Origin of the sequence: Intrasporangium calvum DSM 43043 (assembly GCF_000184685.1) — a bacterium.
In the GTDB taxonomy this organism is placed as follows: Bacteria; Actinomycetota; Actinomycetes; order Actinomycetales; family Dermatophilaceae; genus Intrasporangium; species Intrasporangium calvum.
In genome coordinates, this window is the sequence record NC_014830.1 from 3,933,040 (window position 1) to 3,989,793 (window position 56,754).

A 56,754-nucleotide genomic window follows, 5' to 3' on the forward strand; every position below is an offset into this window, starting at 1 on the left:
CGTGTAACAGCGGCGGGTGCTCGGAGTACTTCGACGAGACCGAGGTCCGCCTGACGGGAAAGAAGCGGTGACGCCCAGCGGCCGGGCCGGCTGACGTCACCACCCACCGACCGGGTCGTATGCCGCTGAGCCAGCTCAGCGGCATACGGCCCGGTTCTGGTGTGGCTGGGTCAGACCTCGATCCACTGGACGGGCGGTTGGGTGCAGCGGGCGGCACGCTGGCCCTCCTCTGGCGGCACCACGGACCCGGACTCCCGGTCGGGAAGCAGCGGGGCCTGGGGCGGCTGGACGCCAGCTACCTCCGACTGCCCAGGAGCCCGTGGCGAATCCGCACGTGGCGTCATCGGCCTCGTCATGACACGGTGGACGCCCCAACACGTCGCCGCGCTCGCTCCCGACGCCTCGTCGCTGGCGGCCGCGCGCCGGCTCGCGCGTCCCGGCCCGTGGTCCGACACCGGGTCCACCGACACCCTCGTCTGGGGAAAGTGCCAGGGGTCGGGCGCGACCCCCTACCGGGTCAGCGTCGACGTCACCGGCCCTGACTTCCGATGCTCGTGCCCCAGCCGCAAGCTGCCGTGCAAGCACGGTCTGGCGCTGCTCATGCTGTGGGCCACCGGCTCCGGCTCCGTCAGCGAAGCCGCGGAGCCGGCCGGCCACGCGGCGCAGTGGGCTGCGGAGCGCTCGAAGCGTGCCGGCGCGGTGGCGTCGCTGCGCGCGGCTCGAGCAGGCCTTGCAGCGCAGGCGCACCGTGCCCCAGACCCAAAGGCGCAGGCGAAGCGCCTCGAGGAACGGCTCGCCCTCATGACCGCGGGCATGGAGGACTTCTCGCGCTGGCTCGGGGACCTGGCCCGCAGCGGGACCGCCGGCGTGCGCTCCCAGCCCTACACCTGGTGGGACACGACGGCGGCCCGGCTCGTCGACGCCCAGCTGCCCGGTCTCGCGGACCAGGTGCGCTCGATGGGACCCGCCCCGCCAGCTCCAGCTGCTCGGCCAGCACCCGCTCGGACCGAGCCTGTTCGAACTGCTCATCCAGCTCCGAGGTGGGGACCTCGGCGTCAAGCCCAGCCCACTCGACGGCTCGGGCCAGCAGGTCATCCGCATGCAGGTAGGGCACGGACGCCACCTCCCCTCCTGCTGCGCCTCGACGACCCCCTGACAGCCAGCCCGCCTCCGACCGAACCAGATGGGACGAACCGGACCAGCGACCCCAATCCCATCACGCGCACCCTCCGGAATGCAAGCACCCCAGCCGATCGTTATGGCTCCAATTTCGTTGACTGACAGTTGAATCCGTCATCATCCCACCCCACCAACCACCCTGGCGCCAGCCACCGACAACGCTCCTCCCCGGACCCGGCCACCCAGCGATCCGGGCGCCGCGACGGGAGCGCGCCCAGCGGCATACGAGCGCCTGGGGGCAGGGTGGACGCCTAGGCTCGAGAGTGTGACCCCAGCGGAGCCCACCCAGCCTGCCGAGCCGCGCGACCGGCTCACTCGCTGGCGGCTCGTCCTGGGTGGACCCGAAGCGGACGGGATCGGGGCCGTCACCCTCGACCCCGACGACCTGCGCCGGGACGAGGCACTGCGCCACCTCAAGCACTACCAACCGGAGCACCGGACCGTCATCCCCGAGCGGCTCGTGGGCCACGCCCGACGAGCGCAGCGCGTGGAACGCCACATCATCCTGTGCATCGACCAGTCGGGGTCGATGGCGGAGTCGGTCGTCTACTCCAGCGTCTTCGGCGCGGTGCTCGCCTCCGTGCGTTCACTGGCGACGCGGCTCGTCGTCTTCGACACCGAGGTGGTCGACGTCACCGAGGAGCTCGACGACCCGGTCGACGTGCTCTTCGGCGTCCAGCTCGGAGGCGGCACCGACATCAACCAGGCGCTCTCGTACTGCGAGACGGTGATCAGCCAGCCGGCCGACACGATCCTCGTCCTCATCAGCGACCTCTACGAGGGCGGGGTGGCCGAGGAGATGCTCCGCCGCGCGGCAGCTGCCCTGGCCGCGATCGGCGTTCCCGCCTTCGCGTGCACCCCGGACCTCTTCCCCGAGCTGGTGGCCACGGCGATCGAGCGCCGCGACATCTCGGCCTGGGCGGCCGCGAACGACATCGTGACGACCCACGAGGACGAGGACTGAGCCGGAGCGGACGCGTCCTTCCAATCCGGTGAGCCGCCGTTCCGCGCCACCGACGAGGGGGCCGTATGCCGCTGAGCCCGCTCAGCGGCATACGGCGCCTCCTGTCGTGGTCGGGTGCGCCGACTCATCCGTCGATCTCGAGGACGCAGGCGGTCGCCGTGTCGACGAAGCCCACCCGGCGGTAGATGCCGGCGGCCGTATCGGACCCTGCCGTGAGGAAGACGAGGTCGACCCCTCTCTCGCGGCAGGCTGCGACAAGGGAGCGCGTGATGGCGCTGCCGTGGCCACGCTTTCGGTGGCCCGGCGGGACGGCGATGCCCATCAGCTCGGCCACGTCCCCGCGCGGCGCCGCTGACCCCGCCCCGCACAGCCGGGACCCCTCGTAGGACGCCACGACGATGAGGGCCCCCTGCTCGATGAGCTCGGGCTTGCGGCCCGGGTGCTGGTGCTCGACGTCGTCCCGCCCGGTGAAGCCGGCCCGGACCGCCCCGAAGGCGATGCCCAGGTGCGGGTCTGCGGGGGGCAGCACCCGGGCGCGCGGGTCCGGCGGCACCCGCACCCTCGGAGGCAGCGTGAGCAGCGGGTAGTGCGCCGGCTCGTAGCCCGCGCCGCGGACGGCCGGGAGGAGGGACGGGGTGACGTCGGCCACCCACTCGATTGCTCGTGGGAGGCCCAGCGCGAGCTGGCGCGCGAGGACCCGCTCGACAGCCGCCGGCGTGAAGGTGGCCGACCCGGGCCGGCGTGGCCGCGCGTAGAACTGCCAGCCCGTGCCTTCCTCGGGGACGAAGAGGGTGAACGGCCCGACCTCCTCGGTCGTCGCCACGGCCCGGGGAACCAGGTCGTAGTACCTCTCGACCCGCTCCAGCAGGTCGGTGCGCTCGCGCTCCATGGCGCCACCCTCGCAGGGAGCGAGCGCACGGGGCCAGCGGGTTTCGGGGAGTTCGCCACATTCGCGTCCGCGGTTCCGAGCAGCGTGTCAGGATCGAGCCGATGGGCGACGCAGAGCATGTGACGGGGGTCGGGCGCGGGGTGGTGGTCGCCCTCGCGATGCTGCTCGTCGGCACGCTGGCGCAGTGCGCCCAGCCGATGGGCGACGCCTCTGCGCCGCAGGGGGCGAGCGGCTCGTCAGGGGCCGCCCCGGGTCTCCCCATCTCGTCCCCCGCCGGCCCCAGCGCGCCGCCGGTGGCGACCACACTGGCCGCGGTCCAGCAGAGGACCGTGGCCCCGAGGCCGGCCCCCAGACCGACGCCGACGACGCCCGCGAAACCCCGCCCGGCCCTCTGGGAGGTGGCGCGGGTCGTGGACGGCGACACGATCCACGTGACCCGCGGCGGCGACCTCGTCAAGGTGCGCCTCATCGGGATCGACTCCCCCGAGCGGGACGAGTGCGGCTTCGACGCCTCGGCCGCCAGCCTGCGACGGATCATCGGCGGCCGGGAGGTCAGGCTGCTGACCGGTGCCCGGACGAGCCAGGACCAGTACGGCCGGCTGCTCCGCTACGTCGAGGTCGCCGGCACCGACGTCGGGCTGGCACAGATCAAGAGCGGCTACGCCGTGGCGCGGTTCGACTCGCGTGACGGCTACGGCGGCCACACCCGGGAGGCGGAGTACATCGCCGCCGACCGGGCCAGCCCGGACCGGGGCTGGCTCTGCGCGACCCCCGTGCCGGTCCGCCCCCAGGCCGACTGGCCCCTCGCCGGAGACGAGCACCCGTGCCCCAGGGAGCAGCCGATCAAGGGCAACGAGTCCTCGATGATCGCGCACTCCCCGGGGCAGCAGTCCTACCTCGTGACGAACCCGGAGCAGTGCTTCGCCACGCTGAGCGACGCGGTGGCCGCGGGCTTCCGACCCGCCAAGCGCTGAGGGCCAGCCCTGCGCCTGAGGTGAGGGGACCGAGCAGCCCAGCCCAGCGGCATACGGCATCTCGTCCCCTGGGAGACCGTGCCCGCGGCGCCCGGCCCGGGTCTACCCTGCCAACTGTGGTGACCAAGGGTGGGCCGGCCGGCGCCAACGGCGCTGACCTCCTCCGCGACGTGCTCCGGGCGCCGGTCTACGAGGCCGCCGTCGTCACACCGCTCGAGGTGATGGAGTCGCTCTCGGAGCGACTCGACAACATCATCGAGGTCAAGCGCGAGGACCGGCAGCCGGTCCACTCGTTCAAGATCCGTGGCGCCTACACGCGGATGCGGGCCCTGACGCCCGACGAGACGTCACGAGGGGTCATCGCCGCGTCCGCCGGCAACCACGCGCAGGGCGTCGCGCTCTCCGCGGCCCTGCTCGGCATCGAGGCGGTCCTCGTCATGCCCGTGACGACCGCCCCGATCAAGGTCGACGCGGTGCGCAGCCACGGCGCGACCGTCGTCCTCTTCGGCGACACGTTCGACGAGGCGAAGGCCGAGGCGCTCGGCCTGGCCGAGGAGCACGGCCACACGTACATCGCCCCCTTCGACGACCCGCTCGTCATCGCCGGCCAGGGCACCATCGGGCTGGAGCTCATCCAGCAGGACGCCCATCTCGACCGGGTCTTCGTGCCGGTGGGCGGGGGCGGGCTCGCGGCGGGGGTCGCGGGCCTCATCAAGAACCTCATGCCGGGCATCCAGGTCATCGGCGTCGAGCCGGAGGACGCCGCCTGCCTCACCGCTGCCCTCGCCGCCGGTCACCCCGTCGAGCTGGCGGAGGTGAGCCGGTTCGCCGAAGGGGTCGCGGTCAAGCGGGTCGGCGACACGACGTTCGCGATGTGCCGTGACTTCCTCGACGACGTCGTCACCGTCGACTCCGACGAGATCTGCGCCGCGATCAAGGACATCTTCGAGGACGTGCGCGCCGTCGCCGAGCCGGCCGGGGCGGTGGCCCTGGCCGGGCTGAAGAAGTACGTCGACGCCCACGAGATCCGCGGCGAGCGCCTCGCGCACGTCCTCTCCGGCGCCAACGTCAACTTCCACTCGCTCCGCTACATCTCCGAGCGGGCCGAGGTCGGCGAGCACCGCGAGGCGCTCTACGGAGTGACGATCCCCGAGCGGGCCGGGTCGTTCCTCGAGTTCCTCCGGGTGCTCCGGGGGCGGGCGGTCACCGAGTTCAACTACCGCGTCGACGGGTCGAGCGAGGCACGGATCTTCGTCGGTGTCCAGCTCGTCCGCGGGGCGGCCGAGCGGACCGAGATCGCCGAGGCCATGGCTCGGGCCGGCTACCCCGTCATCGACCTGTCCGAGGACGACACGGCGAAGACCCACGTGCGCTACATGATCGGCGGGCACCCGCCCGAGCTGCGCGAGCAGGTGTACTCGTTCGAGTTCCCCGAGCACCCGGGTGCGCTGTCCCGGTTCCTCACCCAGCTCGGCACGCGCTGGAACATCACGATGTTTCACTACCGCAGCCACGGCGCCGACTACGGGCGGGTCCTGTGCGCATTCGAGGGCGTGTCCGATGACGCCGACTTCCACCGGCACGTCGAGGCGCTGGGCTATCCCTACCGGGACGTGACGACGAGTCCCGCGCTGTCGTACTTCCTCCTGCCCCGCTGAGCCGCTCACCGACTCGGCTGAGTCGCCGCTGGGGCGCCGCTGGGGCGCCGTCCGCAAGGACGACGCCCCAGCGTCTGGTGAGTGGGTGGTGCGCCGGAGCGGCTCAGCCGCCGGGCTGCACCACGCCGTTCACGGTGAGGGAGTAACCAGCCTGCTTCGGCGCGTTCTCCGTGTCGTCGTCGTACATGACGATCGCCGCCACGGTGGTGGCGCTCGTGCCGATGGCGCTGTCCAGCGCGGCCCCCTCGAGCGTCCCGTCGAAGGCGGCGTCCAGGCCCATCCGGTGGACCCACACCGGAGTGCCGTCCGCGCCGTAGGCGACGAGCTGGACGGTGAAGCCCTGGACCTCGACCGGGTTGATCTCGGTCGCCGACTGCCAGCCGGTGAGGCTGTCGCTCGGCAGGACCGTCCCGGCTGCGTTGATGTTGCGCACCCAGAAGCCACCCTCGTTGACACCCGGGTCCGTCATGTAGCGGAACGCGACGAGGATGTCAGCGCCGGCGTAGTCGGCCAGGTCGACCGACTGCGGGCGCCACGTCCCGGAGTCACCGGTGAAGCCCGGCAGCTCCGCAACGATGTTGCTGACCGCGCCCGGGTCGTGGGCCGACGTGGTGTCCGCGGTGGTGAGGCTCGTCCACGTCTCACCGTTGTCGGTCGAGACCTGGACGAAGCCGTAGTCCCAGCCGATCTCGGTGTCCCAGAGGGCGTCGAAGGTGAGGCTGCCTCCGCCCGGTGGGACTGTGACGCTGCGCACGATCGCGCGGTCGAGGTTGGCGCCGCAGCCCGAGTAGAGCGCCGGTCCGCCGGTGCCGTCCGGTACGTTGCCGCAGGTCGTGTCGGCTGCGGTGGCATCGGGCGGAGTGGTGTCGACGGTCCACGCGACCGGGTCGGGCGCCAGCGAGGCGTCACCGTTGAAGGCGATGGAGCTGATGTTCCCTGCGGACAGGTACGAGCCGTCCGCGGCGCGCAGCCGCACGTAGTCGGAGCCGTTCGGAGGCGCACCCGGGTCCGTGTAGGCCTCCGGGGTGTCCCAGTTGATCCTCGCCGACAGCGAAGCGGCCGTGACGGCATCCTTGTCGATGCCGTTGAGCGTCGCCCCGGCGTCGAGCTTGGCATCGACCGCAACCGCAGCGGCCCAGTTGTGCACGGTCTCGCGCGCGCTCACGGTCGCACCCTGGCCGTCGAGCACCGCGTCGACCCCGACGAGGCCGTTCTGGTCCTCGCGGTGCAGGGCGGTCATCGCGTCCGCACCGTAGTGGCTGACGAAGTACTCCATGAAGCTGTAGGTGGCTCCGTAGTCGCACAGCGTCTCCGGTCCGCCCTGGTCACCCCAGGCGGTCAGGGAGTTCTCCGGTCCGCCGAAGGTCGGGGGCAGGAAACCGAGGAAGCACGCGATGTGGCTGTCGGCGCCGGGCTCGTCCGGCGGGATCGACGGGTCGACGTAGCCGACGAGCGTCTGCGCCCAGTCGGAGAGCCCCTCGTTGACCCAGGACGTCTCGTCCGGGTCCTCGTAGTACTCGAGCAGGTGCTGGTACTCGTGCGCGAAGACACCCTCGTAGAGGTGGGGACGCGGGAGCCCCAGTGCTCGGGACGGGTCAGCGCCGAGCGCCTCGGTGCACGCCTGGTAGTCGGTGTCGCCCGAGTTGTCCGGCGGGTTCGCGCCGGTGCGGTGCAGCCAGTCGAACGCGTCGATGGTCATGACGTTGCGGTTGAAGTACTCGTTGAAGACAGAGTAGAAGAAGCCCGCGATGTAGGTCTGGCCGTCTGGGGTGGTCGGTGCGTAGAAGTTGGCGTCGCGCACGTTGTCCACCAGGGTGACGATCTTGTCGCCCTCACCCCGGTACTCCGAGGACGGGATGTTGGGGATGAGGGATGGCAGCAGCGCCTTCTTGCCGTCGCGGTCGGGCGGCACGGAGAAGTACTCCGACTCCAGGGGGTAGATCTTCGAGTCGAACTCGTGGATGAAGTTCTGCACCTGGGCGTCGGTGACGTTGGTCAGGCCCAGGTCGTTGCGGCAGTCGCCCTCGGGGAAGGCCCGGTTGTTGGCCACCCAGACCTCGATGTTGTCGCCGACGCCGCGCAGCGTGTAGTTCTTGAGGTAGATGGAGCCCTTGTAGTCGTCGAGAGCGAGCCACGTGCGGACGGAGCCGATCTTGGCCGGGCCGAGTGGCGGCTGTCCCTTGACCTTCTCGCTCAACTTCTTGTCGATGGAGAGCTTCTTGCCGTTGTTGTAGTCAGGGCCGGTGTGGCGCTGGTCGCTCTTTCCCTTGCCCTGGTCGGCCTTGACGGAGGGCTGCGCGGAGGCCGCGAGCCCACTCGAGAAGCCCAGGCCCACCACCAGCAGCGCCGCCGCGCCGGAGGCCAGGAGCCGTGATCGTTGCCAATCGCTCATGCTGCAATCCCTTCTTCGGAAAGGCCCGGGCAGCGCCGCTCCGGTTCGACCGGCGCTGCGGGGGATGTTCGAAGTACACACCCATTGAGGCGATTGAGGAGGGTTTGGCCGCGAGAAAGATCACGGGCTCAGGACCGCGCCACCTGCGCCGCAACGCGGTCGACGAGGGACGTCAGCGGGGGCGGCGTCGTGCCAGGCTCCAGACGGACCGCCAACCGCTCGGCCAGGGCGGCCTTGCGACCGGACCCGCTCCCGGCGAACCGGTGGAGCTGGTCGGCGAGCGGGCGGCCCCGCCACTCCGGTTGGTGCTGGAAGGTACGGAACCGCTCGAGGTGGCCCATCTCGGCGAGCGCCTCCTCGACCGTGGCCGTACCGACGGCCCGGATGAGCTCGTCCTCCAGGTCCCGGTCACAGAGGAAGAAGCCGTGGGCGACGAGGTCCACCGGGCCGTCCGGCAGGACGTGGGCCCGCTGCAGGGCGCCGACGACAAAGCGCTCCTCCGCCGCGTCGTAGAGCCCGAGGACGGCGGCCCCCGGATGCTCGCTCAGGGCACGGCGCAGCTCCCGGGCGACGTTGGTCACCCCGCCCATCGAGACGAGCTTGACCCGGCCGTTGGCATCGAGCCCCCGCGCCGTGAGCAGCACCGCCAGGGCCGCTGCGTCACTCCGCCCCTCGACAAGGACGACGACGTGCGGGTGCGGGCCCAGCGGCATACGGCTTCGTCCTACTGCTCGCTGACGTCGAGGTCGACGAGCAGCTCGGTCGCGAGGCGCTCGAGGTCAGCCCGGATCTCGGCGACCTCCGTCCCGTGCGGGATGCTCACGACGACGTGCGCCTCGAAGAGGCGCCCGCCCGCCATCGGCGCCTCCCGGGTCGTCGTCTCGATCGTCACGATGCTGAGCCCGTGGCGGGCGAGCACCGCAGAGACGTCGTGAACGATGCCGGGGTGGTCGTTGCCCACGAGGTCGATCGTCAGCGTGCGGTGCTCCCGAGCGGGAGCGGGTGGCGGCGCCTCGGCGCCCGGGTGGGCCGACACCTCGAGCAGGCCGTCGAGCTCACGCAGCGAGCCGGTCAGCTCGTCCACGCGCTCCGAGGGCACCGAGACGACGACGATCCCGGCGAACTTGCCGGCGAGCTCAGTCATCTGGCTGCGCTCCCAGTTGCCGCCGTGCGCGGTGACGACGTTCGCGAGGGCCTCCACGAGGCCGGAGCGGTCGTCGCCGATGACAGTGAGCACGAGTCGTGGCATCTTGCGATGGTAACCGGCAGCGGGCGCGACGTTCTCAGCTGAGGTCGGGGTCGAGGTCGGGGTCGAGGTCGGGGTCGAGGTCGGGGTTCAGGTGGTGCCGGGGCAGCGGTTCGACGGCCTCGTCGAGCCCGGCGACGTGGATGAGGGCGTCGCCACGGTTGACGAGCGGCGCCGTGGTGCGACCGATGACGATGCCGGAGCGGTCGGCGTGGACGAGCCGCAGCGTCTTGCCGAACGAGTCGGACAGGCTGCCGAGCCGGTCGCCGACCGACACCCGTTGGCCGAGGACGGCGTCGATCTGGAGGATGCCGGTGCGTCGGGCGCGGACCCAGCTGCTCGACCGGGAGACGAGGCTCGGTGCGGTCGGCGTCGCGACGGGGTCGGTCATCCCGAGGGAAGCGAGCACCCTCCGCACCCCCGCGGTCCCCGCCTCGATGGCCCACTCGTCGAACCGCCACGCCTCACCGGCCTCGTAGAGCAGGACCGCCGCGCCGCGCTCGCGGGCAGCGGCCCGCAGCGAGCCGTCGCGCAGCCGGGCGTTGATCATGACCGGGGCGCCGAAGGCCTCGGCCAGCAACCGGGTGCGGGGGTCGTCGAGGTCGGCTCGGACCTGCGGGTGGTTCGTCCGGCCGAAGGAGCCGGTGTGCAGGTCGATCCCCACCTCGCCGCGGCCGACGACCTCTGTCATGACGAGATGGGCGATGCGGCTGGCCAGCGACCCGCGCGCCGACCCCGGGAAGGAGCGGTTGAGGTCACGCCGGTCCGGTAGGTAGCGGTCACCCGCGGTGAAGCCGAGGACGTTGACGATGGGCGCGGCCACCAAGGTGCCGTGGAAGGTCCTGGGGTTGAGGCGCGCGAGCACGCGTCGGATGACCTCGATCCCGACCACCTCGTCTCCGTGGATCGCGGCGGTGACCCAGACGGTCGGCCCGTCCTCCCGCCCGTGCACGACGCGAACCGGCAGGGTGATCTCGGCGCCGGTGACGAGACGGGTGATCGGCAGCTCGACCTCCCGGGCGTAACCCGGACGGACCCGGACCGTGCCGATCCCGAAGGATGCGCGAGCCATCAGCGGCCCCGGTTGCGACGCCGGAGAGCCAGACGCGGGCGCCCGCCGAGATAGGAGCGGCGCGGGTCGACGACGAACCCCTGACGGAGGGCTTCCCGCCCGATGAGCATCCGGAAGCCCATCTGGTCACGGTTGGTGAGGTTCAGCTCGGCCGCGACGGTCCGCCGGCCGAGGACGAGGTCGACGACGACGACGATGCGCTCCTCGGCGTGTCCGCTGGAGCTGCGGACGGTCCGCTCGTCCTGGATCGGGCACTCGACGACCACCGCGTCGGCGTCGGAGCGCTGCCACGGGTGGACCGAGAAGCGCACCCACGGCGCCCCGGCGCGGACGAGGTGCTCGATGTCGAACGCGTGCAGCGAGGACGACCTGGCACCGGTGTCGACCTTGGCCTTGACCCACGGAACCCCGAGCCCGGGAAGGCTCACCCACTCACGCCACCCCACCGGGGTGCTTAGATGGGTCGGCTCCAACACGTCGATCATCTTTGCAGGTAACCCCCATGAAACTCGGGATCCTCTCGCGCGCCCCGCGGGCCTACTCCACGCAGCGGTTGCGTACTGCCGCGCTCGACCGCGGTCACGAGGTGCGGGTGCTCAACACCCTGCGCTTCGCCATCGACCTCTCCGGTCCCGATCCGGACCTGCAGTTCCGGGGCCGGCCCATCTCCGACTACGACGCCGTGCTCCCCCGGATCGGCAACTCGATCACCTACTTCGGCACCGCGGTGGTGCGGCAGTTCGAGCAGATGGACGTCTACACGCCCAACACGGCGAACGGCATCGCCAACTCCCGCGACAAGCTCCGGGCGACGCAGATCCTCTCGCGGCACAACATCGGCATGCCGGCGACGACGTTCGTGCGCAACCGGGCTGATGTGCGGCCGGCGATCCAGCGGGTCGGGGGTGCACCGGTCGTCATCAAGCTGCTCGAGGGCACCCAAGGCATCGGCGTCATCCTCGCCCCGGAGGTCAACGTCGCCGAGGCGATCATCGAGACGCTGCACAGCACCAAGCAGAACGTCCTCATCCAGAGCTTCGTCAAGGAGAGCAAGGGCCGCGACATCCGGGCCCTCGTCGTCGGGGACCGGGTCGTGGCCGCGATGCGGCGCGTCGCCAACGGCGACGAGTTCCGCTCCAACGTCCACCGCGGCGGCACGGTCGAGCCGGTGTCACTGTCGCCGGAGTTCGAGCAGGCCGCGGTCCGATCTGCGCAGATCATGGGCCTGCGGGTGGCCGGCGTGGACATGCTCGAGGGCATCGAGGGACCCCTCGTCATGGAGGTCAACTCCTCCCCCGGCCTCGAGGGGATCGAGACGGCCACCAAGCTCGACGTCGCCGGGGCGATCATCGACTACATCTCCAACCAGGTCGCCTTCCCCGAGATCGACGTCCGGCAGCGGCTCACCGTCTCGACCGGCTACGGGGTGGCCGAGCTCGTCGTCCACGGCGGCGCGGACCTCGTCGGCAAGACGATCGCCGAGTCCGGGCTCGACGACCGCGACATCACCGTGCTCACGCTGCACCGGGGCGCCGCCGTCATCCCCAACCCGCGCCGCCGCACCGAGCTGCAGGCGGAGGACCGGCTGCTCTGCTTCGGCAAGCTCGAGGAGATGCGGTCGATGATCCCCGAGCGCCGCCGGCGGCGGCACAAGGTCAGGCGGCTACCCAAGGAGCCGCTCGTCGACGACCGCGAGTGAGTCGGACACACCCCATGGGGTATGGGGGGCTGGAGACCAGCCGACGGAAGGATCCCAGCGACATGGTGACCATCGTCCCGATCGAGACCCCGAGCCTCGGGGACCGCAGCTACCTCGTGCACGACGGGGCAACGGCCTTCGTCGTGGACCCCCAGCGGGACATCGACCGCATCCTCGACCTCGCGCGCCGCGACGGCGTGACGATCACCCACGTCTTCGAGACGCACCTCCACAACGACTACGTCACCGGTGGGCTGGCCCTCGCTCGCGAGGTGGGGGCGGCCTACCACGTCAGCGCCGCCGACGACGTGGACTACGAACGGTCGCCGGTCGCCGACGGTCAGGTCGTGCGTGTCTCGGACCGGCTGTCGGTCCGCGCCATCGCCACCCCCGGACACACCTTCACCCACCTGTCCTACGTTCTCGAGGACCGGGACGAGGTCGTCGGGGTCTTCAGCGGCGGCTCCCTTCTCTTCGGCGCCACGGGACGACCGGACCTGCTCGGGCCCGACCACTCCGAAGCCCTCGCCCGGCACCAGTACGCCTCGGCGCACCGGCTCGCTGCAGAGCTGCCCGACTCCGCCCGGGTCCTGCCCACCCACGGTTTCGGCAGCTTCTGCTCGGCCGGCGAGACGACCGCGGACGCCACGGAGTCGACGATCGGCACCGAGAAGCAGACCAACCCCGCCTTCAGCCAGGCGGAGGACGACTGGGTCCGAGAGACCCTGGACGGGCTCGACGCCTATCCGGCGTACTACGTCCACATGGGACCGGCCAACGCCGCCGGCCCCGGGGCCCCGGACCTGTCACCCCCGGCCCGCGCCGACCGCGGCACGATCGCCCGGAGCATCGCGGCCGGCGACTGGGTCGTCGACCTGCGCAACCGCACCGCCTTCGCCGCCGGCTTCGTCGAGGGGACCGTGAACGTGGGCCTCGACGGCCAGTTCGCCACGTACATCGGCTGGCTCATGCCGTGGGGGACTGCCGTGACGCTGCTCGGCGACTCGCCGGAGCAGGTCGCCGAGGCCCAGCGCGAGCTGGTCCGCATCGGCATCGACCGGCTCACGGGCGCCGCGACCGGGCAGCCGTCCGACTGGACCGACGGGGCGCCGGCGACCTTCCCGCGCGGGACCTTCGCCAATCTCGAGGAGGTACGGCACCACCGTCGCGTCGCCGTCCTCGACGTGCGTCGGACGTCGGAGTACGACAAGGAGCACATCGACGGCGCCGTCAACATCCCCATCCACGAGCTCCTCGGACGGCTGCGCGACGTCCCCGACGCGGAGGTGTGGGTGCACTGCGCGACCGGGTACCGCGCATCGATCGCCGCCTCGCTCCTCGCCCGACACGGTGCGCGCGTCGTCCTCGTCGACGACGACTTCGACACGAGGGCAGCCGAGGCCGGCCTGCCCATCGCTGCGGCCGGCTGACGCCGGCCCAGCAAGCCCAGCAGCGGTCTCGTCAGCCGACGGGAAGCTGCTCGTCCTCGTCGTGCTCGGCGGCCTCGAGCTTCGCGATGACCTGCCTGACCTGGGCGCGGACGTCCGCCTCATCGTGCCCGAACGTGCTCAGGTAGGCGTGCATCGCGTTCTGGGTCAGCGCCAGCTCGGCGTCGGTGAGATGCACCGTGTTCACCCCTCAACGGTACGCCCGGCGACGTCTCGCTGGCACTGATCCGGCAGACGCCGTCGGTCACGACGCCGTGAGCACCACCTTGACGGCGCGGTTCGCGGCGGCGTCGCCGAACGTGTCGTACGCCTCCGACGACGTGGGGGGTGGTCGTGATGTCGATCGTGTCGGTCGCGCCGAACTCGAGCGCCTGCTCCAGCCGGAACGGGTCGCGCCGGACCCCGCGACCGAGCCCAGCGGCATACGACCCGATCGCAACTGATTCCGAAGGCCTGCGCCCTAAGGTATGGATGATCTCGCCATCGATTAGCCAGAAGGACCACGGATTCATTAGAGTTCAGGTCAGATGCACTCAAAGGAGCAGCGATGACGCAGACACTCGGCACCACCACCGCCGACCCGGGGACCCGCCGGAAGCTGCCGGGGACCTGCCGGCCGGTCGACCGCAACCGGGTCGAGGCCCTCCTCGCCGCCGAGTGGGAGCGGTTCACGTCCTGGTCCCAGGGCTCCGGGACGCACCACGAGCGAGCGAGCCGGTCGCTCCCGCTCGGTGTGACGAGCTCGTTCCAGCACTGGGACCCCTACCCCATCTCGATCTCGTCGGCCCGCGGCGCCTGGCTCACCGACGTCGACGGCAACCGGCTGCTCGACCTGTCGATGGGCTTCGGCGCGATGCTCGTGGGTCACCTCAACCCCGTCGTCGTGGAGCACGTGACCAGGGCGCTGACGGACACCGGGACACTCTTCGTGACCCCCTCGCCGCAGGCGACCGACGTCGCCGAGCGGTTCCAGCGCCGGTTCGGCCTCGACCTGCTGCGCTTCACCAACTCGGGCACCGAGTCGCTGATGTACGCGATCCGGGCGGCCCGCGCCTACACCCGCCGCAAGGCCATCATCAAGATCGAGGGCGGCTACCACGGCGGCTACGACGCGCTCCAGGTGTCGGTCAAGCCGGACCTGGCCGACATCGGTCCGGCCGAGGCCCCGATCCCCGAGGTCCCCTTCGACGTCGAGGCCGGGACGGTCCACGTCATCGGCTACAACGATCTCGGGCAGCTCGACCGGGTGCTCGCCGAGCACGGCCGCGACATCGCGGCACTCGTCATCGAGCCGGTCATCGAGAACCTGTCGATCGTCGTCCCCGACGAGGGATACCTCGCGGCCGTCCGCGCGGCCTGCGACGAGCACGGGGTCGTCCTCGTCTTCGACGAGGTGAAGACGGGTCTCACCGCCGGTTATGCCGGAGCGGCCCAGCGGCTCGGCGTTCAGCCCGACCTCATCACGCTGGCCAAGTCGATCGGCGGCGGCCTGCCCCTCGCTGCGTTCGGCGGCCGGCGCGAGATCATGGAGGTCGTCGTCGACGGCCGGATGGCGCACTTCGGCACGTACAACGGCAACCCGCTCGTCATGGCGGCCGCGCAGGCCGTCGACGAGATCTGCACCCACGAGGCGCTCGCCGCCGCCGAGACGATGAACAACCGCGCGATGGACGCGATCGACGCGATCATCGCCTCCCACGAGCTTCCCGCCCACACGGTCGGCCTCGGGGTCAAGGGCTGCGTCACGTGGTCGTCGACACCGGTGCGCAACTACCGCGACTACAAGGCGACGGACTTCGGGCTGGCCGAGCTGTCCTGGCTGTGGGGGGTCAACCGGGGCGTCCTCACGCCGCCCGGGCTCGACGAGCAGTGGCTCGTGTCGCTCGCGCACACCGACGAGGACATGGCGATCCTCGTCGACGACTTCCGGCAGCTCGCGGAGGCGTTGCGCGCCTGACCGGCCCCCTGTGCCGTATGCCGCTGAGCCGGCTCCGAGCGCGACGCCACCTCTCGCCGGGGCGGGGCTCAACGCCCGCCCGGGCGGGGGTCAACGCGCGCCCGCGCGCCCGGCCCCCGGCGGTGCCGTCGGTGTCCCCCGACGATTGCGCTCCGCGCCGACGAGGTCGCGCGTGGCGGGGGCGACCTCCTCGCCGAACGCCCTGACCAGGTCCGCGTCGTCACCGGTGGCGATGAAGGCGCTGATGCCGTGCTCGAGGGCCAGGGTGGCCAGCCGCTCGGCCCACTCACGCTGCGGCCCGGCAGTCGAGCTTCCGACGTTGAGGAGGCGACGGACCTGCCTCGGGTCCCGCCCGACCGACGCGGCGGCAGCGTCGATGACGGCGTTCGACTCGTCGATCTGGCCAGGGCCGGTGAGGTAGGCGAGGGACGGCAGCCAGCCGTCCGCCTGCTCGCCGATGAGACGGAGCATCCGCGGCTTGAGGCCCCCGACCCAGATCGCGACGCCATGGGCCGGAGCCGGGCCACGCTTGGCTCCGTTGACCCGGTGGTGCCGGCCGTCGACGACGAGCCGACCGGAGCCCTCCGTGTCCCAGATGCCGCGGATGACGTCGATCGCCTCGTGGAGCGCCCGGAGCGACTCGCCCGGAGTCAGCCGGTCCCCGCCCATCGCGACGATCGGGTCCCAGAAGCCCCCGGCCCCGAGGCCGAGCTCGACCCGGCCACCGCTGAGCAGGTCGAGGCTCGCCACGGCACGGGCCAGGACCGCGGGCTGCCGAAGCGGCAGGTTGAGGACGTTGCCGGCGAGGTGCACGCGCTCCGTGCGGGCAGCCACGTAGCTGAGCAGCGTCCACGTGTCGAGGAAGGCCGGCTGGTAGGGGTGGTCCTGGAAGGTGACCAGGTCGAGGCCGGCCGCCTCAGAGGCCTGGGCCAGCGCGACGACGTGGTGCGGCGCGGCGTTGGCCGGTGTGATGAAGGAACCGAAGAGAAGGTCGTGGCCGTAGTCCGTCATGCCTGGTCAACACCGGGGTCGGCGTCGACCATCCCCGGGCAGGCGGTTGCTGGGAGGTGGGCCGCGGGGCTGCCGCCGCGGCCCACCTCCCCCTGGACGGCCGGGTCAGCAGCCGGGCAGCCTGAAGCTCGCGATCCGGGTCTGCCAGCCTGCCGGGCTCGAGGCCTGGCCGGCCGCGGTGTAGTACTCGTTGACGTACCAGAACGTGCAGTCGTCCACCGGGTCGACGTTCATCGACGTGTAGTCACCCCAGCGGGAGTTGGCCGTCGTCTGGACGCCGCTGCCGTTGACGACCGTCCCCTCGCCGAGCGCCAGCTGGCCCAAGGGGTCACCGGCGAGGCGGCCGGTGTAGCGGATGCCCGGGTGGACGTCGACGCCGTTGACGACGCTGTACCCGAGGGCCAGGTTGCCGAGCTTGTCCTGGGCGACGCTGCCCATCCAGCGGTGGACGCCGTCACTCGGAGCGAAGGTCCCCTGCTGGTGGAGCGAGTAGGTCCCTCCGGTCCGCCGCAGCTCGTACCACCGCATCCCCGCCGTGCCGGGTGTCGCCTCGACCGACTGGGTCGTCACGAGGGACTCGAAGTCCTTGAAGTTGCGGTACGCGAGCCGCCAGGTCGGCCGCTGCCGGTAGGACAGGACGTCGAGGTACTGGGCAGGGTTGGTGATCCCGGGCTGGGGCAGGCAGTCCCGCGAGGTGGGCGCGCACGGGAACGCCGAGTCGAACTCCGCCACCGGCAGCTGTCCGGCCAGCTCCAATGCAGCCTCCGGAGTCGACCGCCAATGGACCGTGAGGTCCCAGATGTTGAGGGCGTCGGACGTCGCGCCGTAGACGTAGTCGTCGTCCTGCGTGCCGACGATCGGGATCGCCGCATCGGCCCTGGGCTTCTGCTTGCCGTCGATGTCGGCGGGCAGCAGTCCGTCGCCGACGAGCGGCAGGATCTGCGGATCGTTGCCGTCGAGGAAGAAGCTGACGGCCCGGGCGGGCTGGCCGTTGATCATCTTGTTCTTCTCGAGGGCATAGACGCCGATGCCGTACTCGTCGGTTGGCCCGAACTCGCGGGTCGTGATGACGTAGGAGTCGGTCCACACGCCGTACTTCGGGTAGTCCGGGAAGAAGTTGAGGTTCTCGGTCTCGAAGGCGTAGCGGTAGTAGGTCCCCGTCGGGTCACCGGTCGTGGAAACGGCGACGCAGTTGTAGAACGGCAGCGTCGGGTCGTCGAGGCCGCGAGTGGTGAACTGCGAGAGGATCCACCGGTCCGCCAGCTGGTCGTAGAGGACGATCGGGTCGCCCGACGGGTCGGTGCAGTCCTCGACGGGGAAGTCGGCCCAGACGGTGCCCGTGTCCACCGGCCCCAGGAGCAGGTCGCCGGACTTCGAGTAGACGCCGAAGACCAGGTTGATCATCTCCACGTAGTGGTTGGGGCCGACGTCGCCCACTGGGTCGGGCGGGTTGACCCGGAAGCCGAAGGTGGTGAAGTTGTCCTGGTTGCTCAGCCCCTCGAAGTTCGCGAGCGGGCTCCCGATCTCGGCGGTGCCCACCTCGGACTGGAGGGCTGCGTCGCGCCCGGTCGCTCTGCCGGCGGCCCCGGGGGCGTTGGGGGCGCCACGCTCCTGGGTCAGGCGCGCGGTCGACGGGGAGAAGGACCGGTCGCGCTGGGCGAGGGCTGACAAGGTGGGTGAGACGTCCTGGGCGACGGCGGCACTCCACACGGGGCGAGGTGAGGCGACCCGTGATGCAGTCGGAGCGGTCTCGGCGACCGCGGCGACCACCGCTGTGGAGGCGAGCAACGCCGATCCGGCGATGCCGACGACGGCGGCCCGGAGTCGGCGGGTGTGATTCGATCTCACTGCAACTCCTTCCGTTGATGGCCATGGTGGCCATCTCCCGATGCTCCTCCGATGTCGGCCGCCCCGCCATCGGTTGGCAAAACTCCCGGGTCCCTGACGCGGTTGACGAAGCCGGCCAGCTCGAAGACGCCATCGTCACGACTTCACGCCAGCCGTATGCCGCTGGGCTCGCACCGCGCCCAACGCCGCCCTCCGGCGCAGGTGGGGCCACAGCACCCCCGTGACGATGAGGACCCCGCCGAGCAGCTCCCACCCGGAGGGCTTCTCCCCGAGGATGAGCCAGGCAGCCGTGAGGCCGGCCACCGGCACGAGCATCGAGAACGGGGCCACCGAGCTCGCGGAGTTCCGCATGAGCAGACTGGTCCAGAGCCCGCTGCCGACGATGGTGGCGAGGACGACCGTGTAGGCGAGGCCGAGGTTGGCCGTCCACGCAGAGGGCGCCCCGGACAGGGCCGCGGCCACCCGCTCCGGTCCCTCGACGAGGAACGACAGGGCCAGCAGCGGGACGGGCGGGACGACGGTCATCCACATCATGAGCCGGAAGGGCGAGTCGGGCCGGGCCTGGCGCGAGCACAGGTTGCCGATGGCCCAGCCCAGGGCGCCCGCGAGCACGAGGAGGACCGGCACGACCGAGACGGCGAGCCCGCGGTACCCGGCGATGACCGCCAGGCCCGTGAGCGCGACGGCGACCCCCGCGAGGGCCGCCCAGCCCGGGCGCTCGCGCAGGAAGACGGCGGCGAGGACCACCGTGAACGGGGCCGAGGCCTGGAGCACGAGCGAGGAGAGCCCGGCGGGCATCCCGGCCGCCATGCCGAGGTAGAGGAAGGCGAACTGGAGGATCCCGAAGCCCAGGCCGTAGCCGAGCAGCCAGCGCCACTGCACCCGCGGGCGCCGGACGAACAGGACGGTGGGGATCGCGAGGACGAGGAAGCGGAGACCGGCCAGCAGGAACGGCGGGTAGTGCTCCAGCGACGCGTGGATCGCGACGAAGTTGACGCCCCAGATCACCGCGACGAGGCCGGCTCGAGCGACATCCCGCCGCGGCATCCCCAGATCCATGGGTCCACCTTGAGGGGCGCAGACCCTCAAGTCCATCGAGACCTGGTTGCCTGACTGTGTAGTTTTGCTTCATGGAGGTGCGTCGTCTGGCCCTGTTGCGCGAGCTCGCTCGCCGGTCGACGGTCACGGAGGTGGCGCGGGCGGTGAGCCTGACACCCACAGCGGTGTCCCAACAGCTCAAACTGCTCGAGCGGGAGGCCGGCGTTCCCCTCCTGCGCCGCGTCGGGCGTCGCCTCGAGCTCACCGCCGCCGGCCGGGTGCTCGTCAACGCATCGACCGACCTCGAGGTGTCGCTCGCCCGACTGCACGGCCAGTGGGACGCCTACCGCGGCGAGCTGCGCGGCACGGTTCGGCTCGCGGTCTTCCCGACCGCCGCGCAGCTGCTCCTGCCCGGGACCGTCCGACAGCTGCAGGCGTGGCCCGATGTGGTCCTCGACATCGTTGAGACGGATGTGCACGGCGACCGCTACCCCGGCCTGGTCGACGACGTCGACCTCGTCGTCGGACACCACGCGACCGAGCTGGCGGAGCCGGCGGTCGGTCCGGGCCCACCCCGTGCGACGAGTCGGCGGCCGCGGACCTGGGAGGGACTGGCCGTGACGGAACTCGTCGTCGAGCCCCTCGACGTCGCCGTCTCCCCGGCCCATCGGTTGAGCGCCCGGGCCTCGGTGCGGCTGGACGACGTGCGGCGTGAGAGGTGGGTCAGCGTCCCGGCGGGCTGGCCCTTCGACGACGCCCTGCAGCGGTGGTTCGCCGGAGGGGACGGCGAGCCCGTCGTCGCGCACCGGTTCACCGACCTGCGCCTCCAGGAGGCCTTCGTCGCCGCAGACCTCGGGATCGCGCTGCTCCCCCGCTTCGCCGCCGACGACCGGGACGGGCAGCGCCTCGTGCTGCTGCCCACCCAGGATCTGGCCCTGGGTCGGCGGGTGGCCGTCCTGTCCCGGCGCGACCACGCCGAGCGCGCCGTGACGGTCCTGGTGCGCGACGCCCTGGTGGCCGAGGCGCGCTCGCTCACCTCCGCCAGGGAGACCGCGCCCGCTGGACCCTGATGACCGCCTCGACCAGGAGGGTCTGCCCGGTGAGGTAGGTCAGCATGACCCAGAAACCGTGGGCCGGCAGCGCTGTTTCCGCGAAGGACCGCAGGGCGATGAGGGCGTCGGACAGGACGAAGAGCGCACCTCCGAGGCCCGCGACCCAGCCGAGTCCGGTGGCGAGCACCGCCATCGTCCCGAGCGCCAGGGCGTAGCAGACCAGGGGCACGAGGAGGGAACCCGCCCGAGCGTGACTGGCCGCCACCACGCGAGCCAGCCCAGCGGCATACGGCAGCAGGAGGATCGGCCGCCGACGGACGATGCTGGCCCGCCACCACGGGAGGAACGCGAGCGCGTAGGTCAGCTGGGCGAGGAGGAAGCCTCCGAGCATGAGGAGGAAGGCGGCGTCCCCTGAAGCGAGCCGCGGAAGCGTGTCGCCCAGCCAGGAGAACCCCAGCGCCACGAGGGTGAGGCGGACCAGGCGCGGACGCGTCGACCGCACCGCGCTGACGAGCAGCCCAGCGAGGGCCGGCATGAGCAGCACCTGCGTGACCGCCGCAACGACGCTGTCCGGTTCGACCAGCTGCGCCCCGAGGTGGATGCCACTGACCACGAGGAGGGCGGCGGCGGCTGGACGCATGGCCGGAGCCTAGTGCGACGGCGCCAGGCCTTGTCCGACGCAGCGTCCCTGTGCCACGGTGCACGAGGAAGGCCGATCCACGTCGCCGCTCTGAGTTGAGCCAACCACCCGAGGAGTCCCATGTCGTCCTTGGACCCGGACACGAGGCGGGGCTCCAGTCGGGGCGTGATCGTCACCGCGGCGGGACCCACCATGCGCTCGGTGCTCCACGACCAGGCCCTGCCGACCTTCCACCGGTTCGCCGCCCGCTGGGGCTACGACGTCCGCCCCGAGGACCTGGGCCGCGACGGGTCCGGCGCCGACGACCCCGCACAGGGCGCGAAGTTCACCAAGCTCGCCATCCTCCGCGCGGCTCTCACCGACTACCCGCTCGCCCTCTGGCTCGATGCCGACGTGCTCGTGGTCCGCTTCGACGAGGACGTCGCGGACCACCTGCACCCCGACCACTTCCAGGCCCTGGGCCTGGAGCAGGTCCCCTTCGAGCACCGGGTCAACCCCAACACCGGCGTCTGGGTCATGCGGTCCTGCCCGGAGGCCTTCCACTTCCTCGCTGCCGTGGAGGAGGCCGGACCGCAACCCGGCCCTTGGGCGGACCAGGGCGCCGTGCTCGCGGCCCTGGGGTGGCGCCGGGGCGACGAGGAGTACCACTGGGCCGGCCCGGGTGCGGGTTCGCCGTTCCTCGAGCACACCAGCTGGCTGCCGCCGGGGTGGAACCAGCCGCACGTGGACGGCCGTGACGAAGCGAGCTGCTACAACTCGCCCGCCGAGTCGTACGCCACCCGCCCGACGGTGCCCCGGCCCCACGCCGTCCACTTCATGGGCCTGACGCCCGAGGCCCGGGCCTCGGAGATGGCTCGTCTCGCCGCAGCCGCCCTCGGCGAGTGACCCCTGGTTCCGAGTGACCCCTGGTTCCGAGTGACCCTCTGGTTCGAGGTATGCATCGACTCCTGGTGGTCGATCCATACCTCGAACCAGAGGTGTCAGCACTCGATGACGTTGACGGCCAAGCCGCCTCGCGCGGTCTCCTTGTACTTGACCTTCATGTCCGCCCCGGTCTCGCGCATGGTCTTGACCACCTGGTCGAGGGACACGACGTGCGACCCGTCCCCGCGCACTGCCGTGCGGGCCGCGGTGATCGCCTTGACCGAGGCGATGGCGTTCCGCTCGATGCACGGGATCTGCACCAGACCGCCCACCGGGTCACACGTCAGACCGAGGTTGTGCTCCATCCCGATCTCCGCCGCGTTCTCCACCTGCTCCGGCGTCCCGCCCATGACCGCCGCCATCGCGCCGGCCGCCATCGAGCACGCCGAACCCACCTCGCCCTGGCACCCGACCTCGGCCCCGGAGATCGACGCCGTCTCCTTGTAGATGACCCCGATAGCGCCCGCCGTCAGCAGGAACCGGACGATCCCGTCCTCGTCCGCACCGGGCACGAAGTCCGCGTAGTAGTGCAACACCGCCGGGATGATGCCCGCCGCTCCGTTCGTCGGCGCCGTGACGACCCGCCCCCCGGACGCGTTCTCCTCGTTGACGGCCAACGCATAGAGCGTGACCCAGTCCATCCCCCGCAACGGGTCGACGCTGCCGCTCTCGAGCTTCAGCTTCTGGGCCAGCTCCGGGGCGCGGCGACGCACCCGCAGTCCCCCCGGGAGGATCCCCTCCGTCGAGATCCCGTTGCCGATGCACTCCTTCATGACCGCCCAGATCTTCAGCAGTCCGGCGCGGACCTCTTCCTCGGTGCGCCAGGACAGCTCGTTCTCGAGCATGATCCGCGCGATCGACTTGCCCGTCTGGCGGCAGTGCGCCAACAGCTCGTCCCCGGTCCGGAACGGGTGGGCGACCTCGGTCGTGTCCGCCACGACCCGGGTCTCCCCGTCGGCCCCCTCACCGATGACGAAGCCGCCGCCCACCGAGTAGTAGGTGTGCTCGGACACGACCTCGCCGAGCGCGTCGTAGGCCGTGAACGTCATGCCGTTCGGGTGCAGGGGCAGCGTCTTGCGACGGTGCAGGACGAGGTCGGTGTCCTCGTCGAACTTGATCTCGTGATGCCCGAGGAGCGAGACCCGCTGGTCCCGGCGGATCTGCTCGAGCCGGCCGGTCACGCTCCGCGGATCGCACAGCTCCGGCCGTTCGCCGGAGAGGCCCAGGAGCACGGCCTTGTCCGACCCGTGCCCGTGCCCGGTCGCACCGAGCGAGCCGAACAGCTGGGCGACGACCCGGGCGGTCCGCGGGAGGACGCTGTCGTCCCTCAGGCGTTCGGCGAACATCACCGCCGCGCGCATCGGGCCCACCGTGTGGGAGCTCGACGGGCCGATCCCGATCGAGAAGAGGTCGAAAACGCTGAGCGCCATGTCAGGCTCCTTGTGCGTGCTGGCGACGGGCAGTGGCCTGGGCGTAGAGACGGCCGGCGCGGTAGGAGGACCGAACGAGCGGTCCGCTCATGACGCCGAGGAAACCGAGCTCCCGCGCGACGACGGCGAGCTCGTCGAACTCGGCCGGCTCGACCCACCGGCTCACCGGGTGGAGCAGGGCCGAGGGACGGAGGTACTGGGTGATGGTGACGAGGTCGCACCCGGCGCCGCGCAGGTCGGTGAGCGCGGCCACGACCTCCTCCGGCTCCTCCCCCATGCCGAGGATGAGGTTCGACTTCGTGACGGCCCCGGCCCCTGCGGCGTACGCGATGACCTCGAGGCTGCGCTCGTAGCGGAAGCCCGGCCGGATGCGCCGGAAGATCCGTGGGACGGTCTCGATGTTGTGGGCGAAGACCTCCGGACCCGAGGCGAGCACGACGTCGATGAGCTCGGTCCGCCCGCTGAAGTCGGGCACGAGCAGCTCGACGCCCACCCCCGGGGTGCGCTCGTGGATCTCGCGAACCGTCTCGGCCCAGAGCCAGGCTCCCTCGTCCTCGAGGTCGTCTCGGGTCACCCCGGTGACGGTGGCGTAGCGCAGCCCCATCTGCGCCACGGACTCAGCCACCCGACGAGGCTCGTCACGGTCGAGCGGCTGGGGCTTGCCCGTCGCGATCTGGCAGAAGTCGCACCGCCTGGTGCACTGGTCTCCGCCGATGAGGAAGGTGGCCTCCCGGTCCTCCCAGCACTCGAAGATGTTGGGGCACCGAGCCTCCTGGCACACCGTGTGCAGTCCGGCGCGTTCGACGAGTCCGGCGACCTCGGCGTAGCCGGGACCAGTGCGCAGCTGCTGGCGCATCCAGGCCGGCTTGCGCTCGAGGGAGGTGGCCGCGTTGGCCACCTCCAGTCGGAGCAGCCGCCGGCCGTCGGGCACGGTGCCGGTGCTCATGACGACAGCTCTGGCACCGCGGGGTAGAGCGGGTGCTTCGTCGCGAGCGCCTCGACCCGCCCGCGCAGGTGACCTGCGGTCTCGTCCGTCAGGTCACCCTGCAGGGCCTCGGCGATGACGTCGGCGACCTCGGTGAACTCGGTCGCGCCGAAGCCACGGGTGGCCAGGGCCGGGGTCCCGATCCGCAGTCCGGAGGTGACCATCGGGGGGCGCGGGTCGTTGGGGACCGCGTTGCGGTTCACGGTGATCCCGATCCGGTGCAGCCGGTCCTCGGCCTGCTTGCCGTCGAGCTGCGAGTCCACGAGGTCGACGAGGACGAGGTGGACGTCCGTGCCCCCGCTGAGGACCTTGATCCCCGCGGCGCGGGTGTCGTCGGCGGAAAGACGGTCGGCGAGGATCTTCGCGCCCTCGAGGGTCCGGCGCTGCCGGTCCTGGAACTCCGCGCTGCCGGCCACGAGGAACGACACGGCCTTGGCGGCGATGACGTGCTCGAGCGGACCGCCCTGGAGGCCGGGGAAGACGGCCGAGTTGATCTTCTTGGCGATGTCGGCGTCGTCGGTGAGGATGATCCCCCCGCGCGGGCCGCCGAGCGTCTTGTGCGTGGTCGACGTCGTCACGTGGGCGTGCGGCACCGGGTTGGGGTGGAGGCCGGCCGCCACGAGCCCGGCGAAGTGGGCCATGTCGACGAAGAGGTAGGCGCCCACCTCGTCGGCGATCGCGCGGAACTCGGCGAAGTCGAGCACCCGGGGGTAGGCCGACCAGCCGGCGATGATCATCTTCGGCTTGCGCTCCTGCGCGAGCCGCCGGACCTCGGCCATGTCGACCCGGCCGTCGTCGTCGACGTGGTACGGCACGACGTCGAAGGTCTTGCCGGAGTAGTTGATCCGCATCCCGTGCGTGAGGTGACCACCGTGCGCGAGGTCCAGACCGAGGATCGTGTCGCCGTGCTGGAGCAGCGCGAAGAACACCGCCGTGTTGGCCTGGGCGCCGGAGTGCGGCTGGACGTTGGCGAAGCCGGCGCCGAAGAGGGCCTTGACCCGATCGATGGCGAGCTGCTCGACGACGTCGACGTGCTCACAGCCGCCGTAGTAGCGGCGCCCAGGGTAGCCCTCGGCGTACTTGTTCGTCGCGACCGAGCCCTGGGCCTCCATGACGGCGAGGGGGGCGAAGTTCTCCGACGCGATCATCTCGAGCGTCGACTCCTGGCGCCGGAGCTCGGCGTCGAGGGCGGCGGCCACGTCGGGGTCCACCTGGGCGAGGTGCTGGTTGAGGAGGTTCATGGCGGGGCTCCTCACGCGCTCTCGACGACAGCGCGGTAGGCCTCCGCGTCGAGCAGGTCGCCGAGACCGTCCTCGACGCGGAGACGGAAGAGCCAGCCGCCCTCGAAGGACGCCGCGTTGACGAGGCTCGGGTCGTCCACGACCGCGGCGTTCACCTCGGTGACCTCGCCGGTCAGGGGTGCGTAGAGGTCGCTCACCGACTTCGTCGACTCGACCTCGCCGCAGGTCTCGCCGGACGTGATGGTCGAGCCGGCCTCGGGGAGGTCGACGTAGACGACGTCGCCGAGCGCCTCGGCGGCGAACTGGGTGATGCCGACGGTGGCGACGTCACCGTCGATCCGGACCCACTCGTGGTCCTTGGTGTACTTGAGGTCTGCGGGGATGGTGCTCATGGGAGTCTCCTGGGAAGTCTGTGGGGTGGGGCGAGCGAGCGCAGCGGGTGCTGGTCGCTCAGCGGGGCCGGCTGTAGAAGGGCAGGGCGACGACCTCGGCGGGCACGTGGGTGCCGCGGACGTCGACGTCGAGCCGGGTGCCGGGCTGGGCGAGCGCCTGGTCGACGTAGGCCATGGCGATCGGGTGGCCCAGCGTCGGCGACGGGGCGCCGCTGGTCACCTCGCCGACGGTCTCGCCGGAGGCCGGGTCGATGACGGCGTAGCCGTGGCGGGGTGCGCGGCGGCCCTCCGGCCGCAGACCGACCCGCACGCGCTGGATCGGCTGCTCGGAGACGGCGGCGAGCGCGTCCCGCCCGACGAAACCATCCGGCTTGTCGAGCTTGACGACGCGCCCTAGCCCAGCGGCATACGGTGTCGTCGTCGTGCTCAGCTCGTTGCCGTAGAGCGGCATCGCGGCCTCGAGCCGGAGCGAGTCGCGGCACGCGAGACCGGCGGGGATGAGCCCGCGGTCGGCGCCGGCGGCCGACAGCGCCTCCCAGATGGCCGGGGCGTCGGCCGGGTCGGAGAAGATCTCGAAGCCGTCCTCGCCGGTGTAGCCGGTGCGCGCGAGGCGGGCCGGGCGGTCGGCGACGCTGGTCTCGAGGATCGCGTAGTACTTGAGGCCGGCCAGGTCGGCGTCGGTCAGCTCGGCGAGGATCGCGGACGCCTGCGGGCCCTGGATCGCGACGAGCGCCCAGTCGTCGCGGCGGTCCTGCACCTCGGCGTCGAAGCCGGCGGCGCGCTCCTGCAGCGCACCGAGAACCGTCTCGGCGTTGGATGCGTTGGCGACGACCATGTACCGGTCCTCCTCGAGCCGGTAGACGATGAGGTCGTCGAGGATGCCGCCGTCCTCCTGGCAGATCATCGTGTACTTGGCCTTCGTCACGGCGACGGCGCTGATGTCGCCGACGAGCGCGTGGTCGAGCAGCGCGGCGGCCTGCGGGCCGACGACCTCGATCTCGCCCATGTGGGACAGGTCGAAGAGTCCGGCGGCGTTGCGGACGGCGTGGTGCTCGGCGAGCTCGCTGCCGTAGCGCAGCGGCATCCGCCAGCCGGCGAAGTCGGTGAAGGAGGCACCGAGGGATTCGTGGATGCCGCTGAGCGCGGTCTGTCGGGTCATGCTTGCCTGCTCTCGGGTCGGGTTCACGGTCAGTTCTCGAACGCCTCGGGCGGAGGGCACGAGCAGACGAGGTTGCGGTCGCCGTGACTCTGGTCGATGCGCCCGACCGGCGGCCAGTACTTCGTGTCGGTGAGGCCCGCGGGGTAGACGCCCTCCTCGCGGGAGTAGGCGCGGTCCCAGTCGCCGACGAGCGAGCGGGCCGTGTGGGGGGCGTGCCGGAGGGGGCTGTCGGCCGTGGTGACCGTGCCCTCGATGACGGCGTCGATCTCGGCGCGGATCGCGATCATCGCGTCGATGAAACGGTCGATCTCGCCGAGGTCCTCCGACTCGGTCGGCTCCACCATGAGGGTGCCGGCGACGGGGAAGCTCATCGTCGGGGCGTGGAAGCCGTAGTCGATGAGCCGCTTGGCGACGTCGTCCACGGTGACGCCGGACTCCTTCGTCAGCGGCCGGAGGTCGAGGATGCACTCGTGGGCGACGAGGCCGCCCTCGCCGGTGTAGAGCGTCGGGTAGTGCGGGGCGAGGCGGGCGGCGACGTAGTTGGCCGCGAGGACCGCGACCTTCGTCGCCTGGGTCAGCCCCTCGGCGCCCATGAGCCGGACGTAGGCCCAGCTGATCGGCAGGATGCTCGCCGAGCCGAAGGGTGCCGCGCTCACCGGACCGACGCCGTCACGCCGGGCCGGGTCCGGGTGGAACGGGTGCGACGGGAGGAACGGCACGAGGTGCTCCGCCACGGCGACCGGGCCGACACCGGGACCGCCGCCGCCGTGCGGGATGCAGAAGGTCTTGTGCAGGTTGAGGTGGGAGACGTCGCCCCCGAAGGCGCCCGGAGCCGCGAGCCCGAGGAGCGCGTTGAGGTTGGCGCCGTCGACGTACACCTGCCCGCCGTGCGCGTGGACGACCTGGCACAGCTCGGTGATGCCCTCCTCGTAGACGCCGTGCGTCGAGGGGTAGGTCACCATGATCGCCGCGAGCCGGTCGGAGTGCTCCTCGCACGTGGTCCGGAGGTGGTCGAGGTCGACGGTCCCGTCGGGAGCGGTCTTGACGACGACGACGCGCATGCCGGCCATCACCGCGGACGCGGCGTTCGTGCCGTGGGCGCTCGCCGGGATGAGGCAGACGTCGCGCTGCCCCTCGCTGCGGGACCGGTGGTAGCCGCGGATCGCGAGGAGCCCCGCGAGCTCGCCCTGGCTGCCGGCGTTCGGCTGGATCGACACCTTCGCGTAGCCGGTCACCTCCGCGAGCCACGTCTCGAGCTCGTCGACGAGCCGGGTGTAGCCGGCAGCCGCGGAAGCGGGCACGAAGGGGTGCAGCGCCGCGAAGCCCGGAAGGCTGATCGGCTCCATCTCGGTCGTGGCGTTGAGCTTCATCGTGCACGAGCCGAGCGGGATCATCCCGCGGTCGAGCGCATAGTCCTTGTCCGAGAGCGAGCGCAGGTACCGGAGCATCTGCGTCTCGGAGTGGTGCGCGGAGAAGACGGGGTGGGTCAGGTAGCCCGACGTGCGGACGAGGCCCCCGGGGAGGCGGTCCGTGGCGGCCGGCTCGAGGGGGGCGCTGTCGGGTGCGCCGTCGGCGGCGGCGGAGGTTCCGGAGGTTCCGGCGCCGAAGGCCGCGAGGACCGCTGCGAGGTGCCGCCCGGTCGTCGTCTCCGAGCAGGAGATCCCGACGTGGTCGGCGTCCACCTCGCGCAGGTGGACCCCTCGTGCAGCGGCAGCGGCGACGATCTCGGCCGCCCGGCCCGGGACCTTGGTCAGCACGGTGTCGAAGTAGTCGTCGTGGACGACCTCGACCCCGGCGCCGCGGAGCGCGTCGCCGAGGGCCACCGCCTGACGGTGCACCCCGGAGGCGATCGCACGCAGGCCCTCGGGGCCGTGGTAGACGGCGTACATCGAGGCGACGACGGCGAGCAGGACCTGCGCGGTGCAGATGTTCGACGTCGCCTTGTCCCGGCGGATGTGCTGCTCGCGGGTCTGGAGCGCGAGCCGGTACGCCGGGCGGCCGGCGGAGTCGACGCTCACGCCGACGAGGCGGCCGGGGATGGAGCGCTCGAGTCCGTCCCGAACCGCCATGTAGCCGGCGTGCGGGCCGCCGTAGCCCATCGGGACGCCGAACCGCTGGGTCGAGCCGACCGCGATGTCGGCGCCCCAGTCGCCGGGCGCGGCGAGGAGGGTGAGGGCGAGCAGGTCCGCGGACACGGCGACGAGAGCACCGCGCTCGTGGGCCGCGGCCGTGAGAGCGGCGTGGTCCCGAACCACCCCGGAGGCGCCGGGATACTGGACGACGACGCCGAAGAAGTCCTCCTCGGGCAGCCCGTCGGCGAGGTCGGCGACGTGGACCTCGACACCGATCGCCGCACACCGGGTCCGCAGCACCGCGATGCTCTGGGGGAAGAGGTCGGCGTCGACGACGATCCGCTCGGCCTTGACCTTGCTCGTGCGACGCATGACCGTCATGGCCTCGGCGACAGCGGTCCCCTCATCGAGGAGGGAGGCGTTCGACGTCGTCAGCCCTGTGAGATCCGCCACCATGGTCTGGAAGTTGATCAGGGCCTCCAGGCGGCCCTGGCTGATCTCCGGCTGGTACGGCGTGTAGGCGGTGTACCAGGCCGGGCTCTCGACGACGTTGCGCCGGATCACGGCCGGCGTGACGGTGCCGTAGTAGCCCAGGCCGAGCATCGCCTCGGCCGAGTCGTTCTCCTCCGAGATGGCGCGCAGCTCGGCCTGCACCTCCGCCTCGGACAGGGGTTGTGGGAGGGAGAGCGCCGCGGGGTTGCGCACCCCCTTGGGGACGGCCCGGTCGACGAGCGACTCGAGCGACTCGTAGCCGAGCTCGGCCAGCATCTTGGCCTGGTCATCGGCCGAGAAGCCGATGTGCCGCGAGTGGAAATCCACTGAGGTGGAACCAGACTGCGGCAGAGCCGGCAGCTGGGAGGCGGCGGGGGTGTGCGACAGCGGAGAATGGTGCGTCATTGCGGGAGGCTCCCTGGTCGGTGCGCGCGTCAGAGCGCGACTGGATGGTCACCTCCCCGCTCTGTCATTGGACCTGAGAGCTTCACCGGCCTCTCAGCCGGCTTGCACCGTGGGTGCAGGACGCGGTCCTGCTTTCCAGAGTTCGCCTCATCGCAACGGTCATGGGGGCCTGAGAGATTCTGGGGAGAAGTTGCTCCTTCGGCGCCGCGACTGGCTGGTCGCGAACTCTCCCGCTGCGATTCGAATGGCGGATATGGAGTTTGTCGCGATCACGGTAGGTGCCGCGGGGCTCCCCGTCAATGCGTGACCACCTGATGGTGAACAGCGGTTCAGCAAGACATCCGACATCTGGACCGGGGGCTTGTGCCGTCCCGACGTCAGGTCTACCGTCCGGCGCACCATCTAATTGAAAATGCCATCGAGCTGTGGCGGGAGAGTCCCGTCGTCCTCAACGAGGACGTTCGGGCGCCGAAGGAGCAAGTCCTCCCCTGGAATCTCTCAGGCCCCCGTACCGCCACCGGCTGGGCAACTCTGGAAAGCTGCCGGGCGCCACGCCCGGACACCGACGGTGCAAGCGGATGACTCCGCGAATCTCTCAGGTCCGAACACAGAGCGGGGAGGGACCACTCATCCCCTGCCGGAACGGACCGGACCATGCCTCAACTCAGCAACGGCGCTGACACCCTGATCGCGCCTCCCCCCGCACCTCCGACCCCCGAGGCTCGGGCGGCCGAGGCGACCAGCGCGGAGAGCCCGCACCTGGCGCGCTCCCTGTCGAACCGCCACATCCAGCTCATCGCCATCGGCGGCGCCATCGGCACGGGGCTCTTCATGGGCTCCGGCAAGACGATCTCGCTCGCCGGCCCGTCGGTGATCTTCGTCTACATGATCATCGGCTTCATGCTCTTCTTCGTCATGCGGGCGATGGGTGAGCTGCTCCTCTCCAACCTCAACTACAAGTCGTTCACCGACTTCGCCGCGGACCTCCTCGGGCCGTGGGCCGGCTTCTTCACCGGCTGGACCTACTGGTTCTGCTGGATCGTCACCGGGATCGCCGACATCGTCGCGATCGCCGGCTACGTGCGGTACTGGTGGGCGGACCTGCCGCTCTGGATCCCGGCGGTCTCCGCGATCGTCCTGCTGCTCAGCCTCAACCTGCCGACGGTCAAGGCGTTCGGCGAGACCGAGTTCTGGTTCGCGCTCGTGAAGATCGTCGCGATCGTGACGCTCATCGTCGTCGGCATCGTCATGGTGTTCAACTCGTTCACCGCGCCGAACGGAGCCGAGGCCTCGTTCACCAACCTGTGGAACGACGGCGGGATGTTCCCCACCGGTGTCATGGGCTTCGTCGCGGGCTTCCAGATCGCGGTCTTCGCGTTCGTCGGTCTCGAGCTCGTCGGCACCACGGCCGCCGAGACGAAGAGCCCGGAGCGGACGCTGCCGAAGGCGATCAACTCGATCCCGATCCGGATCATGCTCTTCTACGTCGGAGCGCTCGTCGTCATCATGGCGGTCACCCCGTGGCGTGAGATCGTGGCCGACAAGTCCCCCTTCGTGGGCATGTTCAGCCTGGCCGGCCTCGGGATCGCCGCCTCCCTCATCAACTTCGTCGTGCTGACGTCGGCCGCGTCCTCGGCCAACTCGGGGATGTACTCGACGTCGCGGATGATCTACGGGCTGGCCCTCGAGGGCGATGCCCCGTCCCGGCTCCGCCGGCTCACCAAGCGCAAGGTGCCCGCGAGCGCCCTGTTCTTCTCCTGCGTCTTCCTCCTCGGCGGCGTCGCGCTGCTCTACGCCGGCACGTCGATCATGGAGGCGTTCACCGTCGTCACGACGATCTCGGCGCTGCTCTTCATGTTCGTCTGGTCGATGATCCTCATCTCCTATCTGGCCTACCGGCGCAAGCACCCGGAGCGGCATGCCCGTTCCGCCTTCAAGCTGCCCGGCGGGGTCGTCATGGTCTGGGTCGTGTTCGGCTTCTTCGGCTTCCTCCTGTGGGCGCTCACCCAGCAGGCCGACACGCTGCGCGCCCTGCTCGTGACGCCCGTCTGGTTCGTCGTCCTCGGGGTGGCCTGGGCGATCGTCCGGCGCCGCCCGCACCACGTGGCCCGCTACGAGGCGTTCCGCCGGGCCTTGCAGGAGCCGAGCGAGACCTCCTCCACCGTCGTCTAGACCCATCCGGCCGTATGCCGCTGAGCTCGCCCCCCGCCCACCGCACCTCGGGCGCGGGGCGAGCTCAGCGGCATACCCCTTGCTGGTGCCGTGGGAACGAGCGGTCCTCGACCAGGTCAGCCGAATACCAGACCGGCGCTTGACCTTGACGCAGCGTCAGGGTTGCACGCTGCTGACATGACCACCACACCAGCCATCACGATCACGGGGCTCACGAAGTCCTACGGCGACACCGCCGTGCTCCGAGGCGTCGACCTCAGCGTCCCTGCCGGCTCCATCGTCGCCCTGCTCGGCTCCAACGGTGCCGGGAAGACGACGACCGTGCGGATCCTGTCCACGCTCCTCAAGGCGGACGGTGGAGCCTGCTCCGTCAACGGCCACGACGTCGCCACCGCGCCCGCCGAGGTGCGCGCGTCGATCAGCCTCACCGGGCAGTTCGCCGCCGTCGACGAGATCCTCACCGGGCGGGAGAACCTCGTCCTCATCGCCGAGCTGCGCCGGCTCTCGGACCCACGCGGCATCGCGGACGACCTGCTGGCGCGGTTCGGGCTGACCGACGCGGCCGCGCGCCGGGTGGCGACCTACTCCGGTGGGATGCGTCGTCGGCTCGACATCGCGATGAGCCTCATCGGCCATCCGCCGGTGCTCTTCCTCGACGAGCCGACGAGCGGCCTCGACCCCCAGTCCCGGCTCGAGGTGTGGGACACCGCGCGTCAGCTCGCCGGGCAGGGCACCACCGTGCTGCTCACGACCCAGTACCTCGACGAGGCCGAGAACCTCGCCGACCGGATCGCCATCCTCCACGAGGGCCGCATCATCGCGGACGGCACCCTCGCCGAGCTCAGACAGCTGCTTCCGCCAGCCACGGTGGAGTACGTCGAGAAGAAACCCACCCTCGAGGACGTCTTCCTCGCCATCGTCGGCCACGACCACCCCGTCAGAAAGGGAGCCGAGTCATGACCAGCGCCACGACCGTCCTGCTCAAGCGGTCGCTCCGGCACATCCTCCGCAGCCCGGACACCATCGTCACCACCGCCATCACCCCGATCGCCATGCTCCTGCTCTTCGTCTACGTCTTCGGGGGCGCGATCGACGTCGGCGGCGGCAGCTACGTCGACTACCTGCTGCCCGGGATCCTGCTCATCACGGTCGCCTCCGGCATCGCCTACACCGCGTTCCGGCTCTTCACCGACGTCTCCACCGGGATCGTCGAGCGGTTCCAGGCGATGCCGATCCCCCGGTCGGCGCTGCTCTGGGCCCACGTGCTCACCTCGGTCGTGGCCAACCTCGTCTCGCTCGCGCTCGTCGTGCTGGTGGCCCTGGCCATGGGCTTCCGGTCCGGGGCCGGCGTCCTCGCCTGGCTGGGCGTCGTCGGGATCCTCGTGCTCTTCACGCTGGCCCTGACCTGGCTGGCCGTCGTCCCCGGGCTCACCGCGAAGTCGGTCGATGGCGTGAGCGGCTTCTCCTACCCGCTGATCTTCCTGCCGTTCATCAGCTCCGCCTTCGTGCCCACCTCTGGAATGCCGGGTCCGGTGCAGTGGTTCGCGGAGCACCAGCCGGTCACCCCGATCGTCGACACCATCCGCAGCCTGTACGCCGAGCAACCCGTCGACGACGGGTGGACCGCCGTCGGGTGGTGCGTCGCCCTCACGGTCGTCGCCTACGCCCTCGCGGTGCGCACCTACCGGCGCAGGATCGGCTGACGGGGCCCAGCGACCAACCGGGAGAATGGGGCCATGCTGACGATCAGCCAGCTCGCGTCGTATGCAGGTGTGACCGTGCGAGCCGTCCGGCACTACCACGCCAAGGGGTTGCTCCCCGAGCCGGTTCGTGACCACTCCGGCTACCGTCGCTACGACGCCGCTGCCGTGGTGGAGCTCGTCAAGATCCGCACCCTGGCCGATGCCGGCGTGCCGCTCTCCCGGATTCACCAGCTGCTCGTGGCGGACGAGGACGAGTTCGCGGCGGCGGTCGAGGAGATCGACCGCCGCCTCCGCGCCGAGATCAGGGAACGGCAGGTCCATCGCGAGCGCATCGCCCGGCTCACCGCCGGTGACAGCCTGGCGCTGCCTCCGGAGGCGGTGGCCTACCTCGACCGGATGCGCGAGCTCGGCTTCCGGCAGCGACTGATCGAGATCGAGCGCGACAGCTGGATCCTCATCGCCGCCCAGATGCCCGACGCCGTGCCCGCCCTCATGGCCATCAAGCACACCCAGATCGAGCACGAGGTGATGCGCGGGCTCTATCTCGACCTCGGCGAGCTCGTCGACGTCGGGCCGGATGACCCACGGCTGCCGGAGCTCGCCGATCGGGTGGCGGCCTTCATCGAGGTAGCCGCGGCCGAGGCGGTGGGGGTCGAAGAGGAACACCCCGTCGGCGACGACCTGGTGGCGCTGCTCGACGGGGCGTTCCTCGACTCCTTCCCCTGCGCGCCCCGCCTGCTCGAGCTGCTCGAGGAGCGCGGCTGGACCGGCTGGACCAACATCAGGCGCACTGGGGCTGCGCCCTGAAGGCGGGCTGGATCGGCCCGCTCGGGACCGCTTGGATTGTCCGCGGGGTCCGTCAGCGGCCGCACCGGTCCGGACGGCTCCAGGGCCAGTCCGAGTCGATCCATCGGGCGACCGCGTCGGCGAGGGGGGTGTCGAGGTGGGCCCGGTCGGCGCGGACCCACGACTGCACGACGACGTCGTGCTCCGCCGCCGACGGGTAGAGATAGACGCAGCCGATGACGTCGCCGTGGGCAGGCTCGAGGACGGTGAAGGTGAAGCCTCGACCCGTCTCGAAGTCGCGGGCATGCCGCTCGAGGTCAGCCAGGTTCTCCTCGAGCGTCAGGCCGCCGTCCGGGGGCCAGTCGCCGTCGGGGTAGCCCGGGCTCGCACGGATGTGCTCGATGCTCGACGTCCAGGCCGCGTGATCGGCGGTGTTGTGCTGCGGGCCGAGCGGCTCCAACCTGAACCGCTCGTCGACCAGCGACGTGGGCGGGGTGAACCCCGCCGGGGTGAAGCGGTGGCCAGCGACCCGTGCTGCCCTCTCGGTGCGACGCCAGCGCCGGGCGAAGTCGGCCTCCTGCTCCGGTGACAGTGCCTCGACGTCCTCGCCGATGCGGCCGTCGAGCTGCTCGCGGATGATGTCCAGGTGGCCGAGGTGCTGGCGGGTCTCGCCGACCATGTGGGCCAGCACGCTGAACAGCGGGACGTCCGCGGCTCCCCACCACGGGACGTGCCCGACGGCATCGATGGGGAGCGCCTCGATGGTGTCGTCGGCGTGGCGACAGGCCCTGCGGTAGTCGTCGACGACCTGCTCACGGGACTCGTCGGCGGGCACCCACATCAGGTCCTCGTTGCGAAAGCCCTGGTCGACGGTGGGAAGCGGCTCGGGATACGGCCGGTCGAAGACGAACCCGAAGTAGGTGGCCTCGTAGAACGCCAGGTGCTTGACCAGCCCGAGGAGGTTGGTGCCCGTGCGGGTCATGGGCCGGCGGACGTCGTACTCGTCGAGCCCGTCGAGCTTCGGCAGCACCTCCGCCCTCGCCCAGCGGAGGCACTGGTGAAGATGAGTCTTGGCGGCCCGGGCAGCGTCGTCGCTCATGCCTCAAGTGTGCCTTGGGCGAGCACGAGTGTTCCGGCCGGATGCCGCTGGGCTCGTTCCGCGCCACGGTCCGCGCCACGGTCAGCCGGCTTCCACGAGGTCGAGGACGTCGAGCGACCACTGGTGGACGCCGTCGAGGCGCACGGAGAACGCCGGGTTGACCTGGGCCATACCGGTGTACCAGAGGTCGAAGGCGACCTGACGAAGGGCGATGAAGTCGTCGAGGTGTGTGGCGTCGATGTCGCGTCGCGCACGGTAGCCGGACAGCAGCGCCTGCCGGAAGGCCGGGTAGTCGGGCCGACCCCTCAGCTCCCACAGCGCGACCGCGAGCTCGTAGCTGCGTGGGCCGGTGCCGCAGTCGTCGAAGTCGATCAGCTTGACGGCTCCACGGCGAAAGAGCGCGTTGCCCAGGTGCAGATCGGCGTGGATGAGGCCAGAGTCGCGAGCGCCCGGAATGAGGTCAGCCAGCCTGGCCCCCACCTCCCGGAACCGGGCCCGGAGCTCTGGGGGGAGCAGCGTCCAGCACTCCGCTGCGGGGGTGCGGCCGTAGACCATGACGTTCCCGAAGAAGGCCTCATGGTCCCAGTGGATCCGCGTGAACCCGTCCGGTGGCGTCCACGCGTCGGCCTGGTCGTGGAGGCTGGCCATCGCCGCACCGAGGCGATGGAGATGGACGGGTCGAGGGGAGGCCTCGTGGATGCGCCCATCCATCCAGCGCAGGACCGAGCACAGCCTGGTCTCCCCTGCCTCAGTCACGGCTACGGCCGATGCGCCGTCACGAGCGGCCAGCGGCTCCGGCACGAGGAGGTCGGTGTCCTCGCGGAGAGCCCGGAGCCAGGCGAGCTCCGAGTCGACGGCCGCGGCCGAGTCCACCCCGCGTCCGTGCCGGCTGGGACGATGGACTCGGACCAGATGGCTGGTGCCATCCGCACCGATGTGGCGGAAGGTGGTGTTCTCGCCATGGGAGATGAAGATGAGCCGGCCCTCAGCCAAGGGGTAGCGGCCCAGCGCGGTCACCGCCATCCGGCGGAGCCGGGCCAGCTCCACCCGTCGGGTCAGCATCTGCTCATCCTGATCCGACGCGGGGGCCGCCCACAAGCGGGCGACCCAGTCTCGCCACTCGCGACCCGATGTGCTGAGCCACGACGTGGGCGATGATGGCGCAACGCACACTCACCACGGCGACCACAGGGTGCCCGGAACGACAGCACCGGACGGGAGGGAAACATGACCGGCTTTGCCCGCCGCGCCGAGCGCGTTGAGCCGTCGGCGATCCGGGAGTTCCTCTCCCTCGCGGGCGATCCGGCGATCACGTCGTTTGCCGGCGGCTATCCCGACGCGACGCTCTTCCCCATCGAGGAGCTGCACCAGATCTATGCGGACCTCCTCACCCGGGGGAGCGCCGGCGCCCTGCAGTACACCGCCTCCGAGGGCCTGCCCCAGCTCCGGGCGCTCGTTGCCCAACGACTCACCGCGGACGGGATGCCGTGCACGGCCGAGGACGTGCTCATCACCCAGGGCGGGCAGCAGGGCCTCGACCTCACCGCGAAGCTCTTCATCGACGCCGGAGACGTCATCGTCACCGAACGTCCGACCTTCCTCGGTGCGATCATCGCCTTCAACCCCTACGAGCCGAGGTACCGGTCCGTCCCGATCGACGACGAGGGCATGGACACGGACGCGCTGCAGCAGGTCCTGCGGACCACCGAGCGCGTCAAGGTGATCTACACGGTCCCGGACTACCAGAACCCAACCGGGCAGACGATGAGCCTCACCCGGCGCACCCGCCTCGTCGAGCTGGCCGAGGAGTTCGACGCCGTCATCCTGGAGGACACGCCGTACCGGGAGCTGCGCTATGAGGGCCAGCGGCTCCCGACGATCAAGAGCCTCGACCGGACGGGCCGAGTCGTCCATCTCGGCAGCTTCTCGAAGATCCTCGCGCCCGGCCTGCGCCTCGGCTGGGCCCTGTCCTCCCCCGAGGTGCGCGACAAGCTCGCTCTCCTCAAGCTGGCGGCCGACACGCAGAACGGCACGCTCAACATGAGGGCGGCCGCAGACTACCTGTCGAGGTTCGACCTCGAAGGGCACATCGCGTCGATGCTGCCGACGTACCGACACCAGCGCGACCTGATGCTGACGATGCTCGAGGAGCACTTCCCGGACGGCACGACGTGGACTCGAGCCCGGGGTGGGCTCTTCACCTGGGTCACCTTCCCGGAGGGACTCGACATGGCCCGGTTCCAGCGTGATCTCCTGATCCCGAGGGCGGGCGTCATCGTCGTGCCGGGTGCTCCCTTCTTCGCCGTGCAACCGGAGAGCAACCATGCCCGGATGAGCTTCTCCGGCGTGCCGGACGATCGCATCGTCGCCGGCGTCAGCGCCATGGGCGCCCTCCTCCACGAAGCCCTGTCCGGCTGACCGACTCAGCGACCGACTCAGCGACCGACTCAGCGACCGACTCAGGCGACCGACTCAGGCGACGGCCTGGACGTCAGAAGTTCGTCGCCATGTTGGTGAAGCGGCTGAAGTGACCCTGGAAGGCGACGACGATCGTGTCGGTCGGTCCATTACGGTGCTTGGCCACGATCAGGTCGGCTTCGCCCTCTCGCGGGGAGTCCTTCTCGTAGGCGGCTTCCCGGTGGAGCAGGATGACCATGTCCGCGTCCTGCTCGATCGATCCCGACTCGCGGAGGTCGCTCATCTGGGGCTTCTTGTCAGTGCGCTGCTCGGGGCCACGGTTCAGCTGCGAGATGGCGATGACCGGGACCTCGAGCTCCTTGGCGAGCAGCTTGAGCGCCCGCGAGAACTCGGACACCTCCTGCTGGCGGGACTCGACGCGCTTGCCCGAGCTCATCAGCTGGAGGTAGTCGATGACGACGATCTTGAGGTTGTGCCGCTGCTTCAGGCGCCGGCACTTGGCCCGGATCTCCATGAGCGACATGTTGGGCGAGTCATCAATGAACAGAGGGGCATCGGAGACCTTGCCCATCGTCGACGCGAGTCTGGTCCAGTCCTCCTCGCGCATCGTCCCCTTGCGCATGTGCTGGAGCTGGATCCCCGCCTCGGCCGAGAGCAGGCGCATGGTGATCTCGGTGCGGCTCATCTCGAGCGAGAAGACCACCGCGGCCATCTTGTGCTTGATCGCCGCGGACCGCACGATGTCGAGGCCGATGGTCGAGTTGTGCGTCGGAATCATCGCCGCGCCGGCAAGGTAGAGGTGGTCGGCAGCCTCGACCTCGATGCAGCGGACCGGTACCGACGCGACGTGCTCGACCCGGTCGAGCTTCCAGAGCCCCAAGGTCACTCGCGGATCCCCGCCAGCGGGCACGCGCTCGACGGTGACGACGTGCCCCTCGCGCAGGGCGACGATGAGCTCAGCGGTCGTCAGCACCCGCGTCGCCAGCCCGTCGAGGCGGACTGACCACTGGTGCTGCTGGTCGGCGACGAGCAGCGACCCGTCGGAGAAGGCCACCTCGTAGCACGGCCGCTCGACCATCACCTCGGTCGCTGCGACGACCCGCGTCGGGCGGCCGTCGGCCCCGAGCACGAGGTCCCCGACCGCGACCTCGCCCATCGTCGTCCAGCCGCCAGGCGTGGCGAGCGGGGTGTCGAGCGCGAGGGCCTTGCCCATCGCGGGACGGGCGGCGATGACGATCATCTGCCCGGGGTGCAGGCCGTTCGTGAGGGCATCGAGGTCGGTGAATCCGGTTGGCACACCGGTCATCTCGCCGGACCGTCCGGACGCGACCTCGATCTCGTCGACCGTCGCCTCGAGGATGTCGCCGATCGCGTGGTAGTCCTCGCCGCCGCGCCGGTCGGCCACCGAGTAGACCTCGGCCTGCGCCGCGTTGACGATGTCCTCGACGTCGCCGCCACCCTGCGCGTAGCCGAGCTGGACGATCCGGGTGCCGGCCTCGACGAGGCGGCGCAACACCGCGCGCTCGGCGACGATCTGCGCGTAGTAGCCGGCGTTCGCAGCGGTGGGGACCGAGGCGATGAGCTGGTGGAGGTAGGCCTGCCCGCCGACCCGGGTCAGGTCGCCGCGCTTGGTCAGCTCGTCCGCGACGGTGATCGCGTCGGCCGGCTCGCCCCGGCCGTAGAGGTCGAGGACCGCGTCGTAGATGAGCTCGTGCGCCGGTCGGTAGAAGTCGGTGCCCTTGAGCTGCTCGACACAGTCGGCGATGGCGTCCTTCGAGAGGAGCATGCCACCGAGCACCGACTGCTCCGCGCCGACGTCCTGAGGTGGCAGCCGGTCGTCCGGCGGGCCGCCCTCGCGCGCCTTCGTCGCGAACGCACTCGTGCTCAGCTCATCGAGCGACACTCGCTCCCCTTTCGTGACGACGTACCGACCCCTGACCACAACTGCACCACGGGCCACTGACACCCCACGCCACCGGCACGCCGACACCTCACTCGGAGCCCGGACCAGGGCGGAGGGGAGGGCCCCGGTCTCTGCGGCTCCAGCGGAGCAGGCCCCACGGTAGAGCCCCCGGCACACCCGTCACAACGTGGCCCGACCAATTGGCGCGCCGGCCTGTGGACAACGTGTGGACAGGTAGCCGCGACACGCCGTCGCTGCCTGTGGACAAGATGTGTGGGAACTGTGGCTGCGGCTGTGGATCCACGTGCCCAGCCCACCGAACGACCTGCGACGACGTTCGTCCACCCCTTGTGGAAAGAAACCAGCACACCCCTGTGCGTCGTCCACAGGCTCGACGTTCGCCACCACGCGCGGGCTTCAGCCCGACCCGGGGAGCCAGCCCAGCGGCATACCCCTGCGCAAAGGAGGCGCCCGCGGTCGTCACCGCTCCGGGTTACCCTCGAACCATGTGTCGGAACATCCGTCAGCTGCACAACTTCGAGCCGCCCGCGACGAGCGAGGAGGTGCGGGCGGCAGCGCTCCAGTACGTCCGGAAGGTCAGCGGCAGCGCCAAGCCGAGCCAGGCCAACCAGGCCGCCTTCGACGAAGCCGTCGAGGCCGTCGCCCACGCCACCCAGCACCTGCTCGAGCACCTCACCGCGAGCGCCCCGCCGAAGGACCGGGAGGTCGAGCACGCCCGGGCCCGCGCCCGCAACGCCGTCCGTTTCGGCACGCCGGCGTAGGGCTCGCCGGGCCGCGCGCCGCCCACCCGGAGCCGTTTGAGATCCTTGCCCGGTGTCCGTGTTCGTCGCCGTCGTCGCGGTGCTCCTTGCCCTCGTGACCTGGGCCCTCCACCGTCGCCTCTTCGTCACCCCCCAATGGCCGTATGCCGCCCAGCTCGCTTCCGCTGTCGTGTTCGCTCTCGGGTGGGCGGCCATGCTCCTCGCCTTCCTCGTCCAGGGCGGCGTGATCGACCCGGAGGGGACCCGTTGGCTGGCCTGGCTCGGGATGACCTGGCTCGCGGTCCTCTGGTACCTCATCGTGGGGACGCTCGTGCTCGGGCTCGTCCTCCTGCCGATGCGACTGGCCGGGCGACGCGACCTGCGGCGACCACTGCTCCGGACCGGGGTGCCGGCCGTCGTCATCGTGGCTCTGGCCACGACCGGCTACGGCCTCAGCGAGGCGGCGGACCCGGCCATCACCCCGATCACGATCACCAACGACCTCGTCCCCGCAGGTCTGGACGGGCTGCGGATCGCGCTCATCACCGACCTGCACGTCGGCCCGGTCCGCGACGCGCGGTTCACGGAGCGCGTCGTCGACCTCGTCAACGCCGAGCAGCCCGACCTGGTCGTCATCGCGGGTGACATCGCGGACGGGACTGTGGCCCAAGTCGGTTCACAGATCGAGGCGCTCCGCCGGCTCGATGCCGACCTCGGCGTGTACGGCGTCGACGGCAACCATGAGGTGATCTCGGGCGAGCCGGCGAAGTGGGCGCACCAGTGGCACGACCTCGGCATCGAGGTCCTCCACAACGAGAACGTCACCATCGAGACCGGCGGCGGAGCCCTCACCATCGCCGGGCTGCCGGACTCCTCCGGGGGGCGGACCGACGGGACCGGGCCGGATGCCGATGCTGCCCTCGCCGGTGTCCACCCGGACGTCTTCACCCTCCTACTCGCCCACCAGCCAGGGATGGCCGAGCTCGTCAAGGGCCGCGGCGTCAACCTCCAGCTCTCGGGGCACACGCACGGCGGGCAGCTCTGGCCCTTCAACGTCCTCGTGCGACTTCAGCAGCCGACGCTGGACGGGCTCGCTCCCGTCGGTGACGTCCCCGTCCTCACCTCGCGCGGCGCCGGTGCCTGGGGGCCACCGGTCCGGGTCCTCGCCCCACCGGAGATTCCCCTCATCACGCTCCGGACCCGGTGAGCCTCCATTTCAGCGCGCGCAACTGCTGACCTTCAGTCAGGATGTCCGACGTCGGCCGCTGACCCCGCGGCCCGGACGGGAGGATTCCCCAGATGCGCCTGACCCGCACCCTTCGCATCGCCTCGGCCACGGCCGTGGGCGCGCTCGCTCTGACCACCCTCGGCCTGACCGCACCCGCGCAGGCCCGGCCCCTTGCTCTCGGCGACACCGCGGCCGAGTGCTTCATCCCCGAGACGCACTCCGACGAGTCCGACGCTGCCCGTGGCGGTTACGGTCAGGACCACCGCGACATCACCGTCACGGAGCAGCGCGCCATCGAGGCCCGCACCAACGCGATCCTCAAGGCCAAGGGCCAGCCGACGCTCGGCGCCGAGACCGCGCTGGCGTCGGGCACCGTGCCGGTGTACTTCCACGTCATGGCCTCCGCCTCGGGCGCAGGCGACGTCACGCAGGCCCAGATCGACGCGCAGATGGTCGAGCTCAACGAGAACTTCGCGGGTCGGGAGTCGACGGCGGCGGCGGACACCGGCTTCACCTTCACCCTCGCCGGCGTGGACCGCTACTACAACAACCAGTGGCACAAGGACCGTCAGTCGACGCAGTACCGGGCCAAGACCCGGCAGGGCGGGGCCGACGCGCTCAACATCTGGCTCGTCGACTTCGGCTACCTCGGCATCGCGACGTTCCCGTGGGACTACAGCAAGAACCCCTCGATCGACGGCATCCGGGTGCACTGGGACTCACTGCCCGGCGGCTCGATCGCGAACTACAACCAGGGCAAGACGGCGACGCACGAGGCGGGCCACTGGTTCGGGCTCTACCACACGTTCCAGGGCGGCTGCACCGCGACGAACGACGAGGTCGCCGACACGCCCGCCCAGGGCTCCTCGACGAGTGGCTGCCCCGAGGGTCGGGACTCCTGCTCGCTGCCGGGTCTCGACCCGATCCACAACTACATGGACTACAGCTACGACGCCTGCTACAACCAGTTCACCCCGGACCAGTCCGGCCGCATCTCCTCGATGTGGACGGCCTACCGGGCGCGCTGACCTCCCGGACACCGAGGCCGCGCACCCACCGTCCCCAGCGCAGGGTGGGTGCGCGGCCTCGTGCCCGTTGGTCAGGCGGGGCCGCTAGGTTGACGCCCATGGCCGAGACGGGAGCGCACCGCGACCTCGTGGCGGCCGTGCGTTTGGCTCTCGAGCGGGGCGCCGACCCGGTCCGAGCCGCGGGACAGCAGCGGTACATGAAGTCGGTCCTGCCCTACCGGGGTCTGACCTCACCGCAGCTCGCGGCGTGCCTGCCCCCGCTCTTCCGCGACCCCGGGCTGGCCGTCGAGTCCAAGGAACAGTGGCAGGCGACGATCTCCGTCCTCTGGGACGAGGCGAGCCACCGTGAGGAGTGGTACTCGGCGCTCGCCCTCGCCAAGCACCCGCTCTACCGAGACTGGGTCGACCGTGACCTCCTCACCGACGTCATCGAGGCCACGACCGAGGACCCGGACTTCTTCAGCCGCAAGGCGATCGGGTGGGCGCTGCGGGACCTGGCCAGGTCGGACCCCGACTGGGTCCGCGCGTTCGTCGAGCACCATCCCACCCTGTCGGGTCTCTCGCGCCGCGAGGCCCTCAAGAACATGGGATCCGCGGGATGAGCGAGCCGGGAGGCCACCATCGGGAGATCCTGCGGCTCGCCGTGCCGGCCTTCCTGGCCCTCATTGCCGAGCCGCTCTTCCTGCTCGCCGACTCGGCGATCGTCGGGCACCTCGGGACGGCCGAGCTGGCCGGCCTCGGAGTCGCCAGCGCCGCGCTGCTCACGGCGGCCGGTGTCTTCGTCTTCCTCGCCTACGGAACGACGAGTGTCGTGGCACGCCAGCTCGGCGCCGGAGACCTCCGGGCCGCGATCACTGCCGGAGTCGACGGGCTCTGGCTCGCGGGGGGACTCGGCGTCGTCACGGCAGCAGTCGTCGCCGCGTTGGCCGAGCCGATCGTCGCCCTGTTCGGGGCCTCCGAGGCGGTCATCGTCCAAGCCACGACCTACCTGCGCATCTCGTCGCTCGGCATCCCCGCCATGCTCGCGATCCTCGCCGTCACGGGAGTCCTGCGCGGCCTGCAGGACACGCGCACGCCCCTCATCGCCTCGGTCGTCGGATTCAGTGCCAACATCGCCCTCAACGTCCTGCTCGTCTACGGGTTCGGCTGGGGGATCGCCGGCTCCGCGTGGGGCACCGTCCTCGCACAGACCGGCATGGCGGTGGGGCTCGTCGCTGTGCTGCTCCGGAGCGCGAGAGCGCGTGAGGCCTCGTTGCATCCGCACCCCGGGCGGATCCTCGCGGCGGCCCGCACGGGCGTGCCCCTCTTGATCCGCACGCTGGCGTTGCGCGCGGCGCTGCTGGTCACCACGTGGGCCGCTGCGTCGCTCGGCGACGTGCCCTTGGCTGCACACCAGGTCGCGCTCACGGTGTGGTCCTTCCTCGCCTTCGCCCTCGACGCCCTCGCCATTGCCGCCCAGGCCATCGTCGGGCGATCGCTGGGGGCCGGAGACCAGCTCAGGGTGCGCGTCGCCATGCGGACGATGACGCGCTGGGGCGTGTGGGGAGGGGCCGGCATCGGCCTCGTGCTCGTTGCCCTGCATCGCGTGCTGCCACCCCTGTTCACCGGCGACGAGCCCGTGCGCACCGCCCTGGCCGCCGCCCTCGTCGTCGTCGGCTTGGGACAGGCCGTGGCCGGCTACGTCTTCGTGCTCGACGGGGTGCTCATCGGTGCGGGCGACGGTCGCTGGCTCGCGTGGGGGCAGCTGGTGAGCCTGCTCGGCTACCTCCCCCTCGTGCTCGCCCTCCGGGCCAGGGGCCCGAGCGACTCCCCCGCCCTGGACATCGTGCTGCTCTGGCTCGGGTTCACGGCCTGGATGGGGCTGCGGGCCGCGGTGCTGGGATGGCGAGCCCGGCAGGATGCCTGGATGGTCACCGGAGCGTGAACCGGATCTTCGGAGGACCTTCCCAGCGTTCTTTAAGGTCCCGGGCGCATAGTCATCTCGTGAGTTGCTCCTGAGTGGCTCGGTGACCTCCTCCCCTGTCGGTCACCGGGCTGAGGGCAAGCCCGCTCCTTCGGTCACAGTTCGGCGACGAGACCGAAGGGGCGGGCATTCTCATGTGCCCTCGGGCCCTGCCGTCCACCGCAGTGCCGTATGCCCTCGGGCCCTGCCGTCCACCGCAGTGCCGTGTGTCGCCGGGCCCCTTGGGTGCCCCGCCCCCCGATTCGGCGTGCGGGGCTGGAAGGAACGCGGTTACCGCGAGGGTGGATCACGAATTGGTAACGGGTGTTGACGCTCGGAAAGATTGCTCCCATTCTCATCCGTGAGAGCGCTCTCACACCTCCACGAAGAGCGCTCCCACCCCCTTCACACTGGGCTGAGACCGAAGGAGCTCTCCAATGACCACCCGAACCCAAAGTCTTAAGGCACTCTCCGCCGTCGCTGTCGGACTCCTCGCCCTCAGTGCGTGCGGGTCGAGCGCCGGGGCCGACAGCTCCGCCCCCGACCCGCTCGGAACAACCTCCGGCCCGATCACCCTCAAGCTGGCGACGTTCAACCAGTTCGGCTACGAAGACCTCATCACGGAGTACATGGCCACCCACTCGAACATCACGATCGAGCACAAGAAGGCGGCCACCTCCAACGAGGCTCGCGACAACCTCAACACCCGCCTGGCCGCCGGTTCCGGCCTCTCCGACATCGAGGCCGTCGAGGTCGACTGGCTTCCCGAGCTGATGCAGTACTCCGACAAGTTCGTGGACCTCACCTCCCCCGAGGTCACGGGGCGCTGGCTCGACTGGAAGGTGAAGGCGGCCACCGACGAGGAGGGCCGGCTCATCGGCTACGGCACCGACGTCGGGCCCGAGGCGATCTGCTATCGCGGGGATCTCTTCGAGAAGGCCGGGCTGCCGTCCGACCGGGAGGCCGTCGCCCAGCTCCTCGGGAACACCTGGGACAGCTACTTCGCCGCCGGGCGCCAGTTCGCGGCGAAGTCCGAGGTGCCGTGGTTCGACAGCCTCGGCGCGACCTGGCAGGGCATGGTCAACCAGATCCAGGCGGCCTACGAGAGCCCCGCGGGTGACGTCATCGCCACGACGAACCCCGAGGTGAAGCAGACCTACGACGCGGTGGTCAAGGCCGGCATCACCGATGGGCTCTCCGCGAAGCTCCAGCAGTGGAGTGATGACTGGGTCGCCAGCTTCCAGGACAACGGCTTCGCCACCATGCTCTGCCCCGGCTGGATGGTCGGCGTCATCGAGGGGAACGCCAAGGGCGTCAAGGGCTGGGATGTCGCCAACACCTTCCCCGGTGGGGGCGGCAACTGGGGCGGCTCGTACCTGACCGTCCCCACCCAGTCGGAGCACCAGGCCGAGGCCAAGGCCTTCGCGGCGTGGCTCACGGCGCCGGAGCAGCAGATCAAGGCGTTCCAGAAGGTCGGCGCCTTCCCCAGCCAGCAGGCCGCGCTCGACAGCCCCGATCTGGCCTCGGTCACCGTGCCGTTCTTCAACGACGCCCCCACCGGCCAGATCTTCGCCGACCGCGCCAAGGCGGTCACCGTGAGCCCATTCAAGGGCCCGAAGTACTTCCCCATCAACGACGCCATGCAGCAGGCCCTGACCCGCGTCGAGGACGGCTCGGCCACCCCCGAGGTGTCGTGGGAGAAGTTCGTCGCCGATGTGCAGGCCCTCGGTTGATGCTCGAGATGGACACTGCGCGCTCGACCCCCCGGGACACGGTCGACGCCGTCCCGGCGGGCGAGCGGGCCGTCCCCGCGCGGACCAGCGCGTCCGCCGGGCCGGCAGGGGGTCACCACCCCAGCCAGCGCGCACGCTGGCGCCAGCGCCTCAGCCGGTTCGACACCAAGGCCTCGCCGTACGCCTACATCTCCCCGTTCTTCATCATCTTCGGCGTCGTCGGGCTCTTCCCCTTGCTCTACACGGCGTGGGTCTCGCTCCACGAGTGGCACCTCATCGGTGGGCAGGGCGACTTCGTCGGGCTGAAGAACTTCCAGGACGTCCTCGAGCAGCGGTTCTTCTGGAATGCCGTGCGCAACACGTTCAGCATCTTCCTGCTCTCGAGCGTGCCCCAGGTCATCGCCGCGCTGCTCATCGCCGTCGCGCTCGACAGCGGCATCAGGGCCAAGGGGTTCTGGCGGATGGGCGTGCTGCTGCCGTACGTCATCGCTCCGGTCGCCGTCGTGCTCATCTTCAACGACCTGTTCGGTGACCGGTACGGCCTCGTCAACGAGCTCCTCGGCTGGGTCGGGCTCGACCCGGTCCAATGGCACAAGGACACCCTGTCCAGCCACCTCGCCATCGCGACGATGGTCAACTTCCGGTGGACCGGCTACAACGCCCTGATCTTCCTTGCGGCGATGCAGACGATCCCTCGGGACTACTACGAGGCGGCCCTCATCGACGGTGCCGGCCGGATCCGGACGTTCTTCTCGATCACGGTCCCACAGCTACGGGCCACGATCATCTTCGTCACCATCACGTCGACGATCGGGGGCCTCCAGATCTTCGACGAGCCGCGCATGTTCGACCAGTACGGCCAGGGCGGGGCAGACCGGCAGTGGCAGACACTCACCATCTACCTCTACAACCTCGGCTGGAACCAGAAGAACTTCGGGCGCGCCTCAGCGGTCGCCTGGCTGCTCTTCCTCATCATCGTCGCCATCGCCGTCGTCAACTTCTTCGTCATCCGCCGGATCGCCTCGAGGGAGGAGGAGCGATGACCGTCGTCACCCGGCGCGTCGACGAACGCCGACACCGGGCTGCGGATTCGCCGAGGGGCACCACCGCACGAGTGGCCAGGCGCGCCCAAGTGAGCCCAGCGGCATACGCCTTCCTCACGATCGTCCTGCTCGCGAGCGCCTTCCCGCTGTGGTGGTCCTTCGTCATCGGCAGCAAGGACGCCGCCGCCCTCAACACCGGGGAGGTCTCCCTGCTGCCGGGCGGCAACTTTCTCGAGAACGCGAGCACCGTGGTCTCGACGCTCCCGTTCTGGAAGGCCTTGGGCAACAGCATCATCGTCTCGACCGTCGTGTCCGGGCTCGTCGTGCTGCTCTCGACCCTGGCGGGGTTCGCGTTCGCGAAGCTGCGGTTCCGCGGGCGGGAGGGGCTGCTCCTCTTCGTCATCGCGACGATGTGCGTGCCCACCCAGCTCGGCGTCGTGCCGCTCTTCATCGTGATGGCCAAGCTGGGCTGGATCGGGGGCCTGTGGGCGGTCATCCTGCCCGCACTGGTCAACGCCTTCGGTGTCTTCTGGATGACTCAGTACCTGCGCGAGTCCCTGCCCGACGAGCTGGTCGAGGCCGCCCGCGTGGACGGCGCGTCGACGCTGCGGATCTTCTGGAACGTCGCCCTGCCCGCCGCGCGACCCGGTGCCGCCATGCTCGGGCTGTTCACTTTCATCGCGACGTGGACGAACTTCTTCTGGCCCTTCATCGTTCTCGAGCCCGGGAACCCGACGCTGCCCGTCGCGCTCCAGCAGCTGCAGGCGGCCTACTACGTCGACTACTCGCTCGTCCTCGCTGGGGTCGTCCTCGCCGCGATCCCCCTCCTCATCGTCTTCGTCTTTGCCGGGCGGCAGCTCGTCTCCGGCATCATGCAAGGAGCAGTCAAGGGATGACCCTCAACGCCACTTCTTCCGACCGAGCAGCCGATCGGGCTGAGCAGCAGTCGGGCTCGCCGAGCGCGGCGGCCCGCCGGTTGCCGGAGGGGTTCGTCCTCGGAGTCGCCACGGCCGCTTACCAGATCGAGGGCGCGCGACATGTCGAGGGCCGGGCCGACTCCATCTGGGACACCTTCTCCCACACCCCGGGTGCGGTCGTCGACGGCCACACGGGCGACGTGGCGTGCGACCACCACCACCGGTTTGCCGAGGACGTCGCGCTGATGCAGCGCCTCGGCGTCCAGTCCTACCGGTTCTCGACTTCGTGGGCACGGGTGTGCCCTGACGGCCGGGCGGTGAACGCCAAGGGCCTCGACTTCTACGAGCGCCTGGTCGACGCGCTCCTGACGGCCGGGATCACGCCCTGGCTCACGCTCTACCACTGGGACCTGCCCCAGGCGCTCGAGGACCGTGGCGGCTGGCCGGTGCGCGAGACCGCCGACCGGTTCGTCGACTATGCGCTGGCCGTGCACGACCGGCTCGGGGACCGGGTGTCCACCTGGACGACCCTCAACGAGCCCTGGTGCTCCGCGTTCGTCGGGTACACCAGCGGCGAGCACGCCCCGGGCCGCCAGTCGCCGGCTGACGGCCTCGCCGCGGCCCACCACCTCATGCTCGGGCACGGGCAGACGGTTCGAGCGCTGCGCTCCCGGGACGCGAACCTCCAGCTCGGCCTGACCCTGAACTTCACCGTGGCGGACCCGGTCAACCCGGCCGACCCGTGCGACGTCGACGCCGCCAGACGCGTCGACGGACAGATGAACCGAATGTTCCTCGACCCTGTCTTCCGGGGGCAGTACCCCGCCGACGTGCTGGCCGACGTAGCCGGGCTCGGCCTGGAGGACCACGTCCGTCCGGGTGATCTCGCCACGATCTCCGCGCCCATCGACGTGCTCGGGGTGAACTACTACAACGGGGGTGCCTTCAGCCACCTCCCCCCGGTCACGGCCCTCAGCGGCGCTCCCGCGACCACCCGGCAGACGCGCTCCCCCTTCCCTGCGGCGGACGGGGTGCACGGGCACCCCCGGGGCCTTCCGGTGACCTCGATGGACTGGGAGGTGCAGCCCGAAGGACTGACGCGCCTGCTCGTCCGGTTGCACGAGGAGTACACCGGCCCCGCGGGGACCACCCTGCACGTGACCGAGAACGGCGCCGCCTTCGACGACCGACCCGACGAGCAGGGCTTCGTCGACGACCGGGCCCGGGTCGAGTACGTGCGCTCCCACCTTTCCTCGGTGGTCGACGCGGTCGAGGCCGGGGTGCCGGTGCAGGGGTACTTCTACTGGTCCTTCATGGACAACTTCGAGTGGGCGTGGGGATACGCCAAGCGGTTCGGTATCGTCCGCGTGGACTACGACACACAGGAGCGGACCCCGAAGGCCAGCGCCCTCGACTACGCCCGGATCATCCGGACGCGCGAGCTTGCGGTGGTGAGCAGGGAGCGGGGCGAGGACGATGGGCGCAGGAGCCCACAGGCGACGAGCGGAGTCAGTGACGTATGACCCACGGAGCGGTGGCGGTACCCGGCCGGCCGACCCTCGAGGAGGTCGCCCGGCTGGCCGGCGTGTCGCGGGCGACGGTCTCCCGAGTCATCAACGCCTCGCCCAAGGTGAGTCCGGAGGTCCAGACCGCCGTCGAGGCGGCCATCGCCGAGTTGAACTACGTGCCGAACCGCGCCGCCCGGTCGCTGGTCGCCCGCGCCACGATGTCCATCGCCCTGGTCGTCCCCGAGGACGCCCATCGATTCTTCGGGGATCCCTACTTCGCCGACATCGTCCAGGGCATCAGCGACCGTCTCGATGCGAGCGACTACGTGCTCAACCTGCAGCTGGCCCACCCGAGCTCCCCGACGGAGAAGACCCGCCGCTACCTCCTCGGCGGCAACGTCGACGGCGCGCTCGTCGTCTCGCACCACTCGGGGGACCATTTCCTCGCCTCGATCGGCGAGGCGCTGCCCGTGGTCTTCGGTGGTCGGCCCATGCACGCGCGAGGCGCCTCGGGGCGGCCCACCGACTACTACGTCGATGTCGACAACCGACTCGGGGCCGTGCAAGGCACGCGATACCTCATCGATTCTGGCCGGCGAGCGATCGGCACCATCACCGGGCCGCAGGACATGCCCGCCGCACTCGACCGTGCAGCCGGGTGGCGGGACGCCCTGCATGAGGCCGGGCTGTCCGACGAACGCGTCGCCCATGGAGACTTCACCGAGGAAAGCGGTGCGCGCGCTGCGACCGAGCTGCTGGATCGGCACCCCGACCTCGATGCGATCTTCGTCGCGAGCGACGCCATGGCGAGCGGGGCGCTGTCGACTCTGGCCGACCGCGGGCACAACGTCCCCCGGGACGTCGCGGTCGTCGGCTACGACAACAGCCGGTACGCGACGCGGGGGCCGATCCCCCTGACGACGGTCGCCCAGCCGACGAAGGAGATGGGGATCGTCATGGCGGACACGCTGCTGCGCCTGCTGGCCGGCGAGAAGCCGAAGCGGGTGTCGCTCCTCCCGACCGAGCTGATCCGCCGCGCGTCCGCCTGAGGGCGGGAAGTGCACACTCGAGTGGGGCGCGGGGCGCACTCGAGTGAGGCGCCCCGGCCCGAGTGGGGGGCGGGGCGGACTCGAGGGGGGCGCGGGGGGTACGGCAGAGCCCGGCCCCTCTGCGAGGAACCGGGCTCTGACGGGTCGGGCCGCCCGAGACTCAGGCGGGCACGACCTCGAACTTCAGCGTCGCGGCCACGTCGGCGTGCAGTCGGACGGTCGCCTCGTAGGCGCCGAGCGACTTGATCGCCTGCTTGACCTCGATCTTGCGCTTGTCGAGCTGCGGGCCACCGGCCGCCTTGACCGCGTCAGCGATGTCGCCGTTGCTGACGGCGCCGAAGAGACGACCGGACTGGCCGGCCTTCGCTGCGACCTGGACCGGCAGGGCCTCGATCTGGCCCTTGATGGACTTGGCCTGCTCGATGTCCTGGATGGCCCGGACCTCGCGGCCCTTGGTCAGTGCGTCGACCTGCTTCTGGCCGCCCTTGGTCCACGGCGTCGCCAGCCCCCGCGGGAGCAGGTAGTTGCGGGCGTAGCCGTCCTTGACGTCGATGATGTCACCGGCGGCGCCGAGGCTGCTGACCTCGTGCGTGAGAATGAGCTTCATGAGGTGTTTCTCCTTGCTTTCTCGAGCGAGCGGGCTCAGCGAGCCGAGCTCGAGTAGGGCAGCAGGGCCATCTCACGGGCGTTCTTCACGGCCGTGGCGATGAGCCGCTGCTCCTGGACGGACACCCCGGTCACCCGGCGAGCGCGGATCTTCCCGCGGTCGGAGATGAACTTGCGCAGCAGCGCAGTGTCCTTGTAGTCGATGTTCTCGACCTTCGCCGCCTTCAGCGGGTTGGCCTTCTTCTTGGGCTTGCGCACAACGGGCTTGGCCATCGTGGTGCTCTCCTTCTGGAAAGCCCGGGGTTCTGGCCCCGGGATGGGATTCACAACTGTTTCGTATGCCGCTGAGCTGGCTCAGCGACGCAAGCGGGCTCCGTGCCCTCGTGGTTCGAGGTGAGGACCGACGACCAAGAGTCGCGGAACACCTCGAACCGGAAGGGGTCGATCAGAACGGCGGCTCGTCGTAGCTCGGGGCCCCCTGGCCCCAGCCACCCTGCTGACCACCCTGGGCCGGCTGACCACCCTGGGCCGGCTGGCCACCCGGTGGTGCCTGAGGCGTCTGGCCCCAGCCACCACCCTGCTGACCACCCTGCTGACCGGCCGCCGGACCACCCTGGCCAGCACCGGCGCCGGTGGCCCAGGGGTCGTCGCCGCCCTGCTGGCCGCCGCCACCCCAGCCACCGCCCTGCTGGCCGCCGGCGCCCCAGCCACCGCCGCCACCGCCGCCACCAGCCCGCTGGGTCTTGTTGACCTTCGCGGTGGCGCTGCGGAGCGACGGGCCGATCTCGTCGACGTCCATCTCGATGACCGTGCGCTTCTCGCCTTCCTTGGTCTCGTACGAACGAGACTTCAGTCGGCCCGAGACGATGACCCGCGTGCCGCGCTGGAGCGACTCGGCGACGTTCTCCGCCGCGTCGCGCCACACCGAGCAGCGCATGAACAGCGTCTCGCCGTCCTTCCACTCATTGCTCTGGCGGTCGAACATCCGAGGCGTGGAGGCCACGGTGAAGTTCGCGACCGCCGCTCCCGACGGCGTGAAACGCAGCTCGGGGTCGGCGGTCAGGTTGCCGATGATCGTGATGACGGTGTCGCCTGCCATGGATGGCTCCGTTCAGTCCTTCGTTGGGTGATCGGTGGTGATCGAGAGGATCAGGCGCCGGGACGGAGCAGCTTGGTCCGCATGATCGACTCGCTGAGGTTCAGCTGGCGGTCGAGCTCCTGAGCCGTGGCGGGCTCTGCGGTGAAGTTGACGACGGCGTAGATGCCCTCGGACTTCTTCTTGATGTCGTAGGCGAGCCGACGACGGCCCCAGATGTCGACGTTCTCGACGGTGCCACCGTCCTTCTTCACCACTCCCAGGAACTTGTCCATCGTGGTGGAGACGGTGCGCTCTTCGGTCTCCGGGTCGAGGATGACCATGAGTTCGTACTGACGCATGCTTCTACCCAACCTCCTTCGGTCTTGGCGGTCACGAGTCCTTCTCGTGACAGGAGGGTTGAAACGTCCCGCCGCTACCCAGCCTTGCAGATCGGTCCGACATCACGTCGGTTCGCTCCACAGGCCGCCCCGGGCTCTCACCCAGGGCGGAAGGGCACACGGCGAACCCGGCAAGACTACCGGGCCCAGCGGCATACCCCGAAATCGGTGGGCACCACCCAGCCACGCGCGCCGTTCGGGGTCCACGCGGCGCGGCCACGGCCGTGACCTCCCGCGGGTGCCGTCCCCCGTGCGTCAGGAGAACTTCACGATGAGGCGGTCCTCGGCGTCCTGCATCGGACCGGCGAGGTCGTCGGCCTCCCCCTCGGACCGGCCCCACCGTTCCCGCGCCCGGAGCCAGACCATCGTCACCAGCCAGAGCACGGCGATCACCCTGAACATCGAGAAGAAGGCATACCAGGAGTTGGGCATCCCCCGGTCGGGGACCTTGGTGGCCGCGATCGTCAGCCACACGGCGACGAAGTGCAGCGCCTCGGCGCCCGCCCACAGCAGGTGGTCACGCCACTGCACGACACACCAGGCGACCAGCGGGACGAGCCACAGAGAGCTCTGCACGGTGAAGGACTTGCCCGTCACGAGGGCGATCCCGACCATGACGAGAGACACCTCGGCGAGCGTCGGTCGGCGTGCGCTGGCCAGCGCGAGCACCGCGCCCGCGACCACGGCGAGGACCCAGCCTCCGGCCGCGAGCGCGGTGAGGCCCCACGCCGGCAGGGGGTGCCCCGCGAGCTGGGGCAGCAGCCACGGCGACCCGTAGCCGGCCGCCGCGGAGAACCAGGTGCGGTAGGACGACGCCGCCGCGTCGGGGTTGAGCAGCCAGAGCCCGCCGAGGACGGCGAGGAAGGTGGCCACGGCGTGGGCCGCCGTGCGGGCGAACGCGCGCATCCGTCCCGAACGGAGCGCCAGCAGGCCGATGGCGACGAGGATCAGCACGGGGTAGGAGCGTGCCGCGACCGCGAGGCCGAGGAGCACTCCGGCCGCCCCCGGGCGGCGCCGGGCCCACGCCCACATCCCGGCGCCGGCGAGCGCCACCCCGAGCAGGTCGGCCGACACGAAGCCGACCAGGGCGACGACCGGAGCGAGCGCGACGTGCGCGGCAGCCCACGGGCGGTGGGCGGTGGAGGCCACCATCCAGACGACGGCGAGGAGGAGCAGGGTGAGCAGCACGGCCCAGAGCGCGAAGTACCACGCGACCCGGGTGCTCTCCCGATCCGCCGACGGCACGAGGCTCCCGACGGCCATCAGGGCCAGTCCCGTGAGCGGTGGCTGGCCCGTGGTCGGTGAGCCGTCACTCCCCTGGAGGAAGGCCGCCAGGCCCGCACCGAGGTTGCCGTCGCGGTAGGCGTTCGGCAGGTCCGAGTAGCAGGCGTTCCAGAACTGGCCATCGCCCTTCCAGCTGGTCCGCAGGCACGGGATCCGCAAGGCGATCCCGAAGCCCGCCGGGATCGCCGCGAGGGCGGACAGCGTGGCGGCGGTCAGCAGCCAGGACAGCTCGCGTGCGGCATGGCGTCCGCGGGGTCCGCCGATGACCTCCGTGGCCGCCCGGGCGACGGGGTCGTCCAGCCCGGCCCTGCGGCCCCCCGCCATCAGTTCCCGTTGCCCGGCTTGGTGGAGGTCGTCGTGGCCTCCGGTAAGGGCACCGTCACCGAGATCGAGGGATCCTGCGTCGTGGTCGTCGTCTCCTGCGGCTTGCCCGGCGGCGTCTTCGTCGGCTCGGTGGTGGTCGGCGGCACCGTCGTCGTCGTCGTGGGCGCCGTCGTCGTGGTCGTCGTGGGCGCCGTCGTCGTCGGGGTCTCCGTGGGAACGTTCTGGTCACCGACACCGGCACGCTGCGGGAAGGGCAGGACCTCGACCCCCTCGAACGTCGGCTTCATGAAGTCGAGCCAGATGTTCGCCGGGATGGTCGAGCCGTCAGGCGCGACCGATTCCTCGGGGGAGAGCGACACGGAGGACTGGCCGTCCTCGGTGGGCTTGTAGGTCCCGACCGACACGGCCATCTGCGGGACGAACCCGCTGAACCACTTGGAGAGGTTCTCCTCGGAGGTTCCGGTCTTGGCCGCGACGGGACGGGCGAACTCGCGGCCGATCTTCGTGGCCGTGCCGCCCTCCTTCGTCGTGTACGTCATCGCGTCGGTGACGTCGGCCGTCACCTCCTTGGCGAAGGCCCTGCGGGTCGTCGGCTTGGCGGTGTACGTGTAGCTGCCGTCGGCCGTGGTCACCTTGGCGATGACGTACGGCGTCGAGCGGATCCCCTGCGCCGCGATGGTCGAGTAGGCGGAGGCCATGTCGATGACCCGCGGCGACGCGGTGCCGAGGACGTTGCCCAGGTCGTTCTTCAGACCCGGGGTCTTCTCCGGGATGCCCGCGGCGATGGCCGCCTCGCGGGTCTTCTCCGGGCCGATCTGCTCGTTGAGCTGGACGAAGGCGGTGTTGATCGAGCGGCCGATCATCCGGCGCATGTCGACCTTGCCGTAGTCGCGGTCGTCGTAGTTGTTCACCGGGTGCGGGTAGCCGGCGAACTCCTTCGGGGAGTTGCCGTCGAACTTCGTCTTCGTCGAAATGCCCTCCCGCACGGCCGCGAGCACCGCGAAGGGCTTGAAGTTGGACCCGCCCTGCATGATCGCCTGGGTCGCATTGCTCAGCTGCCGCTTCGAGTAGTCGGAGCCGCCGTACATCGCGATGACCGCCCCGTCGCCCGGCTTGATCGCGACGAGTCCGCCCTGGACCCCCTTGGGCAGGTTCGCGGCCATCGCCTTGACCGCGTTGGACTGCGCCTTGCGGTCGATCGTCGTGACGATCCGCAGACCCCCCTTGGCGATGTCCTGGTCGGTCAGGCCGATCCGGACGAGCTCCTTCTTGACCTCGGCGGTGATGTAGCCGCTCGTGCCCTTCGACAGCCGGGGGCCCTTGTACTCCTTGATCTTGGGCAGCTCGGTGTACTTCGCGCGCTCGGCGGCGGAGAGCCAGTTCTCCTCCACCATGCCGTCGAGGACGTAGGCATAGCGCTGCCTCAGCCGCTCGGCCGCATTGTCGCCCTCGGCCGGGTCGTAGAGCGACGGCGCGTTGATGACCGACGCGAGGACGGCACCCTCGCCGACCGTGAGCTTCTCGACGGGCTTGCCGAAGTAGGCGCGGGCCGCCGTCTGGATGCCGTACGCGCCGCGGCCGTAGTAGATCGTGTTGAGGTAGTCCTG

At 70.7% G+C, this 56,754-nt stretch carries 52 protein-coding genes and 3 riboswitches (2 of these 55 cut by a window edge); of the genes, 26 read left to right on the top strand and 26 right to left on the bottom strand.

Features of this window, described 5'->3' with window-relative positions; translation table 11 throughout:
• The 3 genes from INTCA_RS17960 to INTCA_RS17965 form a co-directional block, all read left to right on the top strand.
• Positions 1-71, top strand: partial view of a DUF6299 family protein gene (locus INTCA_RS17960; protein ID WP_013494349.1) — the 3' end only. 751 nt of this gene lie to the left of the window's left edge; 71 of the gene's 822 nt are visible here — the last part of the coding sequence; its start codon lies off the left edge, out of view; it ends in the stop codon at positions 69-71.
• A gap of 283 nt (positions 72-354) precedes the next feature.
• Positions 355-1,281: an SWIM zinc finger family protein gene (locus INTCA_RS19315; RefSeq protein WP_083807944.1), complete on the top strand. Its 927-nt coding sequence runs from the start codon at positions 355-357 to the stop codon at positions 1,279-1,281.
• A gap of 163 nt (positions 1,282-1,444) precedes the next feature.
• Positions 1,445-2,143, top strand: coding sequence for a VWA domain-containing protein (locus INTCA_RS17965; RefSeq protein WP_013494351.1), 699 nt, complete (start codon positions 1,445-1,447; stop codon positions 2,141-2,143).
• Positions 2,144-2,267: 124 nt separating this feature from the next.
• On the opposite strand, the gene INTCA_RS17970 is transcribed toward INTCA_RS17965, so the two are convergent.
• Positions 2,268-3,032: a GNAT family N-acetyltransferase gene (locus tag INTCA_RS17970; protein ID WP_013494352.1), complete on the bottom strand. Its 765-nt coding sequence runs from the start codon at positions 3,030-3,032 to the stop codon at positions 2,268-2,270.
• Between the two features lie 101 nt (positions 3,033-3,133).
• Between INTCA_RS17970 and INTCA_RS17975 the strand changes: the two genes are divergently transcribed.
• Positions 3,134-4,006: a thermonuclease family protein gene (locus tag INTCA_RS17975; RefSeq protein ID WP_013494353.1), complete on the top strand. Its 873-nt coding sequence runs from the start codon at positions 3,134-3,136 to the stop codon at positions 4,004-4,006.
• 116 nt (positions 4,007-4,122) lie between these two features.
• The gene (ilvA, locus tag INTCA_RS17980; protein ID WP_013494354.1) at positions 4,123-5,664 is read left to right on the top strand and encodes a threonine ammonia-lyase, biosynthetic; all 1,542 of its coding nucleotides are present in this window, start codon (positions 4,123-4,125) and stop codon (positions 5,662-5,664) included.
• Positions 5,665-5,767: 103 nt separating this feature from the next.
• On the opposite strand, the gene INTCA_RS17985 is transcribed toward ilvA, so the two are convergent.
• From INTCA_RS17985 to INTCA_RS18005, 5 genes are all read right to left on the bottom strand, one after another.
• Entirely contained in the window at positions 5,768-8,056 is a 2,289-nt protein-coding gene (locus tag INTCA_RS17985; protein WP_013494355.1) for a M6 family metallopeptidase, read from the bottom strand.
• Between the two features lie 128 nt (positions 8,057-8,184).
• A complete protein-coding gene (locus tag INTCA_RS17990) occupies positions 8,185-8,769 on the bottom strand; it encodes a hypothetical protein (protein WP_013494356.1) in 585 nt (194 codons plus the stop codon).
• Between the two features lie 11 nt (positions 8,770-8,780).
• Entirely contained in the window at positions 8,781-9,305 is a 525-nt protein-coding gene (locus tag INTCA_RS17995; protein ID WP_013494357.1) for a glycine cleavage system transcriptional repressor, read from the bottom strand.
• A gap of 34 nt (positions 9,306-9,339) precedes the next feature.
• Complete coding sequence (locus tag INTCA_RS18000) at positions 9,340-10,374, bottom strand: succinylglutamate desuccinylase/aspartoacylase family protein (protein WP_013494358.1); 1,035 nt, start codon at positions 10,372-10,374, stop codon at positions 9,340-9,342.
• Positions 10,374-10,859 carry an ATP-dependent zinc protease family protein gene (locus INTCA_RS18005; RefSeq protein WP_013494359.1) on the bottom strand — a complete coding sequence of 162 codons (486 nt, stop codon included), beginning with the start codon at positions 10,857-10,859 and terminating at the stop codon, positions 10,374-10,376. Before INTCA_RS18005 ends, INTCA_RS18000 begins: the two co-directional genes overlap by 1 nt.
• Before the next feature lie 17 nt (positions 10,860-10,876).
• Between INTCA_RS18005 and INTCA_RS18010 the strand changes: the two genes are divergently transcribed.
• Positions 10,877-12,073 (top strand): RimK family alpha-L-glutamate ligase, encoded by a 1,197-nt coding sequence (locus tag INTCA_RS18010; RefSeq protein ID WP_013494360.1) that lies wholly within the window; start codon positions 10,877-10,879, stop codon positions 12,071-12,073.
• Between the two features lie 62 nt (positions 12,074-12,135).
• Positions 12,136-13,503 carry an MBL fold metallo-hydrolase gene (locus INTCA_RS18015; protein WP_041307947.1) on the top strand — a complete coding sequence of 456 codons (1,368 nt, stop codon included), beginning with the start codon at positions 12,136-12,138 and terminating at the stop codon, positions 13,501-13,503.
• A 31-nt stretch (positions 13,504-13,534) separates the two neighbouring features.
• Here INTCA_RS18015 and INTCA_RS19950 read toward each other — a convergent pair whose 3' ends face one another.
• Positions 13,535-13,708 carry a hypothetical protein gene (locus INTCA_RS19950; RefSeq protein WP_169312937.1) on the bottom strand — a complete coding sequence of 58 codons (174 nt, stop codon included), beginning with the start codon at positions 13,706-13,708 and terminating at the stop codon, positions 13,535-13,537.
• 67 nt (positions 13,709-13,775) lie between these two features.
• On the opposite strand from INTCA_RS19950, the gene INTCA_RS18020 reads away from it, so the two are divergent.
• Positions 13,776-13,964, top strand: a complete 189-nt coding sequence (locus INTCA_RS18020; protein WP_041307950.1) for a hypothetical protein — start codon at positions 13,776-13,778, stop codon at positions 13,962-13,964.
• Between the two features lie 104 nt (positions 13,965-14,068).
• Entirely contained in the window at positions 14,069-15,478 is a 1,410-nt protein-coding gene (locus INTCA_RS18025; protein ID WP_013494363.1) for an aspartate aminotransferase family protein, read from the top strand.
• A gap of 90 nt (positions 15,479-15,568) precedes the next feature.
• On the opposite strand, the gene INTCA_RS18030 is transcribed toward INTCA_RS18025, so the two are convergent.
• The 3 genes from INTCA_RS18030 to INTCA_RS18040 all read right to left on the bottom strand — a co-directional run bounded on the left by INTCA_RS18030 (position 15,569) and on the right by INTCA_RS18040 (position 19,396).
• A complete protein-coding gene (locus tag INTCA_RS18030; protein WP_013494364.1) occupies positions 15,569-16,489 on the bottom strand; it encodes an LLM class flavin-dependent oxidoreductase in 921 nt (306 codons plus the stop codon).
• A 105-nt stretch (positions 16,490-16,594) separates the two neighbouring features.
• Positions 16,595-18,337 carry a hypothetical protein gene (locus INTCA_RS18035; protein ID WP_013494365.1) on the bottom strand — a complete coding sequence of 581 codons (1,743 nt, stop codon included), beginning with the start codon at positions 18,335-18,337 and terminating at the stop codon, positions 16,595-16,597.
• Positions 18,338-18,472: 135 nt separating this feature from the next.
• On the bottom strand, positions 18,473-19,396 hold the full coding sequence (locus INTCA_RS18040) for an EamA family transporter (RefSeq protein ID WP_013494366.1): 924 nt from the start codon (positions 19,394-19,396) through the stop codon (positions 18,473-18,475).
• A gap of 71 nt (positions 19,397-19,467) precedes the next feature.
• Here INTCA_RS18040 and INTCA_RS18045 point away from each other — a divergent pair, with 71 nt between their 5' ends.
• Positions 19,468-20,445: a LysR family transcriptional regulator gene (locus INTCA_RS18045; protein ID WP_013494367.1), complete on the top strand. Its 978-nt coding sequence runs from the start codon at positions 19,468-19,470 to the stop codon at positions 20,443-20,445.
• Here the strand turns inward: INTCA_RS18045 and INTCA_RS18050 are convergent.
• Positions 20,408-21,067 (bottom strand): lysoplasmalogenase family protein, encoded by a 660-nt coding sequence (locus INTCA_RS18050; RefSeq protein WP_013494368.1) that lies wholly within the window; start codon positions 21,065-21,067, stop codon positions 20,408-20,410. The two genes, INTCA_RS18045 and INTCA_RS18050, sit on opposite strands and share 38 nt — an antisense overlap.
• Before the next feature lie 165 nt (positions 21,068-21,232).
• On the opposite strand from INTCA_RS18050, the gene INTCA_RS18055 reads away from it, so the two are divergent.
• Positions 21,233-21,952 carry a hypothetical protein gene (locus INTCA_RS18055; RefSeq protein WP_148236675.1) on the top strand — a complete coding sequence of 240 codons (720 nt, stop codon included), beginning with the start codon at positions 21,233-21,235 and terminating at the stop codon, positions 21,950-21,952.
• 95 nt (positions 21,953-22,047) lie between these two features.
• On the opposite strand, the gene INTCA_RS18060 is transcribed toward INTCA_RS18055, so the two are convergent.
• The 6 genes from INTCA_RS18060 to gcvP are packed head-to-tail and all read right to left on the bottom strand — an operon-like array spanning position 22,048 to position 30,167.
• Complete coding sequence (locus INTCA_RS18060) at positions 22,048-23,421, bottom strand: L-serine ammonia-lyase (protein WP_013494370.1); 1,374 nt, start codon at positions 23,419-23,421, stop codon at positions 22,048-22,050.
• A 1-nt stretch (position 23,422) separates the two neighbouring features.
• The gene (gene lipA, locus INTCA_RS18065) at positions 23,423-24,367 is read right to left on the bottom strand and encodes a lipoyl synthase (RefSeq protein WP_013494371.1); all 945 of its coding nucleotides are present in this window, start codon (positions 24,365-24,367) and stop codon (positions 23,423-23,425) included.
• Positions 24,364-25,647, bottom strand: a complete 1,284-nt coding sequence (gene glyA, locus INTCA_RS18070) for a serine hydroxymethyltransferase (RefSeq protein ID WP_013494372.1) — start codon at positions 25,645-25,647, stop codon at positions 24,364-24,366. Before glyA ends, lipA begins: the two co-directional genes overlap by 4 nt.
• An 11-nt stretch (positions 25,648-25,658) precedes the next feature.
• Positions 25,659-26,039, bottom strand: a complete 381-nt coding sequence (gcvH, locus tag INTCA_RS18075; RefSeq protein WP_013494373.1) for a glycine cleavage system protein GcvH — start codon at positions 26,037-26,039, stop codon at positions 25,659-25,661.
• Positions 26,040-26,097: 58 nt separating this feature from the next.
• Positions 26,098-27,198, bottom strand: a complete 1,101-nt coding sequence (gene gcvT, locus INTCA_RS18080; RefSeq protein WP_013494374.1) for a glycine cleavage system aminomethyltransferase GcvT — start codon at positions 27,196-27,198, stop codon at positions 26,098-26,100.
• Between the two features lie 29 nt (positions 27,199-27,227).
• Positions 27,228-30,167, bottom strand: a complete 2,940-nt coding sequence (gene gcvP / locus INTCA_RS18085; RefSeq protein ID WP_013494375.1) for an aminomethyl-transferring glycine dehydrogenase — start codon at positions 30,165-30,167, stop codon at positions 27,228-27,230.
• A gap of 51 nt (positions 30,168-30,218) precedes the next feature.
• Positions 30,219-30,313: riboswitch (glycine riboswitch) on the bottom strand.
• Positions 30,314-30,410: riboswitch (glycine riboswitch) on the bottom strand.
• 176 nt (positions 30,411-30,586) lie between these two features.
• Positions 30,587-30,691, top strand: a riboswitch (glycine riboswitch).
• Between the two features lie 130 nt (positions 30,692-30,821).
• Here gcvP and cycA point away from each other — a divergent pair.
• From cycA to INTCA_RS18105, 4 genes are all read left to right on the top strand, one after another.
• Positions 30,822-32,339, top strand: a complete 1,518-nt coding sequence (cycA, locus tag INTCA_RS18090) for a D-serine/D-alanine/glycine transporter (protein ID WP_013494376.1) — start codon at positions 30,822-30,824, stop codon at positions 32,337-32,339.
• 177 nt (positions 32,340-32,516) lie between these two features.
• Positions 32,517-33,299, top strand: coding sequence for an ABC transporter ATP-binding protein (locus INTCA_RS18095; protein ID WP_013494377.1), 783 nt, complete (start codon positions 32,517-32,519; stop codon positions 33,297-33,299).
• Entirely contained in the window at positions 33,296-34,042 is a 747-nt protein-coding gene (locus tag INTCA_RS18100; protein WP_013494378.1) for an ABC transporter permease, read from the top strand. The genes INTCA_RS18095 and INTCA_RS18100 overlap by 4 nt, the downstream gene beginning before the upstream one ends.
• A gap of 33 nt (positions 34,043-34,075) precedes the next feature.
• Positions 34,076-34,849, top strand: a complete 774-nt coding sequence (locus tag INTCA_RS18105) for a MerR family transcriptional regulator (protein ID WP_013494379.1) — start codon at positions 34,076-34,078, stop codon at positions 34,847-34,849.
• Positions 34,850-34,901: 52 nt separating this feature from the next.
• Here INTCA_RS18105 and INTCA_RS20420 read toward each other — a convergent pair whose 3' ends face one another.
• Entirely contained in the window at positions 34,902-35,927 is a 1,026-nt protein-coding gene (locus INTCA_RS20420; RefSeq protein ID WP_013494380.1) for a DinB family protein, read from the bottom strand.
• 81 nt (positions 35,928-36,008) lie between these two features.
• Entirely contained in the window at positions 36,009-36,989 is a 981-nt protein-coding gene (locus tag INTCA_RS18120) for a phosphotransferase enzyme family protein (protein WP_013494381.1), read from the bottom strand.
• Positions 36,990-37,154: 165 nt separating this feature from the next.
• Here INTCA_RS18120 and INTCA_RS18125 point away from each other — a divergent pair, with 165 nt between their 5' ends.
• Positions 37,155-38,345, top strand: a complete 1,191-nt coding sequence (locus INTCA_RS18125) for an aminotransferase-like domain-containing protein (protein ID WP_013494382.1) — start codon at positions 37,155-37,157, stop codon at positions 38,343-38,345.
• Between the two features lie 73 nt (positions 38,346-38,418).
• On the opposite strand, the gene dnaB is transcribed toward INTCA_RS18125, so the two are convergent.
• Positions 38,419-40,248 carry a replicative DNA helicase gene (dnaB, locus tag INTCA_RS18130; protein ID WP_013494383.1) on the bottom strand — a complete coding sequence of 610 codons (1,830 nt, stop codon included), beginning with the start codon at positions 40,246-40,248 and terminating at the stop codon, positions 38,419-38,421.
• 506 nt (positions 40,249-40,754) lie between these two features.
• On the opposite strand from dnaB, the gene INTCA_RS18135 reads away from it, so the two are divergent.
• From INTCA_RS18135 to INTCA_RS18180, 10 genes are all read left to right on the top strand, one after another.
• Complete coding sequence (locus INTCA_RS18135) at positions 40,755-41,030, top strand: DUF2277 domain-containing protein (protein ID WP_013494384.1); 276 nt, start codon at positions 40,755-40,757, stop codon at positions 41,028-41,030.
• A gap of 52 nt (positions 41,031-41,082) precedes the next feature.
• Entirely contained in the window at positions 41,083-42,216 is a 1,134-nt protein-coding gene (locus INTCA_RS18140) for a metallophosphoesterase (RefSeq protein ID WP_013494385.1), read from the top strand.
• A gap of 92 nt (positions 42,217-42,308) precedes the next feature.
• Entirely contained in the window at positions 42,309-43,265 is a 957-nt protein-coding gene (locus tag INTCA_RS18145; protein WP_013494386.1) for a zinc metalloprotease, read from the top strand.
• 98 nt (positions 43,266-43,363) lie between these two features.
• Positions 43,364-43,867, top strand: coding sequence for a DNA alkylation repair protein (locus INTCA_RS18150; protein WP_013494387.1), 504 nt, complete (start codon positions 43,364-43,366; stop codon positions 43,865-43,867).
• Positions 43,864-45,189: an MATE family efflux transporter gene (locus INTCA_RS18155; protein WP_013494388.1), complete on the top strand. Its 1,326-nt coding sequence runs from the start codon at positions 43,864-43,866 to the stop codon at positions 45,187-45,189. Before INTCA_RS18150 ends, INTCA_RS18155 begins: the two co-directional genes overlap by 4 nt.
• Positions 45,190-45,644: 455 nt before the next feature.
• Positions 45,645-46,940 (top strand): ABC transporter substrate-binding protein, encoded by a 1,296-nt coding sequence (locus INTCA_RS18160; protein WP_013494389.1) that lies wholly within the window; start codon positions 45,645-45,647, stop codon positions 46,938-46,940.
• Between the two features lie 8 nt (positions 46,941-46,948).
• A complete protein-coding gene (locus INTCA_RS18165; protein WP_114611142.1) occupies positions 46,949-47,983 on the top strand; it encodes a carbohydrate ABC transporter permease in 1,035 nt (344 codons plus the stop codon).
• A complete protein-coding gene (locus tag INTCA_RS18170; protein ID WP_013494391.1) occupies positions 47,980-48,879 on the top strand; it encodes a carbohydrate ABC transporter permease in 900 nt (299 codons plus the stop codon). Before INTCA_RS18165 ends, INTCA_RS18170 begins: the two co-directional genes overlap by 4 nt.
• Complete coding sequence (locus INTCA_RS18175; RefSeq protein WP_013494392.1) at positions 48,876-50,423, top strand: GH1 family beta-glucosidase; 1,548 nt, start codon at positions 48,876-48,878, stop codon at positions 50,421-50,423. The genes INTCA_RS18170 and INTCA_RS18175 overlap by 4 nt, the downstream gene beginning before the upstream one ends.
• Positions 50,420-51,457, top strand: a complete 1,038-nt coding sequence (locus INTCA_RS18180) for a LacI family DNA-binding transcriptional regulator (RefSeq protein ID WP_013494393.1) — start codon at positions 50,420-50,422, stop codon at positions 51,455-51,457. Before INTCA_RS18175 ends, INTCA_RS18180 begins: the two co-directional genes overlap by 4 nt.
• Positions 51,458-51,617: 160 nt before the next feature.
• Here INTCA_RS18180 and rplI read toward each other — a convergent pair whose 3' ends face one another.
• The 6 genes from rplI to INTCA_RS18210 form a co-directional block, all read right to left on the bottom strand.
• A complete protein-coding gene (gene rplI, locus INTCA_RS18185; protein ID WP_013494394.1) occupies positions 51,618-52,064 on the bottom strand; it encodes a 50S ribosomal protein L9 in 447 nt (148 codons plus the stop codon).
• A gap of 35 nt (positions 52,065-52,099) precedes the next feature.
• Positions 52,100-52,336, bottom strand: coding sequence for a 30S ribosomal protein S18 (gene rpsR / locus INTCA_RS18190; protein WP_013494395.1), 237 nt, complete (start codon positions 52,334-52,336; stop codon positions 52,100-52,102).
• Between the two features lie 172 nt (positions 52,337-52,508).
• The gene (locus INTCA_RS18195; protein WP_013494396.1) at positions 52,509-53,162 is read right to left on the bottom strand and encodes a single-stranded DNA-binding protein; all 654 of its coding nucleotides are present in this window, start codon (positions 53,160-53,162) and stop codon (positions 52,509-52,511) included.
• Positions 53,163-53,212: 50 nt separating this feature from the next.
• Complete coding sequence (rpsF, locus tag INTCA_RS18200; protein ID WP_013494397.1) at positions 53,213-53,500, bottom strand: 30S ribosomal protein S6; 288 nt, start codon at positions 53,498-53,500, stop codon at positions 53,213-53,215.
• A gap of 294 nt (positions 53,501-53,794) precedes the next feature.
• Positions 53,795-55,147, bottom strand: a complete 1,353-nt coding sequence (locus INTCA_RS18205; RefSeq protein ID WP_013494398.1) for a glycosyltransferase 87 family protein — start codon at positions 55,145-55,147, stop codon at positions 53,795-53,797.
• Positions 55,147-56,754 carry the 3' portion of a transglycosylase domain-containing protein gene (locus tag INTCA_RS18210; RefSeq protein WP_148236677.1) on the bottom strand. Its footprint extends 690 nt past the window's final position, so 1,608 of the gene's 2,298 nt are visible here — the last part of the coding sequence; its start codon lies off the right edge, out of view — the gene reads right to left on this strand; the stop codon is at positions 55,147-55,149. Before INTCA_RS18210 ends, INTCA_RS18205 begins: the two co-directional genes overlap by 1 nt.

Coding starts and splice junctions, on each gene's coding strand:
- INTCA_RS19315 (WP_083807944.1), top strand. CDS start 355: ATGACACGGTGGACGCCCCAACACGTCGCCGCGCTCGCTCCCGACGCC.
- INTCA_RS17970 (WP_013494352.1), bottom strand. CDS start 3,032: ATGGAGCGCGAGCGCACCGACCTGCTGGAGCGGGTCGAGAGGTACTAC.
- INTCA_RS17975 (WP_013494353.1), top strand. CDS start 3,134: ATGGGCGACGCAGAGCATGTGACGGGGGTCGGGCGCGGGGTGGTGGTC.
- INTCA_RS17985 (WP_013494355.1), bottom strand. CDS start 8,056: ATGAGCGATTGGCAACGATCACGGCTCCTGGCCTCCGGCGCGGCGGCG.
- INTCA_RS17990 (WP_013494356.1), bottom strand. CDS start 8,769: ATGCCGCTGGGCCCGCACCCGCACGTCGTCGTCCTTGTCGAGGGGCGG.
- INTCA_RS17995 (WP_013494357.1), bottom strand. CDS start 9,305: ATGCCACGACTCGTGCTCACTGTCATCGGCGACGACCGCTCCGGCCTC.
- INTCA_RS18000 (WP_013494358.1), bottom strand. CDS start 10,374: ATGGCTCGCGCATCCTTCGGGATCGGCACGGTCCGGGTCCGTCCGGGT.
- INTCA_RS18005 (WP_013494359.1), bottom strand. CDS start 10,859: ATGATCGACGTGTTGGAGCCGACCCATCTAAGCACCCCGGTGGGGTGG.
- INTCA_RS18010 (WP_013494360.1), top strand. CDS start 10,877: ATGAAACTCGGGATCCTCTCGCGCGCCCCGCGGGCCTACTCCACGCAG.
- INTCA_RS18015 (WP_041307947.1), top strand. CDS start 12,136: ATGGTGACCATCGTCCCGATCGAGACCCCGAGCCTCGGGGACCGCAGC.
- INTCA_RS18025 (WP_013494363.1), top strand. CDS start 14,069: ATGACGCAGACACTCGGCACCACCACCGCCGACCCGGGGACCCGCCGG.
- INTCA_RS18030 (WP_013494364.1), bottom strand. CDS start 16,489: ATGACGGACTACGGCCACGACCTTCTCTTCGGTTCCTTCATCACACCG.
- INTCA_RS18040 (WP_013494366.1), bottom strand. CDS start 19,396: ATGGATCTGGGGATGCCGCGGCGGGATGTCGCTCGAGCCGGCCTCGTC.
- INTCA_RS18045 (WP_013494367.1), top strand. CDS start 19,468: ATGGAGGTGCGTCGTCTGGCCCTGTTGCGCGAGCTCGCTCGCCGGTCG.
- INTCA_RS18050 (WP_013494368.1), bottom strand. CDS start 21,067: ATGCGTCCAGCCGCCGCCGCCCTCCTCGTGGTCAGTGGCATCCACCTC.
- INTCA_RS18060 (WP_013494370.1), bottom strand. CDS start 23,421: ATGGCGCTCAGCGTTTTCGACCTCTTCTCGATCGGGATCGGCCCGTCG.
- lipA (WP_013494371.1), bottom strand. CDS start 24,367: ATGAGCACCGGCACCGTGCCCGACGGCCGGCGGCTGCTCCGACTGGAG.
- glyA (WP_013494372.1), bottom strand. CDS start 25,647: ATGAACCTCCTCAACCAGCACCTCGCCCAGGTGGACCCCGACGTGGCC.
- gcvH (WP_013494373.1), bottom strand. CDS start 26,039: ATGAGCACCATCCCCGCAGACCTCAAGTACACCAAGGACCACGAGTGG.
- gcvT (WP_013494374.1), bottom strand. CDS start 27,198: ATGACCCGACAGACCGCGCTCAGCGGCATCCACGAATCCCTCGGTGCC.
- gcvP (WP_013494375.1), bottom strand. CDS start 30,167: ATGACGCACCATTCTCCGCTGTCGCACACCCCCGCCGCCTCCCAGCTG.
- cycA (WP_013494376.1), top strand. CDS start 30,822: ATGCCTCAACTCAGCAACGGCGCTGACACCCTGATCGCGCCTCCCCCC.
- INTCA_RS18095 (WP_013494377.1), top strand. CDS start 32,517: ATGACCACCACACCAGCCATCACGATCACGGGGCTCACGAAGTCCTAC.
- INTCA_RS18100 (WP_013494378.1), top strand. CDS start 33,296: ATGACCAGCGCCACGACCGTCCTGCTCAAGCGGTCGCTCCGGCACATC.
- INTCA_RS18105 (WP_013494379.1), top strand. CDS start 34,076: ATGCTGACGATCAGCCAGCTCGCGTCGTATGCAGGTGTGACCGTGCGA.
- INTCA_RS20420 (WP_013494380.1), bottom strand. CDS start 35,927: ATGAGCGACGACGCTGCCCGGGCCGCCAAGACTCATCTTCACCAGTGC.
- INTCA_RS18120 (WP_013494381.1), bottom strand. CDS start 36,989: ATGCTGACCCGACGGGTGGAGCTGGCCCGGCTCCGCCGGATGGCGGTG.
- INTCA_RS18125 (WP_013494382.1), top strand. CDS start 37,155: ATGACCGGCTTTGCCCGCCGCGCCGAGCGCGTTGAGCCGTCGGCGATC.
- INTCA_RS18135 (WP_013494384.1), top strand. CDS start 40,755: ATGTGTCGGAACATCCGTCAGCTGCACAACTTCGAGCCGCCCGCGACG.
- INTCA_RS18145 (WP_013494386.1), top strand. CDS start 42,309: ATGCGCCTGACCCGCACCCTTCGCATCGCCTCGGCCACGGCCGTGGGC.
- INTCA_RS18150 (WP_013494387.1), top strand. CDS start 43,364: ATGGCCGAGACGGGAGCGCACCGCGACCTCGTGGCGGCCGTGCGTTTG.
- INTCA_RS18155 (WP_013494388.1), top strand. CDS start 43,864: ATGAGCGAGCCGGGAGGCCACCATCGGGAGATCCTGCGGCTCGCCGTG.
- INTCA_RS18160 (WP_013494389.1), top strand. CDS start 45,645: ATGACCACCCGAACCCAAAGTCTTAAGGCACTCTCCGCCGTCGCTGTC.
- INTCA_RS18165 (WP_114611142.1), top strand. CDS start 46,949: ATGGACACTGCGCGCTCGACCCCCCGGGACACGGTCGACGCCGTCCCG.
- INTCA_RS18170 (WP_013494391.1), top strand. CDS start 47,980: ATGACCGTCGTCACCCGGCGCGTCGACGAACGCCGACACCGGGCTGCG.
- INTCA_RS18175 (WP_013494392.1), top strand. CDS start 48,876: ATGACCCTCAACGCCACTTCTTCCGACCGAGCAGCCGATCGGGCTGAG.
- INTCA_RS18180 (WP_013494393.1), top strand. CDS start 50,420: ATGACCCACGGAGCGGTGGCGGTACCCGGCCGGCCGACCCTCGAGGAG.
- rplI (WP_013494394.1), bottom strand. CDS start 52,064: ATGAAGCTCATTCTCACGCACGAGGTCAGCAGCCTCGGCGCCGCCGGT.
- rpsR (WP_013494395.1), bottom strand. CDS start 52,336: ATGGCCAAGCCCGTTGTGCGCAAGCCCAAGAAGAAGGCCAACCCGCTG.
- INTCA_RS18195 (WP_013494396.1), bottom strand. CDS start 53,162: ATGGCAGGCGACACCGTCATCACGATCATCGGCAACCTGACCGCCGAC.
- rpsF (WP_013494397.1), bottom strand. CDS start 53,500: ATGCGTCAGTACGAACTCATGGTCATCCTCGACCCGGAGACCGAAGAG.
- INTCA_RS18205 (WP_013494398.1), bottom strand. CDS start 55,147: ATGGCGGGGGGCCGCAGGGCCGGGCTGGACGACCCCGTCGCCCGGGCG.